This window comes from Polyangium jinanense (assembly GCF_028435365.1).
Map to the genome: position 1 here is coordinate 1 of NZ_JAGTJJ010000026.1, position 57,671 is coordinate 57,671.

Here is a 57,671-nt window from a genome sequence, read left to right on the forward strand (position 1 = left end):
CAGACCAGCTACCCGTCTTTGCCTTGGTGAGCCATTACCTCACCAACTAGCTGATGGGCCGCAGGCCCATCCCCTGGTGCGAGCTTGCATGCAGAAGCCCGCTTTTACCCCTGCCTCTTGCGAGGCCGTGGTCTTATGCTGTATTAGCCCTCCTTTCGGAAGGTTATCCACCACCAGAGGGTAGGTTACCTACGTGTTACTCACCCGTGCGCCGCTTTACCGGGGCCGAAGCCCTTTCTCGCACGACTTGCATGTGTTAGGCGCGCCGCTAACGTTCGTTCTGAGCCAGGATCAAACTCTCCAGTTAAACCTGCTGGAGGTCACCTCGGTCCGGCTAAAGACCGGGTGACGACTCATGCCTTATTGGCATGACGTGTTGCCTCGACCGTGCTTGCGCAGGTCGGAGGCGAGGGCCACGTCACCACACGTTATTGCGTGTTGCGTACAATCCAGTTTTCAAGGACCGAGCCGAAGGCTTCCGGCAGACATTCCTGCCATTCCTTCGTTCTGTCATCTCGCCGTCCGCCCGGGCCGCTTTCGCGAAACCGTTTGTCTCGGCGAGGTCGGTTGATTTAGTTGCCTCTCGGCGCCCTGTCAACCATTCATTTTCGAATCGGTCGTTTTCTTTTTCGACCGTCTCTCCCTTCGCTCGGAGCTGCTCACCGCGGCTTCCTTCGCGTCGGGGCGGCGGATTCTACTCATCGAGCTCCGCCTGTCAACCGCCTTTTCGCTTTTTTTCGTCCCGTTTCTTCTGCTTTTCCTCTCCCTCTTGCGAGGTCGAGGGAGCGAGGTAGACCTCACTCTATAGAGCTGAAGAACCGGAGCGATAGCTCTCGGCGGCCCCTCCGCGGCGGCTCGCGCCGTCGCATCGAGGGGGGCGGACTTTACTCATCGAGTTCCGCCTGTCAACTGCCTCGTCACCTTTTTTTCGTCCCGCCTCTTCCGCTTTTCCCCGCCTCTCGCGGGGCGAAGGAGAGAGCCAAACTCACTCCTTCTTGCTGAAGAACCGGGGCGATGGCCCTCGGCAGCCCCTCCGCGGCAGCAGCGCCGTCGCGTTGGGAGGGCGGACTCTACTCACCCCTCCCCTCCTGTCAACAACCCGCATGCATTTTTTCCGTCCGTCTTGTCCGGCCGCGGGTTTCTCCGCAAAAACGCCGGCCCAGACGAACGAACACGCGTCTAGATGAGCTCCTCGACGTGCTCGTCCGCAAACCAGCGGTCCCGGCACTCGCGCACGAGGAGCATCTCCGCGCCGCTCGGCAAGCGCACGCGAAAGCCCTTCTCTCGCCCGCGAAGTCCCACCATCGCCCCCATCACCTCGATCGGCTGCCAGCCGCCCGCCGCCCGGAGCCGCCGCGGGCGCGAGTGATCCGGCGGGGCCGTCTCCACGTCGACGCGGAACCACTTCGTGCTGCCCTGCGGCCGCGCCCAGCCCGCCTCTGCATAGATCTGCGCCTCGATCTCCTCGAGCGTGCGCTCGGAAGCCGCAAACGCCGCGAGCGGATGAAACACGACGACGAGGGCATACCCATCCGGGAGCTGCCGGACGATGTACCCACGGCCGCGCGCGCGAACCGTGATCTTCTTCGGCGACGCGAAGTTCGGCGTCTCGCGCAACTCGCCGAGCACGATCTGCCAGTGCGCCGCAGCTACTTTGAGGTCGAACGGATCGAGGATGCCGAAGTAGTCGACGGTCTCCCCTTCCGCGTCGACGAGCGCCGTGCCCTTCGCGCCAGGCAAGGCCCGCACGAGGCGCTCGAGGATCTTCGTGAAGGTCGACGCCTCCTGATCACGCGGCGGAGGCGCAGGACGAGGACGGCGGGATCGCGTGCGTTCGCTCATCGCTCGATCGGGACCAGGGCGAGGAGCGACTCCGCGCTCCGCTCGACGAGGACATCACGCCGGAGCCCTTCGAGGAGCTTCGACCGCGCCGCACTCGCGCGGCCCCACACGACCTCGTCACGCACGAGCCTCCGGCGCTCCTCCAAGGAAACGATCAACGCCGGCGTGCGCTCGAGCAAGACGAGCACGTGCACGCCATACGACGTGGGAACGAGGGGGCTCGTGTCGCCACGCGCCCCGAGCTCACTCGCCGCACGCGCAAACGATTCCACCAGCGTCCCGCCTTCGGGGCGGATCAAGCGGCCGTCCGCCGTGACCGGCGCGAGCGCCTCCACGACGATCTCGAAGCCGTCCTTGTCGACGCCGTCGACCGCGCTTCGGAACGAGGCGACGACCGGATCGTTCACCTCCTCGAACGGGCGCTTCGGCTGCGGGCGCGCGGTCGTGCGCGCCGACGCCGCGACCGGCAGCACCGCCTCGCGGATCGCACGCGCCACGGCCTCGGCGCGGTTCTTCGTCGCGGCATCCGCGTTCTCGGCGAACCGCACGACCGCATGCACCGTGCGAAACCCCTCCGGACGATCGAGCTCGAGCCACCGGCGCGCCATCACCCGCTCGAGCTCCCCGTCCGTCACCGGCCCCTTTCGATCCGCCTCCGCGAGGAGCTGATGCAAGAGCCGACGCGCGAGCGCCGCGCTCACACGGCCCTCGAGCTCAGGGGCGTTCGACGCACTGCGCGACCGAGCCTCGCTCGCGAAGAGCGCGTCGCGAATCGCAAGATCCCGCGCCGCCGTGACATCGATGCTCTGCGCCGCAGCGATGCGCGCCACCGTGCCTTCGTTCACCTCTTCCTGCCCGACCCGCGCGACGGTCCCCGCAGCGAGGGGGCCTCGCTCGGGCGGCGGTCCCGAAGGTCCGCCGGAGCCACCACACCCGGCCGCGGCTGCCACGAGTGATACGAGCGACACGAGCCGCGGCGCGGAAATCTCGAACCCGTCGCGCAGCACGCCCGCGCACACGCTCATCCACCCCCCCGCGGGCGCAAGAGCTCCGTCGACGCTCGCAAGGAGAGGCCACCGATCACGAGGAGGTAGACCGCCTTGAAGTCGTCGCGCTGGCCGAGCGCATGAACGCCGAATCCAAAGGCGGTAGCCGCTGCGAAGAGCAGAAGCACCGCGAAGGCGTCGATCGCGCGAGACACGATGGGAGCATACCTCGCCGCGCCCGGCCTGTGGGGCAGGACCGGCCCGGAAACGTTCTCGAACACGGGCGAATGCCGCCGAGAATGCCCCGCGGGCCCACCGAACGCCTGGATTCGTCCGCCAGGCGACTACCGGCGCATCACGACGACGGCGACCCCCGCCACCACGAAGACGACGAGCATGAGGAGCGCTTTCCCGGCCGCAGCCGTCATGCGGCGCGAGGACCTCGACGAACGTTTGCCACGATCGACGGCCACCGTCGCCGCAACGGCGCTGATGGCGACCGCACAAGCAACCGCGACGGCCTGCGCCGCGAGCGCGCGATCTCCATCACGCACGTGCCACGCGAGGACGAGGTAAATGAGGCCCGCGAGGATGCCGATGGTTGCGACGGGAATCGCGCCACCCGGCAACGTCGAGCGCGCTTGCAGGAGCGGCGCGTCGGGATCCCGCGGGGACTCGGGCTTCGACGGGCCCGTCTCCCAGCGCTCGCGCCACGAGAGCGCGAACGCGCCCCACGCGATCGCGCCGACCGACGCGCGCAAAGGATCGAGGCGCGCGGGCGCGAGCGCAGGTGATCCGAGGAGCCACGCGCCCGTCGTGAGCGTGAGGAACGCAGTGATGCCGATGTGACGCGCGAGGGCCGGGCGGCTGCTCCGAAAGAGCGGACCCGCGAGGCCAGCAAGGAGGCCGACGACCGCGACGAATGCAGCAGGGCGCGCGGCGGAGCGCGAGAGCGCGGCGGGCGCGACGGTGGTCGCCCAGGCGACGAAGGTGGCGAGTAGCGTTTGTCCGGGGGAGTCCCCGGCGCGAATCTCGGCGACGAGGCGGGCGACGGGCCCCTCGGCCTGAGGCGCGAGGGCGCGGGCCGGGGCGGCCTTCAGCGGCTCCGCGAGGGCCCCTTCGCGGTCGGTCTCGCTCGATCGCTGGTCCCGATCATCCGCCATGCGTGCTCACACGATACTCCGATCGGAGAGCCTCGAAAGCGGAACGAAGTTACCAGCGTCGTCGTCGTCCCCCGCGAGCGCGGCCGAGGCCTCGCTGCCCGTGTCTTCCCGCGCGACTTCGAGGCCGAGCTTCTGCCAGAGGCCCGCATCGAAGAGGTGGCTCGGCCGCACGTTGCCGAGCGCCGCGAGCATGTTCCGGCGCGCGCCGGGGCAACGCGCGTCGAGGTCGGCGAGCAAGCGGCTGATCGCCTTGCGCTGGAGGTTCTCCTGCGAGCCGCAGAGGTCGCACGGCAGGATCGGGAACTTCTCTTCGGCCGCGAACGCCGCGAGGTCGTCCTCGGCGCAGTAGATGAGCGGACGGATGACCACGTTCTTGCCGTCGTCCGCGACGAGCTTCGGCGGCATGGCCTTGAGCTGACCGGCGAAGACGAGGTTCAGCATCAAGGTGGTGATCGCGTCGTCGCGGTGGTGGCCGAGCGCGATCTTCGTGCAGCCCATCTCCTGCGCGATGCGATAGAGGATGCCGCGGCGCAGGCGCGAGCAGAGCGAGCAGTACGTCTTTCCCTCGGGGATCTTGTCCGTGACGATCGAGTACGTGTCCTCGTTGATCATCACGAACTCGTGCCCACGCGAGGCCATGTAGTCGCGCAGGAGGTGCCCCGGATAGCCCGGGTGCCCCTGGTCGATGTTCACCGCGACGACGCTGAAACGCACGGGGGCTCGGCGCGCGAGATCCACGAGCAGGTCGTGCATCGCGTAGCTGTCCTTGCCGCCCGAGACCGCGCAGAGGACGCGGTCGCCGTCGGAGAGCATCTTGAAATCGGCGATCGCGCGGGACATCGCCCGCGCGAGCTTGCGGCGTAGGTTCACAGCGAGGGTTTCAGGAGAGCTCTTCGATGAGCCGGAGGAACGTGAGGACCCCGTGGCCCGTACCGCCCTTGGGGTAGATGCCGTAGGGCTTGTTCGCAAGCGAGGGGCCGGCGATGTCCACGTGGATCCACGGGCGATCGCCCACGAACTCGCGCAGGAAGAGCGCGGCCGTGATCGAGCCACCCCAGCGATCCGCGGTGTGCTTGATGTCCGCCCAGTCGCTCTTCAGCCCCTCGCGCAGCTCCTCCACGAGCGGGAGCTGCCACGTCGACTCGCCCGCCGTCTTCGCCGCCTTGCGGAACTGATCGGCGAGCTCCTCGCGGTTCGCGAAGAAGCCGGAGACCGTGGGGCCGAGCGCGACGACGCACGCGCCGGTAAGCGTGGCGTTGTCGAGGATGAGGTCGGGCTCGAGCGCGCGGGCGTACGCGAGGCAGTCCGCGAGGACGAGGCGGCCCTCGGCGTCCGTGTTGATGATCTCGACGGTCTTCCCATCGAGCGAGCCGAAGACGTCGCCCGGACGGTAGGCGTTGCCATCGGGCATGTTCTCGGCGCAGCCGATGATGCCGTGCACCTCGACATTCGGCTTCGTGGCGGCGACGGCGGCCATGAGCGCGATCACGTTGGCCGCGCCGCCCATGTCGCCCTTCATCTCTTCCATGCCCTGCGCGGGCTTGATGCAGAGGCCGCCGCTGTCGAACGTGAGGCCCTTGCCGACGAAGACGAGCTTCTTCTTCGCGGGCTTCGCCGGCTTGTACGTGAGGTGCACGAGGCGCGGATCCCGCGCGCTGCCCTGGCCGACGGCCAGGATGAGCTTCATGCCGCGCTTCGTGAGCTGGGCCTTGTCGAAGATCTTGCACTCGAGGCCGTTCGCCTTGGCGACCTCCTCGGCCGCCTTCGCGAGCTTCTCCGGGTAGAGCTCGTTCGGAGGCGTATTGATGAGGTCGCGCGCGATGCACACGGACTCGCCGACCTTCTGGCCGAGCGCCGCGCCGTCACGATCGGCCTTGCTCACGCGGCCCGTCGTCGTGAGCGTGACGCGCCCGAGGTTCGTCTTCGGGATGCGATCGCCCGTCAGGAAGCTCGTGAAACGGTAGGCGCCGAGCACCGCGCCCTCGGCCGCGGCGCGCGCGGCGTGCGCGACGCCCTCGGGCAGCGCGATCGTGAGCGACTCGGCCTTGCCGCCGAGCGCGAGCCGCGCGCCCTTCGCCGCGAGGAGCCGGACCTCGACGTCGGTGATGTTCGCCTTGCCCAGACCCATCAGGAGAACGCGGTGCGCGGGGAGCGCGCCGTTCGTCTGCAAATCGAGCGTCTGGTCCTTTTTCCCCGTGAAATCCTCGCGTTTGACGAGGCGGGAGACGACCGGACCGAGCGCCTCCTCGAGCTGCGCGAGGATGCCCTCCTTCGTCGTGGCCCCCTCGGGCACGCCGATGACGGCGACGTCGGCGTCGATCCGAAGCGGGTCCTGGGAAACGACGGAAAGCTTGATGGACATGCGTTCTCCTGGACGATTGCGTGCGAGACCCCTCGGGGTCGGGGCGCGCATCTAATCACGAGACGCAGGCAACGTCGACCGGTCGTCTCGTGGGTTTCACGGGGATGGACGGCGCGCGCCACTCCTTCGACGCTTGGGGCTGCGCTCGGACAAGCCGAGCTACGCCCCAAACCCCATGTGACGCGCGCCGCATCGGGGTGCGTCGCCGCGCTGCGGCAAGGCCGGCGTGAAGACGCGTGCGCGCTCAGCGGCCTGCGGCGGACGCTTCTTTGTAGATGCGGATCACGTTCGTGAGCAGCTCGGCGCCCTCGGCGCGAGGCCGCTGGAACGCGTTGCGCCCCATGATCGAGCCGAACGAGCCGCCCGCCGCAAGCTCACGTACCTCGGCGAGCACGGCGTCGACGCCCTTGGCCTCGCCGCCCGAGAAGATGACGACGCGTCGGCCATTGAACGTCGACTGAATGACGTGGCGGATCCGTTCAGAGAGCGTCGCGATCGGGATGTTGTACTTCTCGTACATCTTGCGCGCCTCTTCCTGCTCGATGTGCGCCGTCGGAGGTTTGACCTTCACGATGTGCGCGCCGAGCTCGGCCGCGATGTGCGAGGCGTAGGCGATGACGTCGATGGCCGTCTCGCCGGTCTTCGACAGCGCGCCGCGCGCGTACGACCAGACGATGACGACGAGGCCCTTGCGCTTGGCCTCGAGCGTGATCTCCCGGAGATCCTCGTACATCTGGTTGCGAGCGCCGGAGCCCGGATAGATCGTGTAGCCGATGCCGACGCAGCCGAGGCGGAGCGCGTCCTCGACCGAGCCCGTGACGGCCGAGATCGGGTGCTCCGGTTTGCCGAGCGAGTCGCTGTTGTTGAGCTTGAGGATGAGCGGGATCTGGCCCGCGAACTTGGCGGCGCCCGCCTCGAGAAAGCCAAGCGGCGCGGCGTACGCGTTGCATCCCGTGTCGATGGCGAGCTGGTAGTGGTAGTCCGGATCGTTCGCCTCGGGGTTCGGCGCGAACGACCGCACGGGGCCGTGCTCGAAGCCCTGATCCACGGGCAGAATGACGAGCTTGCCCGTACCCGCGAGCGCGCCGTGGTTCAGGAGGCGCACGAGGTTCGTCTGGGTACCGGGATTGTCCGAGGAGTACCAAGAGAGGATCTGCTTGACGCGATCGGTGAGAGCCATGGTCGTCTCCGGTGGGTTTCGCCCGGCGCGCGGGCACGGTTCGGCAGGCTAGGCCGCGAGCGGCCCTTCCGCAACGAACACCGATGCTCCGGAATCGGACGACGTCGGGTGGGGGGCCGTGGTAGACGGCAGGCCCCAGAGGGGAAACACGATGACCACGAGTTCGGACAAGCGGCTAGAGAGCTGGGCCCCGCCGCCCGAAGGGCCTTCGCGCGTCGGCATCACGCTGGAAACGTTCATCCTCGAAGGACAGCTCGGCTTCCCGGCGGCGACCGGGACGTTCACGTCGCTCCTCAACCAGATCGGCCTCGCCGCGAAGCTCGTCACCTCGAAGGTGCGTCGCGCCGGCCTCGCGCGGCTGCTCGGGTACACGGGCCAGACGAACGTTCAGGGCGAGCTCGTGCAGAAGCTCGACGAGGAGGCGAACGAGACGCTCCTCAGCGTGCTCGGGCGCCGCAGGCATTGCGCCGCGGTCGCCAGCGAGGAGCTCGACTCGATCCGGATCACCTCGACCGATCGACGGGCGAAGTACCTCGTCGTCTTCGACCCGCTCGACGGCTCGTCGAACATCGACGTGAACATCTCCATCGGCACGATTTTCGGCGTGCTGCGCAAGGAGACCGACGGCGAGGGCGCGACGGAGCAGGATTTTTTGCGACCCGGGCGCGAGCTCGTGGCCGCCGGGTACATCCTCTACGGCTCGTCGACGATGCTCGTGATCACGACGGGGCACGGCGGCGTGCACGGGTTCACGTACGATCCGACGGTCGGTGAGTTTTTTCTCTCGCACGAGAACATTCGCGTGCCGGAGCGGGCCTCGCTCTACTCGATCAACGAGGGCAACAGCGCGTACTGGACCGATGAGGTGCGCCGCTGGAACGCGTGGCTCAAGGAAGAGGACAAGGCGACGGAGAGGCCGTACGGCGCGCGCTACGTCGGCTCGCTCGTGGCCGACGCGCATCGGACGCTGATGAAGGGCGGCATCTTCGCCTACCCGGCCGATCGCAAGAGCAAGCAGGGCAAGCTGCGGCTGCTCTACGAAGCGAACCCGTTCGCGTTCGTGTTCGAGGCGGCCGGCGGCAAGGCGTCGACGGGGACCTCGCGCATCCTCGACATCACGCCGACCGAGCTGCACCAGCGCGTGCCGCTCGTTCTCGGCTCGCCGCGGGACGTGGACATCTTCGAGTCGTTCGCGCGCGGCGACCGGTAGTACCCTCGGGCCTGTGGCCCGGCCCTCGATTCGAAACGCCTTCCGCGCGCTCGCCGCGTCCCTCGTCGTCGCTGCCGGCTGCAACACGACCGTGCAGCCCGTGCACCAGGCTCGACCTCCGGCAGAGCCCGGGCAGACGAAGGGGGCGCCTCGGATCGCGGAGGCGCAGGCGGATCCCGATGCACCGCTGCCCACGTGCCCGGAGCCCGCGCCTCCGGCCGACCGCGCGCCGAGCAAGCCGACGTTCCTCCTGCAGAATGGTCACGAGCGGCCGATCCAGCGGATCGCGGTGAGCACTGACGGCAGCAAGCTCGCGTCGGGCGCGCAGGATGGGACCGTGCGCGTGTGGGATCTGCGCACAGGCCTGCTCCTCACGAGGTTCGTGACGGCCGGATACTTCGTGCAGGACCTGTCGATCAGCGCGGATGGCAAGCGCCTCGCGTACTACGCGCCGGACGGGACGCCCGAGGGGCTCATGGTGCAGGTGGTCGACCTCGACAAGCTGAAGAGCCCGCGCACCACGGTTCCGCTCCACGGGGCCTTCCAGCTCTCGCCGGACGGCACGTGGCTCGCGATGGCCACGGACAAACTCACGCTCTTCGACGCGAAGACGGGCCGTCCGAAGAAGGAGATCGCCGTCGGCGCGAAGACCCCGAGCGCGCTCGCGCTCACGCACGACGCCGAGGGCCGGCGCGTCGCAGCGGCCTACCCCGGAGAGCTCGTCGTCGTCGACGTCACGACCGACTCGGTCACGCATCGCTTCCCGCTGGCGAGCGGGCTCGCGGATACGCCGATGCGCGTCACGCTCACGCCCGAGGTCGTCGTCCTGGTGAGCGCAGGCGGAACGATCACGTTGTTCCCGCTCGCGAAGGGCGGCGCGCCGCGCGTCCTTCCAGGTCGATACAAAGACGCGTCCGCGGCGAGCGGGCGGCTCTGGGCCCTGGATCTCATGACCGGGCGCGCTTCGGCGTTCACCCTCCCCGACGGGCAGGCCGTCTCGCTCTCCACGCCCGATCCGCCACAGGGAGATCTCGTCGCCGCGAGCCGCGACGGCTCGACGCTCGTGATGGCGCGGAGCCACCTCGGCGTGGGCACGAGCATCGAGGTGCGCGACGTGCAGACGATGCGCGCAGTGCGCACGATCGAGGGGCTGCCTCGATCCATCGAGTCGGTCGCCGCGCGGCCCGACGGGAGCGAGCTCGCAACGGGCGCATTCAACGGCGATCTCACGCGCTGGGATCTACGGACCGGCAAGCCCAGGCCCGGCATCGCCGAGAGCGAGCGGGAGCAGGGGCGGGTCATCGCGCTGTCGTACGCGCCGAACGGCGAGCAGCTCGCATCGACGACGGGCGGGTTCGAGGTACGCGTGCGCGAGACCGCGCGGGGACAAACGCTGCGCCGCTGGAGCTTGCGGTCCGGAGCGTTCGTGCGCTTCACGGAGTTCTTGCCGACGGGCGAGGAGCTGCTCACCGTGCATGTGCAGACGGATCGGAAGATCGTGAGCAAGAAGGGCCCGGGCGGAGCGCCGGTGATCGAGGAGAAACACGACGTGGCGGTGGAGCGGTGGGATCTCCGCGGGCCGCTGCCGCCGCTTCCGAAGTCTCCCTTCGGCGAGATCGCGCGGCCCCAGGGGCGCGTCGTCGCCAAGCTCGCGTCGGACCCGAGGTTCTTCGCTCTCTCGACGGACGGCCTGCACCTCGTCGTGGCCGGCGGCGACACGCTCGCGTCCCTGCGCACGGATACGGGGAAGCTCAACTGGACCCTCAAGCTTCAGACGATCCCACTCGGCATCGCGAAGCGGCCGGATGGCGGGATGGATGTCGATCGCTCCCACGCCGCTTTTTCGCCTGACGGAAAGACGGTCGTCGTGTCGACGCGGCGGCTGGAGACGAACAAGGGAGGCGTGCAGCACTTCGTGTCCGTGCTGATGGAGATCGACGCCGGCACGGGCCGCGTGCGGAACGTGCACAAGCCGGAGACGGACGGGCCCGTGCGATGGCACAAGGGCGCGATCGTCGTGGGTGGGCTCAGGCCCGTCCTGCTCGACGCGTCGAGCTTCGCCGTGCGCGCGCGCCTCGCGGTCGCGGACAACGAGATCTCCGCGATCACCGTGGCTCCGAAGCGAGACCTCTTCCTCCTCAGCGGCAACGGGGGCGCGACCTCCCTCGTTTCGGAGCGCGGCGACGTCGTCATGACGCTCGTCTCCACGCCGAACGGGGAGTGGGTGTCGGCGACGCCGTCCGGCGCCTATCGATCGAGCATCGATGGCGCGCGAAGCGTCGCGTGGATGTTCTCGGATCCCCTGGAGGGCTTCTCGTTCGAGCGCTTCGCTACCCGGTTCGAGCGGCCGGATCTCGTGGAGCGGAGCCTCGGCGGTGAGGAGACACCGGCGCCGGCCTCGCTCGCGCGGCCGCCGAGGTTGCGCGTCGAGGCGAAGGCCCCGCGAGGGATGATCGAGACGACGGACAACCGACTCACGCTCGACGTGGTCGCGACGAGCCCCTCGCGTGTCGATCGCGTGCGCGTCTTCGTCGACGGCAAACCCGCGGTCGATCGACTCGTGTGCGCCACGGAGGGGCGCGTCTCGCTCGACGTGCCGCTCCACGCGGGCAGGAACCGACTGAGCCTCGTCGCGTACGACGCCGCCGGCTACGCGAGCAACCCCGAGCAGCTCGATGTCGTGTCGACGTCCCCTCTCGCCGAGAAGCCGAGCCTGCACGTGCTCTCCATCGGCGTGAGCCGATATCCCAACATGCCACCCGAGCAGCAGCTCGATTTCGCAGACGACGACGCACGCTCGGTTGCCTCGTCGCTCGCGCGCTTCGCGGGGCCGAACCGCCCGTTCGGCCGCATCGTGGCGACGACGCTGCTCGACGACGAGGTGACGGTGGGACGCGTGGACGAGGCACTCGCGGGGCTCGCGGGCATGCGCCCGGACGACCTCGCCGTCGTGTTTTTCGCGGGCCACGGGGCGCGGCTCGACGAATCGAAGATGCTCTTCCTGACGAGCCAAGCGGCGTTCACCCGCGAGGCCGCGACCCAGCACGGGATCGGGTGGGACCGCATCGAGAAGGCGCTGCGCGGAGCGCGCGGGCGCGTGCTCATGATGCTCGACGCCTGCCACGCGGGGTATGTGTCGACGGAGGTCGTCGCGCCGAACGAGTCGCTCGCGCGGGAGCTCGCCGCGGGAGATCGCGCGGGCGTCCTCGTGTTCTCGGCAGCGCGTGGATCGCAGTTCAGTTACGAGGTGCCGCCGGACGGGGCGAGCGGGGCGAGCCGCGGGCTCGAGCTCGCATGGGAGGGCAAGCAGCCGCCGAAGCAGAAGGATCTCAAGGGCGGACACGGACTCTTCACGAGCGCGCTGCTCGAAGCGCTCGACGGCGAGGCGCCCGATCGAGATCGCAGCGGCGCCATCGAGGTGAACGAGCTCGTCGACTACGTGACCGAGCGGGTGCGCGCGGCCTCGAACGGCAAGCAGACGCCGTGGGTCGCGCGGCGCGAGATGTTCGGGGAGTTCATGGTGGCGCCGGCGGCGCGGTAGTCCGCCGGAAGGTTCGTTCAGCTTCGAACGACCTCACCCCCCTCCCCTCTCCGTCCCGGAGAGGGGTGTACGGCGCGTCTTCTCCCCTCTCCCGAAAGGGAGAGGGGTTGGGGGTGAGGGACTCGTTCGGCCTCGATGGGCTCTTCGATCGGCATGCCGTCCCGGTACGTGACGACGTGCGAAAGCGTCGAAGGCACGCGCTCGCCCGGAAGGATCGTCCCCACGAGGTTCAGCGGATCACACGCGGAGAGCCGCACGACCTCTCCACGCAGCGGCGCCTTGCGGATGGCCCGCAGCGATTCGAGGGCCTCCGGCAACGCGAACTGCTCTCCCACGAAGGACGCGACGAGCCGGCCGCCGCGGACCTCGCCCCGCATCTCCAGGCGGCGATAGACACGCACGAGGTCTCGCCATGCCGGGGCGCGCGACTCGCGGGTGACGAGCTCGCGGAAGACGATGCCCCAGCGCCGCAAGAGTTGCCGTGCGTGGGCCTCGATCGTCGCCGCCGGATCGGCGCCGTCCGCGGGAGGCGCGTCTCCGAGGACAGGCGCGCGGAAAAGCGCCCAGCGGCCCGCCGCGAGGACGGGCGCGCCGCGAGAATGCTTGGTGCTCGAACGAGCGCGGGCACGCGCCGACGGCCCGAGCAAACCGCGCAGCCCCGCGAACCCGTCCCCCGTGATCCGACCGGCGGAGACGAGCTCCCAGAGCGCCTCCTCGACCTCGGGCCGCGCGAGGCCCGTGGCCCGGACGATGTCCTCGAAGAACGACGCGCCCGCCGCGCCGAGCGTGGCGAGCACGCGGCGTGCGGGAAGCGAAAGGCCTTCGTCGCCGAGCGGCCCCTGCGCGGCGGCCTCGGACGGCTCCGCAAGCAGCCACGCGAGATCCCGCCGCAAGGCCAGCGTGATCGGCGCCGCACGCGTGGGCGCACCGCCGGCCGAGGCGCGTGGCGAGAGCCGCCCCCACGCGACTTCCCCGGACAGGCAAAGCAGATCGAGCCACGAGGGCTCGTAGGCCTCGACGCGCGCCGGGAGGATCTCGCTCTCCCACGCGCCCGCGGCGATCTCGAAGCCCTGGAGCTGCTCGACCACACGCGCGAGCCCCGCGGCGCCGTGCGCGCGTTGCCCGGGGATCACGCCCTGCCACGCGAGCAGGAAGCGCATGAGCTCGACGGGCGTCGCCGGCTCGATCGCGCGGCGCAGGCCGTCGACGGTGCGGCGATGGATGCGCGCGAGCAGGCGCCGATCACACCACTCGATCGCGCCGGGTTCGAGGTCCGGCGAGAACCTCCCGCGCAGGACCACGCCGTCCGCCTCCACACGCGCGAGGGCGATCTCGATGTCGGAGATCTCGATCGAGAGGCGCTCGGCGAGCATGGCCGCCTGGATCGGGCCGACGAGGGCGAGCCAGCCGCGTACGAGGCCCGCGATCGCGGTCTCGCGTTCCCCCTCCACAAGCTCTCCCGCGGAGACCTTCGCAGGCTGCGAAAGCGCCGGCGTGAACGCGCCCGCAGGCCAGATCGCAGCCGCCCGATCTCGCCGCTCGGCCGCGACCCACAACGCCCCCGTGATCCCCGGCCCCGAAAGCTTCGCCACGCGCCGCGCGCGCACGAGCACGTCGAGCAGCCGATCGTATCCGAGCGCGCTCGCGTCCTCCTCGGGCAACGCCGTGAGATCGAGCAAGAGATCGTGCAGCTCGTCCTCGTCGCGCACCACGGGCCGGGCCTCCGCGACGATCGCCTCGATCGCCTCGGGATCGAGCCCGCCGATCCGGTCCGCGATCTCCGCCGGCAAGCCGCGGCGCACGGCGACCGCGCGCGCCCGTCGCTCTTCGAGCGGCGCATCGTCGAGGAAGGCGTACGGATTCGCGTTCAGGATCTCGTGCGACAGCACGCTCGGCTCGGCCGTCTCGCGCGAGACGATCTGGATCTCGCCGCGCTTGATCCGTTCGAGCACCTCGGTGAGGCCCTGGGCGTCCATCACCTCCGTCAGGCAGTCGCGCATCGTCTCGCGCACGAGCGGGTGGTCCGGGATCTCGAGGATCGCCTCGCGCCCGTGGTTGTCCTGGCAGCCGAGCTGCGCCGGGAAGACGGCGGCGATGAGGTCGTCGCTCCGCATGCGCACGAGCGGCGCCGGCACCTTTCGTCCCCCGGAGAAACGCAGGATCTGGAGCGCGCGCGTCGCGTTCCACCGGAAGCGCGTGCCGAACATCGGCGCTTGCAGCGCGGCCTGTTCGAGCACGCCCACGACACCTTCGGGCCGGAGCATCTCGAAGATCACTTCCAGCGGGAAGCTGTGCTGCGCGCCGAGCGAGAGCAGCACACCGTCGTCGGTCGCCGCCGCCTGCAGCTCGAAGTCGAAGCTCCGGCAGAAGCGCTTGCGCAGCGCGAGGCCCCAGGCGCGGTTGATGCGTGCGCCGAAGGGCGCATGCAGGATGAGCTGCATGCCGCCCGCCTCGTCGAAGAACCGCTCAGCCACGACGACGTGTTGCGACGGCATCTCCCCGAGCGCGGATCGCGCGGCCGCCACGTACTCGCAGAGCAGCACCGCGCCTGCACGATCGAGCGCGCACGTCTCTTCGAGCCACTCCGCCGTCGGCCAGAGCCGCGCGGGCTCGGCCGGCTCGCGCCCGTCGAAGAGCCTCCGCGCGACCTCCTCGCGCAAGAGGCCCACCTCCGCGGAGAGCTCGCGCGTGCGCGCCGGCCCCTCGCCGAACCAGAACGGCACGGTCGGCGGCGCGCCCGGCGCGTCCTCGACCCACACCTTGCCCGCCTCGATGCGGCGGATCCGCCACGACGTGGATCCGAGGAGGAAGACGTCACCCGCCGACGAGTCGATCGCGAAGTCCTCGTCGACCGAGCCGACCTTCATCCCGTCCGCGAGCACGACGTCGTAGTTGCCGTTGTCCGGGATCGCCCCGCCCGACGTGAGCGCGGCGATCGACGCCCCGCGCCGCGCCTTGAGCCTTTGCCCCACGCCATCCCGGAAGAGCAGCGCGCCCGCGCGGCCGCGCCGCGCCGAGACGCCCTCGGCGAGCATCTGCACGACATCGTCGAACGCCGCGCGCGTGAGGTTCTCGTACGGAGCCGCCCGCCGCACGAGCTCGAAGAGCTCGTCCTCGCCCCGCTCCCCCGACGCGCACGCCGCCACGATTTGCTGCGCGAGCACGTCGAGCGGCGCGTCGCGCATCGCGATGCGATCGATCTCTCCGCGCCGCGCCGACCTGACGATCGCCGCGCACTCGACGAGCTGATCGCGCGTCAGCGGGAACATCCTCCCCTTCGGTGTCGCCGCGAGCGCGTGGCCCGAGCGGCCGATCCGCTGCAGCGCCGTGGCGATCGATCGCGGTGATCCCACGAGGCAAACGAGCTCCACGGCGCCCACGTCGATCCCGAGCTCGAGCGACGCCGTCGCCACCACGACCTTGAGCTCGCCGGCCTTGAGTCTGCGCTCCGCCGCGAGCCTCCGCGACCGCGAAAGGCTGCCGTGATGGGCGGCCACGGCTTCCTCGCCGAGCCGCTCGCCGAGGTGCAGCGCCACGCGCTCGACGAGCCGCCGCGTATTCACGAAGACGAGCGTCGACTTGTGCGCGCGGCACATGTCCGCCACGCGATCGTAAAGCTCTTCCCACTGCTCGATCGTGCAGACCGCCCCGAGCTCGTCGCGCGGCACCTCGATCGCGAGGTCGAGATCTCGGCGCACGCCCGCGTCGACGATCTCCGGCAGTGGCCTCCCCGCGCCGACGAGCATCCGCGCCGCGACCTCGATCGGCCGCATCGTCGCCGAGAGCCCCACGCGCTGCGGCCGCGGCTCCCCGCCGCTCGTCACGAGCTCTTCGAGCCGCTCGATCGAGAGCGCGAGGTGCGCGCCTCGCTTGTCGGAAGCGACCGCGTGGATCTCGTCCACGATCACGGTCCGCACGCCCCCGAGCGCGCGACGACCCGAAGCCGATCCGAGCAGGATGAAGAGCGACTCCGGCGTCGTGACCAGCACGTGCGGGGGCTTCTTGAAGAGCTTTCGCCGATCCTGCTCCGGCGTGTCGCCCGTGCGCACGGCGGTGCGGACGGAGGGGCGCGCGAGACCGAGCTCGCCCGCGAGCGCGGTGAGCTCCGCGATCGGCTCGTCGAGGTTCTTCTGCACGTCGTTCGACAGCGCCTTCAGCGGCGAGACGTAGACGACCTCGATGCGGTCCGGGAGCCGCCCCTCGTCGCTCGCGCGCACGAGGCGATCGAGGCACGCGAGGAACGCGGCGAGCGTCTTTCCCGAGCCGGTGGGGGCGGCGATGAGGCAGTTTTCACCTCGCTGGATCGTGGGCCAAGCGCGGGCCTGCACGGGCGTCGCGGCCCCGAAGCGGCGGGTGAACCAGGCGTCGACGAGGGGGTGGAACACGGCCTTACCGAAAGGCTACCGCGCCGCGCCCACCTTCGCACCGACGCGGCGACCGACCGAAGCCAGCCGTTCGCAACGGCCCTACGAGCAACTGCGAGGAGGTGTAAGCTCGAACCGGCACCTTCGTTTCTCGTCGGCTTCCGGGAGATCTCGCATGCCCTTCGTGTTCCGGACCCTCCGAGCGCGGCTCGCCGCGCTCACGTTGATCACCACGTCGCTCTTCGCGGTCGGATGTGGCTCCGCGCCCCCCGAGGCCGCCGCCTACCCCAGCGCGCCCGCGTATTACGGCGGCGGCGCCGCGCAGGCCGAAGCCGCGCCCGCGTCCGCCGGCGCCCCGATGCCGATGGACGCGCCCTCGCCCGCGCCGATGGCCGCCAGCGACAGCGAGCGTTATGAGAGCGAGGGCAGCTCCGACGACTCCGGCTTCTTCGGCGGCGGGTCCGACGAAGCCGCGAAGGCGACGGCGCTCGGCCCTCCGCCCGCACCGGCCCCCGTGGCGCCCGGCGCGCGCGCTCCGATGGCCGCGCCCGCGGCCGCGCCGAAGCAACCCACGCCGCCTCCCACGGGCGCGAAGCCCACGCCGACCGGCAAGAAGACCGAAGGCGCCTCCGAGCCGCAGCAGCCGCAGGAGAAGCCGGCCACGCCGCTGCTCATCTACACGGGCCGCGTCGGCATGGAGGTCGCGGAGCCGACGGTCGTCCCCGGGACGATCGACAAGATCATCGACATGGCCGAGTCGTTCGGCGGCTACCTCGCGTCGCGCTCGGACGCGGGTGTCGTGATCCGCGTGCCCTCGCGGCATTTCCGCGACGCGCTCACGGCGCTCGAGAAGCTCGGCGAGGTCAAGCGCCGCAGCGTGAGCGCGGAGGACGTGTCCGAGGAGTTCCACGATCTCGAGGTGCGTCTGCAAAACCTGAAGAGCGTGCAGAAGCGCCTGCAGGAGTTCTTGGCGAAGGCGGCGAACGTGAACGACGCGCTGCAGGTCGAGCGCGAGCTCGAGCGCGTCGGTCGCGAGATCGATCAGATCGAAGGCCGCATGCGTTTCCTCCGCGCTCGCGCGACCTTCTCCACGATCACCGTCGACGTCACGGCGAAGCCCAAGCAGCAGCAGGTCGTGGCGCAAGGCACGCCGCCGCCGCCCCCGCCGCCGCGCACGATCGACCTGCCCATCGACTGGCTCTCGAGGGTCGGCCTCGAGACGCTGATGACCCTTCGCTGAGGCAAGGAGGCAAGGACCATGAAACGCAACGTCTCGATGCTCCTCTTGTGCCTCGCCGCCTCCCTCCTCGGGATCGGCTGTGGCCCCGGCTTCAAGCTCAACACGCCCGACGGCTTCGTCGAGCTCGAAGACCAGGACGAGTACGCCTTCCGCGCGACCACGGCCCAAGGCGTCGTGATGAGCGTGCGCGTCGAGCCGAACCGGCCGAAGGGCAACCTCTCCTTCTGGACCGACGCGATCGACCTGAAGCTCCGCAACATCGGCTACACGGCGGAGGCCTCGCGCGAGGTCAAGACCAAGAGCGGCGCCGTGGGCAAGCAGCTCCGCTACACGCGCACGATCTACGACAGGCCCCACATCTTCTGGCTCACGGTCTTCGTCACCGACGCCGACGTGTTCGTCCTCGAGACGGGCGGCGACGCGCGCGAGTTCGACAAGGCGAAGGACGAGGTGGGCAAGGCGATCGAAGGATTCGTCCCGGGCTGAGCGCGAGGCCTGCGCTGCGCTAGTATCGGCCGGCCATGCCGGGCAGCCCCATCGAGGTCTACCGCCTCACCCGCAAGAAGCACGATCAGCTCTGGAACACCTACGTGATGCGACCGCTCGCGGCCGTGTTCGTCGCCGCGATCCATCGCACGCCCCTCACGCCGAACCAGATCACGATCCTGAGCCTCTGCATCGCGGTGACCGGCTCCGCGCTCTTCGTCGCGCTCCCGTCCTACCGCGGAGGCCTCTATGCCGTGCTCGTCCTCGAGCTCGCCTACCTCCTCGACTGCGCCGACGGCATGCTCGCGCGCTACAAGAAGCTCGCCTCCCCCACGGGCCACCTCTTCGACTTCTTCGTCGACGAGCTCAAGGCCGTCCTGCTCATCGCCGTGATCGGCGTCCACCTGCACAGGAAAGGTGGACTCGGGATCGATGGCTCCGCGTGGCCCGCGGGGGGCCCAGGGTTTCTGTACGCGGCGGTGGCCGGCGCGGTGATCGTGGCCTCGGGCATCTCACTCACGAACTTCGTCCGCAGGCCCGAGCTCACGGGCAAGGACACGCCGACCGAGGCGCACTACGAGACCGTGGGCGAGAAGAAGCCGCAGTCGATCGTGGGTCGCGTCGCGTCCCTCGTGATGACGTTCCTGCGCTTCCTCAACCACTACCCGAGCCACATCTGGATCTTCGCGCTCGCGGATCGGCTCGATCTGTTCTTCTGGATGTACCTCGCGCTGAACGCCCTCTACCTCGTCCGCGGCTGGCTCGGGCTCTTGGTCCGGTTCGGACGCACGTAGCCAAGGGGCTTCTTTTCGCCTCGCCTCTCGCGCATTATGTGCTTTCGGGGGAGATGACGTTTACCGAGAGCTCGAGCCGGGCCACCACGCCGTGCCTGCGTTCGGTCGACGTGCTCGCAAGCATGCTCGACCGGCATGGCGCGATCGCGTGGTTCGTCGACGGCAGGACACACGAGATCGTCTGGACGAGCGGGCAAGCGTCGACGCTCTTCGGCCTCCGGCCCGGCTTCTTCCCGTTCCTCGCGCCTCCGGGGGACGAGGTCCTGCGCGCCTCGCTCAGCGCGCTGATGCAGGGCGCGGGTCCGTGGACGGGTGACGCCTGGGCCGTGACCACGAACGGCAGCCGCACCTTCGTGCGGATCGCCGCGAGCCTGATCGCCGAGGATCGGTGCGCGGCGCCCTACTTGCTCGTGACGATGACCGACATCTCCGACCTCGCCGAGGCGCGCGAGGCGCTCTACGTCCTCAGCGACGTCGACAGCATCGTGTGGGAGCTCGATCTCGCCACGATGCGCTTCACGTTCGTGAGCCGCCAGGCCGAGCGCATCCTTGGCTACCCGATCGAGGCGTGGCTCACGGACCGGGAGTTCTGGCACCGGCACATGCACCCGGAGGATCGGACGTGGGCGCCGGCGTACTGCGAGAACGAGACGAAGCGCCTCAGCGCGCACGAGTTCGTCTACCGGATGATCGCGGCGGATGGCCGGACGGTGTGGCTGCGCGACATCGTGACGGTCGTGGTCGAGGGGAACGTGCCGCGGCGCCTGCGGGGCGTGATGGTCGACGTCACCGAGAGCAAGGAGGCGGAGATCGAACGTGATCGGCTTCTCACCGAGGAGAAGGCCACGCGCGCCGCGCTGGAGCACGCGCGTGAGCGCGCGGAGGAGGCGCTCCGCCGGAGGGACGAGTTCCTCTCCGCCGCCTCGCACGAGCTGCGCACGCCGCTGACGCCGCTCGCGCTGCAGATCCAGAGCCTCCTGCGCGACGTCGAGCGCGGCGAGCTCCGCCTCGGCGCGGCGCAACGCAGAAAGCTCGACATCGCGGACCGGCAGATCGAGCGCCTCTCATCGCTCGTCACGACGATGCTCGGCGTCTCGCGCGCGCTCGGCGAGAACCTCGGGCTCGCGCGGGAGCCGTGTGATCTGCGGGAGATGATCCGCGAGGTGCTCGAGGAGCTCGACGGCGAGCGGACGCGGAGCGGCGCGAGCATCACGCTGCTCTCGGACGCGCCTGCGATCGGGGTCTGGGATCGCAACGCGCTCCAGCTCGTCATCGGCCACCTCGTCCGCAACGCGATCAAGTTCGGGATGGGAAAGCCGATCACGTTGAGCCTCACGACGGCGGATGGCGTGGCGAAGCTCCAGGTCTGCGACGACGGCATGGGCATCGCGCCCGAGGATCACGCGCGCATCTTCGAACCCTACGAGCGCACCGACGCGGCCAAGGTCTACGGGGGCCTCGGCCTCGGCCTTCACACGGCGCGCCGCATCGTGGAGGCGCACGGCGGTCGCATCGAGCTCCGCAGCGCCAAAGGTCAGGGCGCCGAGTTCACCGTGACGCTGCCGATGGTGCGGTGACGAGGGTCCGCTTCAACAAGGCGGCGGCTCCACCGGCAACGTGATCACGAACTCCGCGCCGCGACCGGGTTCGCTGAACGCGCGGATCGTGCCACCGTGGGCCTCGCAGATCTGGCGCGCGATGTACAAGCCGAGCCCGAGGCCGCCATGGGCGCCCGACGTCCCGCCGCGCTCGAAGCGATCGAAGATCCGCCCGAGATCCGCGGACGAGATGCCCATGCCTTCGTCCCGCACCGAGAGCCGAGCGCCCTCGTCCCCGACCTCGACCTGCACGTGCACCTTGGCAGGGGCCGCGTAGCGCAGGGCGTTCGTGAGGAGGTTCGTCAGCACTTGCTCGAGCCGCATCGCGTCCGCGCGGATGGTGCGGGCGCAGCTCCCGCGGAAGCAGAGCTCGCTGCCCACGCGCCGCGCTTCCTCGGCGATCCGCTCCACGATCTCTCCGCAGAGCGCGCAGAGATCGACCTCCCCAAGCTCGAGGATGAGCTTCCCGGCGGCGATCCGCGAGACATCGAGCAACCCATCAACGAGGCGCTTCAAGCGCGCGAGCTGCTTCTGCGTGCCCTCCACACGCGCGATGCACGCGTCGAGGCTCCACCCGGTCTGCAAGCCGCGCGCGAGCAGGTCGACCGAGAGGCACACCGTGGTCAGCGGCGTCCGGAGCTCGTGCGAGGCGATGGAGAGAAACTCGTCGCGCGCCCGCAGCGCGGCCTGCGCCTCCTGGTAGAGCCGCGCGTTGTCGAGCGCGATGCCCACGCGGTCGGCGAGCGCGATCGCCACCGTGAGATCGTGGCTCTGGTAGCGAGGTCTGTCGCTGCCGCGCCCGAGGCTGATGCTGCCGAGGACGCGCCCGCGGGCGCGCACGGGCACGGCCATCGCTGACGCGGTCCCGATGCGGCGCGCGAGCGCCTTGTGGTCCGCGTCGACGCAGACACGATCGAGCAAGGCATCATCGACCACGGGATTGAGGACAGGTTTCAGCGTGCGCGCGGGCTCCGCGCCGGGCTGCTTCCCTCCAGGCGGGTATCGCTCCGCCGTCGCGACGATGAACGGCTCCCGCGACGGGTCCACGTGAGCGACCGAGAAACGGCGCATCTGCCCGTCTTCGAAGAGGTAGATCACGCACCAGTCGGCGAGGAACGGCAGGGCGAGGTGCGGGACGAGGCGGACGAGCTCCTCGAAGTCGAGCGAGCCCGCGAGGCGCTCGGCCGCGTCGCCGAGGAAGCGCTGCGACGCCTCCGCGCGCTCGAGCTCCCGGTAGAGGCGCGCATTGTCGAGATCGCCGGCGAGGCGCTGCGCGAACCGCTCGGCGAAGGCGCGGTCGTCCTCGTCGAAGCCGCGCTGGGTCACGTCGCGCAGGAACACGAGCGTACCGAGCCGTTGATCACGCCCGCGCAGCGAGACGAGGAGGAGCGCGTGCGTCCCGAGCGAGGCGAGCTCCTCTGCGTCCTTCTTGTTCGTCGTGAACGAGGCGAGCGTCGCGTGGTCGATCTCGTTCAGCACGAGCGGCTGCCCCGCTTCGAGCATGGCGCGGGCCGATCCCGAGAAGCGCTCGACGAGGTTCGAGCTCTCGACGAGCCGCCGCCATCGCTCTTCTCGCGTGTGATCCACGTGCGCGACGACGGCGCGGGGCGCGCCGCTCGCTGCATCGACGAGGAAGATGCAGCCGTCGCCGCCGACGGGCAGGGCAAGGCGCGCGGCCGCGGACAACGGATCTCCGCCTATCGGTGCGAGCGCCGCGCTCGTCTGCGCGAGGACACGTTGCCGCTCGTCGGCGCGACGGATCCGCTCTTCGAGACGGATTCGTTCGGTGATGTCCTCGGAGATGCCGAGCAGAAACCGTGGCTCACCCCGAGCGTCGACGATGGGGATTTTCTTCGTGTGCAAAACACGCAGGCCATGCCGCGTCTGGATGGGCTCCTCGGTGATGTCGACGAGGCCTTTGCCCGAGAGCACCTCGCGATCCTTCGCCACGAAGAACGTCGCTTGCTCCCGGGGAAACAGGTCGGCATCGTTCTTGCCGATCAGGGCGTCGCGACGCAGCCCGAGCAGGTCTTCGCCAGCTTTGTTGAAGAGGACGAAGCGGAGCTCGGCCGCGTCCTTGACGAAGATCATGTGGGGGATGTTCTCGACGATCGAGTCGAGGAACGAAGCCGTGCTCTCGAGCGGCGCGGCGCTCTCGGTGTCGCGTCGACCGGGCTCTCCGTCTGCCTTCGCCACGTCCCCTCCCGATTTTCATAAGGTGGCCTTGTGGGCGTTGCAACTCGACCAAAGGAGTAAGCCCGGAGAGTCGAGCGACGCGGGTGACGCGTGCCTCGCGGAAAACTGGACATCGGCGCCGAGGCATGCGCAAACGGGCCTCACGTCATGCGACGCCATTGCTACGCGCTGCTCGTCCTCGCGGCGGCGAGCCTCGGCGGCTGCCGTGAGAAACCAGGATCGGCTCCGGGCCTCGTCGCCGACGCCCCGGCCGAAGCCGGCGCCGCGGACACGAAGGCCGACCCGGAGGGCGCCCCTTCCGCGGAGGCGGACGCGGACGCGCCGCCACCGGAGCCGAGCGGACCGCTGCTCGTCGATCTCGGGGGCGTCGCGCACCTGCCGCCCCCGATCCCCGAGAACGCGCCGCGTCTCGCGAGCATCGCGATGCGCACCGACGTCGTGGCGAAGCCGGACCCGAAGGCGACGCGCGTCGGCTTCCTTCGCGCCGGCGCGATCGTCGAGATGGATCCCGAGATCGCGGGGACCGCGGGCTGCAAGGACGGATGGCGCAAGATCAAGCCGTACGGCTACGTCTGCGTCGGCCCCGAGGCCACGCTCGATCTGAACCACCCGATCGTGAAGGCGGCCTCGCGTCGCCCGGACATCACGCAGAAGCTGCCGTACATGTACGGCATCGTGACGCGCGGCGGTCCGGTCTACGCGCGGATCCCCACGGCCGAGGATCTGAAGACGCACGAGCCTGGGCTGAAGAAGCACCTCGCGAAGTGGGAGAAGGACAAGGAGAGCGGGGCGGCGTACGGGCTCGACGTGTGGATGAAGTGGAAGTCGCAAGCCTCGCCGTCCGCGCTCGAAGCGATGGAGCAGCGGCTCACGGACCCGGACATCCCGATCTTCCTGAAGGACGGCGGCCGCGTGCCGAACCTGTCGGGTCTTTTGAAGTCGGACGATCTCGTGAAGATCGGCCAGGTCGACCGGCGCAACGGGGTGGCCTTCGTGGAGACGTTTCTGCATGAGGGACGTCGCTACAACGTGTCGACGGATCTACGGGTGATGCCGGCCGACCGGTTCCGCCCGATCCGCGGCAGCGACTTCCACGGCTACGAGATCGGCAAGGACATCGACTTCCCGTTCGCGCTCGTGCGGAGGCCCGGTGCGAAGCGCTGGGTGTGGGACGAAGGGAAGAAGAAGCTCGTCGCGGGCGAGGAGGTCGGCTACCGCGCGGCGGTCGCGCTGACGGGCAAGCAGAAGTTCGTGGGCGGCGTCCTGCACTACGAGATGAAGGACGGCGGCTGGATCGACGACCGGCACGCGGGCCGGGTGGATCCAGCGAAGAAGATGCCGGCGTGGGGGAAGAACGGCGAGAAGTGGCTCGACATCAACATCACGAAGCAGGTGCTCGTCGCCTACGAGGGGACGAAGGCGGTGTTCGCGACGGTGATCTCGAGCGGTGAGAGCGGGCTCGAGGATCCGGAGACGAGCAAGGCGACGAAGCGAGGGATCTTCCGGATCCATACGAAGCACGTGAGCGTGACGATGGACTCGGACGCGGTGGGCGAGGAGTTCGAGCTACGCGACGTGCCGTACGTGCAGTACTTCCAGGACGGCTACGCGCTGCACGGCGCCTACTGGCACGACCGCTTCGGCCAGCCGAAGAGCCACGGCTGCGTGAACCTCGCGCCGGAGGACGCGCGAAGGCTGTTCCACTGGACGGAGCCGCAAGTGCCGTACGGGTGGCACGGAGCGGCGCGGAATCTCACGGGGACGGTGGTGTTCATTCATCCGTGAGGGGTGCGCAGGGAGGGCCGAGGGGGTTGATGCGTGGCGACACCCGCTGGTCATCGTGGACAGCGGGGGTTGATGCGTGGCGATACCCGCTGGTCATCGTGGACAGCAGGGGGTTGATGCGTGGCAATACCCGCTTGGTCATCGTAACGCGCGGGGGTTGATGCGCGTCGACACCCGCCGGTCAACGTGACGCGCGGGGGTTGATGCGCGTCGACACCCGCCGGTCAACGTGACGCGCGGGGGTTGATGCGCGTCGAGACACCCTCTGGTCATCGTGGACAGCGGGGGTTGATGCGTTCGAACACCCTCGGTCGTCGGTTTCCTGCGGATCGAGCGACTCAACTGCCCCGCAGTCGACGGACGTCAGCGTCGGCGAACGCCGCCAGGAGATCCACGAAGTCCGCCGGCAGGCTGGGGTTCCTCGTTCGCATACCACTCCCACGCGAGCGAAAGGATGGCCTGCAAGCGCTCACCCCCCGACGCGCGCTGCCAGAACAAAACGTCCGCGTCCTCCGCCTGGGACATCGGAACACGTCCGCCTGTCCATGTCGCCCGGCGCTGAGCAGCTCGCTCCTGGCGATCTCGGTCGGCCACGTCGAAAAGCATAGTACGAGCGTGTCCGAACGTCGCGGGGGCTGTCCGCTTCTCACCCCACGAGCGCCGTCTCGATCTCGATCTTCCCCGTCAGCATCTTGTGCACCGGGCACTTGTTCGCGATGTCGAGGAGCCGCGCGCGTTGCTCCTCCGTCAGGTCTCCCGACAGCCGGATCGACCGCCGCGCGACAAACGCGTCCGCGCGCTTCTCCCCCGAGACCGAAACCTCCACCGACGAGAGCGGCCAGCCCTTCCGGTCCGCGTAGACCTTGACCGTCATCGACGTGCACGAGCCGAGGCCGGCGAGCACGAGCTCGAACGGATCAGGGCCGCGGTCGTCGCCGCCCACCTCCGGCAGCTCGTCGCCCGTGAGCTCGTGCGGCCCCACGTGGATCGACTGACCGAACTTCCCCTCGCCCGTCTTCACCGTGACGTTTCGCATGTCCCCTCGTATCGCAGAATCCCGCCTCGGGAGAAAGCCACGTCGAGACGCCCACGCGAAGCTTTACGCGACAACGGTCCTGTCCGACGTTAGAGGCTCGTCATGGTCCCGCTCGCCCCTACAGGCTGGATGCTCGCGCAGACCGAGTCCGGTCGCCGCTTCGCGCAGAGCCTCGCCGCACAGCTCCGCGCCACGCTGCACGGCGACGAGCACGTGCCCCGCAAAGGCGGCGCGCTCCTCGTCGGCAACCACGCCTTCATGGGCATCGACGCCTTCGCGCTCGCCGCGCTCCTGCTCCACCAGACGGGCCGGCTTCCGCGCTTTCTCGCCGAGCGGAACCTCTTCCGACTCCCTGGCGTCCGCGAGCTGCTCCGCAGCATGGGCGCGATCCCGGGCACGCCCGACGACGCCGTTGATCTCCTCGAAGCCGGCGAGATCGTCGTCGTGTATCCAGGCGGCGTCGACGACTCGTTCAAGCTCTCGAGCGACGCGTACACGCTGCGCTGGCAAGGGCGCGCCGGCTTCGCGCGCGTGGCCATGCGCGCCCGCGTTCCGATCGTTCCGGTCGCCGCCACGGGCGTCGACGAGCTCTACCGTCTCGATCGACGCGAGCACTTCCTCGGTCGCTGGTTCGGCGGCTCGTCGCGCTACGACATCCCGCTGCCGAGCGGCCTGCGTCCGCGTCGCGTGCCGCTCGATTACTACCTACTCCCGCCCATCGACACCGCAGGCGATCCCCACGACGTGGAGGACGTCGAACGCATCCGGCGCGCGACGGAAGAGGCCATCCGCAGCGTGCTCGATCCCTACCGCGCGGGGCTCTCGTCCTCGCCGCGTTGATCGTCGTCCTCGCCGAGAAACACGGCACGCGTAGCCTGCGCAGCCGCGCGCAGCACCCGGAAGATCCCGAGGTCCGACCAGTGCGGCTCCGGGTCGCCGATCGGCACGTCGATCACGAGCGTGTCGCCCTCGTCGTGGTGCACGACGCCGCCAGCCTCATCGAGGATCCGTCGCATCGGCGCATTCGAGACGAGCACCGATGAGCGAAAGATCTGGATGCCACGCTCGCGCGCCGCGCGCGTGAGCGCTTCGAGCAAGACACGACCGAGGCCCTGGCCCTGGTACGCGTCGATCACCGTCACCGCCGCCTCGGCGATGTGAGGCTCGTCGGCGAGGCGCAAGAACCGCGCGACGCCGACGCCCTCTTCTTCCTTCAGATCGAGCGAGTCCGTCATCGCGACGATCGCGACGTGATCCTTGCCGTCGACCTCCGTCAGATACCGCGCCATCGACGCACTCATGAACGGCACGTCGACGAGGAAGCGTCGGTAGCGCGACTCGCGCGAGAGTTTGCCGAACGCACGGACGAGCGCGTCGCGATCCTCCGAGCGGATGCAACGCAGCCGTACGACACGGCCGTCCGCGAGCCCCCGCGTCTCGTGATACCCCCCGTCGTAGCGCACGCCCTCAGCATACAGCGCCGTCGTCCGTGCAGAACGACGCTTCATTCTTCGCGTCGCGCATGGTTGCAGGCGGCCGAGCGCGCCGTACCCTGACCGATCATGCATCGCTTCAAATCCCTTTTGAGTTCGCACGATTCCGCACGCCGTCTTGGACACCTCGTCGTGTCGCTCCTGTTCGTCGCGTCCGGGTGCTCGTCGTGCTCCTCGCGGAGGACCCCGGCCGAGGGCGATACGCGGTCGACCTCGGTCGTGGAGCCAGGCCTCATGCCTTCGGAGTCGGACGGCGCATCGTCATGCGGGCGCGAGACCAACGTGCACGGCTCGGGCTACGACGCAGCGGCGCGCTCGTGCCTCTGGGACGCATGGCGGAACGGGAGCACCGCAGGGCTCGTGATCACGATGCACACCGTCGAGGGCGATCCGATCACGTACACGCTGCGCGTGCGCCCCGGTCCCGTCGTCGACGTGACCGAAGACAGCCGCGACAGGTTCGGATCACCAGGCGTGACACGCACGAGCTGCAAGTCGCTGGAGAAGCGCTCGGGGACGGGCGACCGCTTCGGCTTCGTGCTGCGCGGATGCGAAGGGCGCGCCTCCGAGATCGTGATTCCCTGACCGCGCGTGGGGCGCGCCACGTACACACGGGCCTTCGCGAAATGATAGGGTGCGCCCCATGCAACTTGCGGTGATCGGGACGGGTTACGTCGGCCTCGTGGCCGGCGCCGGGTTCGCAGATTTCGGAAACGACGTCGCCTGTGTCGACGTCGACGAAGGCAAGATCGCGCGCCTCCTGCGTGGCGAGGTGCCCATCTACGAGCCAGGCCTCGACACGCTCATCGCAAAGAACACGAAAGCCGGGCGTCTGTCGTTCTCGACGGACGTGGCATCCGCCATCCAGAACGCCGAGGTCGTGTTCATCGCCGTCGGCACGCCCCCCGCGGCCGACGGCTCCGCGGATCTGTCAGCCGTCTACGCCGTGGCCGAGACGATCGGCAAGAACATGAACGGCTTCAAGGTCGTCGCCACGAAGAGCACGGTGCCCGTCGGCACGGCCGATCAAGTCGAAGCCATCATCGCCCGCCACACGACCCATCCCTTCGGCGTCGCGTCGAACCCCGAGTTCCTCAAGGAAGGCGACGCAATCAACGACTTCATGAAGCCCGATCGCGTGGTCATCGGCTCGAACAACCCGCGCGCACTCGAGGTGCTCCGAAGCCTCTACGATCCCTTCGTGCGCACGAGCGACCGCATCCACGCGATGGGCGCACGCTCCGCAGAGCTCACGAAGTACGCATCGAACGCACTGCTCGCGACGCGCATCTCGTTCATGAACGACCTCGCGCTGCTCGCCGAGAAGCTCGGCGCAGACATCGATCGCGTGCGCAAAGCCGTAGGCGCCGACCCGCGCATCGGACCCAAGTTCCTCTTCCCCGGCCCAGGCTTCGGCGGCTCATGCTTCCCGAAGGACATCTCCGCGCTGATCCACACAGCAAACACGATGGGCCACGACCTCGAGGTCGTGCGCGCCGTCGAGGAAGTAAACAAGCGGCAGAAGCACGTGCTCGGCTCGAAGGTGAAGCACCACTTCGACGGCTCCCTCGCAGGTCGCATCGTGGGCGTCTGGGGTCTCGCCTTCAAGCCGCAAACCGACGACATCCGCGAGTCGCCCGCACTCACGCTGATCGAGGATCTGCTCGCCGCAGGCGCAACGGTGCGCGCGCACGATCCGCAAGCCATCGAGAACGTGCGCCCCCTCTTCGGCGATCGCGTGACGTTCGTGGACACGATGTACGCCGCAGCCGAAGGCGCCGACGCACTCGCCCTCGTCACCGAATGGCACGAGTACCGAAGGCCCGACTTCCACCGCATCAAGCGGCTCATGCGCACGCCGTCCCTCTTCGACGGTCGCAACATCTGGGACCCAGAGGACCTGCGCGCGATCGGGTTCTGGTACACCGGGATCGGTCGCGGCTGAAGCGCAGCGCCGGGGTTTCACCCCGGACCCCGACCAGGGGTTGTCCACCCCTGGACCCGGACCAGCGCAAGCGCTGGACCGTTGGTCGATGAACTGCGCGATGCGCAGTTCATCGAACGGCCGAGTCAAGACTAGCCACGACCCTGCCAACCAAGACAGCCGCGCTGACCTCTCAGCCGGCAACGCTGTCCCTGGTCTTCCAACGGGCTCGTTGGAAGAACTGCGCATCGCGCAGTTCTTCCACCCCGAGTCCAGCGCTTGCGCTGGTTCGGGTCGAGGGGCGAACAGCCCCCGCGGGGTCCGGGGCAGCGCCCCGGCGCGACGCCTTGCGAGGCTACTTGCCGCCGCCGAAGCTGGGGCCGCCGATGAAGACGCCGCCGCCTCCGCCGCCTCCGCCGCAGTCGCTGAAGACGATGATCAGGACGAACAGGATGATGACGCCGATGATGATCATCGTGCCGCATCCGCTGGTTGCGCAGCCGCTGCCGCCTTCGCCTGACGCGAGCAGCGAGCCTGCTGGGGGCTTGATGCCGAAGGCTGCGCCGATGTCGCTGGCGGAGAGACGCTCGCAGAACGAGTAGTTCACCTCTTTCGCTGTCTGCTCGACGCTGACCTTGCCGCCTGAGCCTTCGTACTCCGTCGCCTGGACGGACTCGCCGATCTCGACCTTCCAGTAGAACTCGCCGACCACGTACTCGGTCTCGGCGCGGACGCTCTGCTTCCAGTTGTAGTGCTGGCCGCGCAGCATCGCGGCGCCGCCGGAGACCGACACCTCGCCGGGTGGGATGGGCGTGACGAGCCACCACGCGCCGTCCTCCTCCATCAGCCACAGGTACCCGACGCGCGGCCCTGCATAGAGCAGGTACTCGCGCCATCGATAGCGCTCACCCTCCACGGTGCAGCCGCGGATCGTGAAGCCGATGCAGATGACGCGGTTGCCACGCAGGTTGCCCTCGGCGCCGAGCGGGATGAACGGCTCGATCGGCGGCTTCGGCGCAGGGCCGAGCGCTCGCAGCGCTCCCTGGTTCAGATCGCTCGCCATGCCGCAGTAACGGCAGACGACACGCTCGGTTTGTCCCGGGGTCACGAGCGGCAAGTTGCCGCCGCAGTTCGGGCACGCGACGCTCGTCACCTCGGCCTTCGCGGCTTCGACGGGCGCGCCCGAGTCGAGCACCATCACCGCGGGATCGATCTGCCGGCCGAGGTAGAGCTTCGGCGGGATGCGGCCATCGCCGTAGTCGATCGTGCCGAATGCGCCGTTCGGCGCGGCGATGTCTGCGTAGCCCGTGGGCACGCCTGGAGATGCGACTGCGGGCATCTCGCCTTCGCCCGAGATCACGCGGCGCTGCCCGACCTCCGCGACGGTCCAGACGCCGTACGTGCCGAGGTTGATCTGCTGACCCGCGCGGAGTGCGTGGATTGGCGGCAGCTCCGGCGGAAGCGGAACCTCGTTCGTCGAGTACCAGCGACCTTGCGCGCTCGCGACCCAGCACCACTTCCCGCTCATCGGGAACGTGATGAAAAACTCCTGCCACGGCGCGCCGGGTGCGCTTGCGCGATCGAGCTGCACGCGACCGTCGACCACGAACGGCTCGCCGCCGCTCCAGCGACCTGTCCCGCCGAGCTGCAGCGGCGACGGGATGTCGACGAGGTCTGCCATCCGGCCGACGGCGACGAGGTTCCTGTCCGTGCGTGCAACGACGAAATTGCAGTGCTTGCAGACCTGCGCAGCGGCGCCGGCGAAGCGGAACGTGATGGGCGCCCCGCACGACGGACACGCCGCCTGGCGGTCGAACGGGCTAGTCACGCCTCGGATGGTAGCCCATTTTCGTCGCGGGCGTGTTCCCTCGTCGGGCCGCTTCCGACGTGGGCGTCTCGGATCGGGCTCACCGGCCACGCCGACCCGGTGCTAGGAAGGCGCGGCATGACGCAGCAGCAGCCGCGCCGCTGGGTCCACCCCGCGCTCCTCGCCATGGTGGCCGTGATCGCGACATCCGGGCTCGTCTACGAGCTCGTGACGGGCACGCTGGCGAGCTACGTGCTCGGCGACTCGGTCACCCAGTTCAGCCTGGTGATCGGCCTGTACCTCTTCGCGATGGGCATCGGCTCGTATCTGTCGAAGTTCCTCGAGGATCGACTCCTCGAACGCTTCGTCGAGATCGAGCTCTGCCTCGCGCTCGCGGGTGGCCTCTCGGCGCCGCTGCTCTTCAAGGTCTACACGGCGGCCGCGGCGTTTCGCTTCGCGCTCTACGGCATCGTGGTGCTCGTCGGCACGCTCGTGGGCCTCGAGATCCCGATCCTCATCCGACTGCTCCAGTTCTCGGTCGACCTGAAGGAGCTCGTCGCGCGTGTCCTCTCGCTCGACTATGTGGGCGCGCTGATCGCGAGCCTCCTCTTCCCGTCGCTGCTCCTGCCGAAGCTCGGCGTGCACCAGACGAGCCTCTTCTTCGGCCTCCTGAACGCGGCCGCGGCGATGCTCGCGACGTTCCTCTTCCCGCTCGATCGCGCCGTCACGATCCGCCTGCGCGCGCAGTGCGTGCTCATCTTCGGCGTGCTCGCCGCGGCCTTCGGGTTCGTCAGTCGCTTCGTCGATCGCGCCGAGACCGTCTATTTCGGCGCGCCCATCATCTACACGGCGCAGTCGCCCTACCAGCGCGTGGTGATCACGCGATCGCCGCGCACGACGCGCCTCTTCCTCAACGGCAACCTCCAGTTCTCCTCGGACGACGAGCAGCGCTACCACGAGGTCCTCGTCCACCCCGCCGTCGCCGCGCTCGGCCATGATCCCAAGAGCGTGCTCGTGCTCGGCGGCGGTGACGGTCTCGCCGCGCGCGAGCTCCTCCGGTACCCGTCGATCGAGCGCATCGTGCTCGTCGACCTCGACGCCGCGGTCACCGACGCGTTCCGCAAGCTGCCCGTCGCGCTGGAGCTGAACGGCGGCGCCCTCAACGACCCACGCGTCACCGTACGCAACGAGGACGCCTACAAGTTCCTCGAAGACTCGCGCGACTCGTTCGACCTCGCGATCGTCGACTTCCCCGATCCCTCGAACTACGCCGTCGGCAAGCTCTACACCGACGCCTTCTACCACCTGCTCCGCGAGCGCCTCTCCTTCCGCGGCGTCGCCGTCGTGCAGGCGACCTCGCCGCAGTACGCGCGCGAGTCGTTCTGGACCATCGTGCAGACGCTCGAAGGCGCTGGCTGGAAGACGGCGCCGCTCCACGTGTACGTGCCGAGCTTCGGCGACTGGGGTTTTGTGTTGGCGGGCGGCGAGCACCTCACCGCACCGGGAGCCTTGCGCATCGAGCCGACCCAACTCCGCTGGCTCGAGTCCTCGGGGTTGCCCGAGCTCTTCCGCTTCCCGCGCGACATCGGCCGCGTCGAGGCGCCCGTGAACCGACTGAACGATCAGAAGCTCGTGGCGATCTACGCACGCGAGTGGGGCGTCTTCACGCGCTGATGGACCGGCGGGCCTTCCTCACGACGGTCGCGGCGGGCTGGGTGGTCGACACGATCCTCCCGGGAAAGGCGCCGATCGCAGGTCGCATCATCGGCGCCTCGCACGGCGTGGGTCACCTCGTGCGCGACGGCGGCGTGCCCGAGCCGAGCGGACCGCCGGAGCACGCCGACGTCGTCATCGTCGGCGCGGGCATCGCCGGCCTCTCCGCCGCGTGGAGGCTCGCGCCTGCGGGGCTCGACGTGCGTGTGCTCGAGCTCGAATCTTTCCCCGGCGGCACGAGCACGTGGAGCGAAGACGGCGCCGCGCCGCACCCGTGGGGCGCGCACTACCTCGCCGCGCCGAACCCCGAGGCGCGCGCCGCGCTCCGTTTGCTCGAACAGATGGGCGTGGTGAAGGGCTGGGACGCGGCGGGCCGCCCGCGCTTCGATCCACGCGTGCTCTGCCACGCGCCGCAAGAGCGCATCTTCTACCGCGACGCGTGGCACCCGGGGCTCGTGCCGCAGGACGAGCTCGACGCGCACGATCGCGCCGAGATGGAGCGCTTCTCCCGCTTCGAAGACGAGCTCACCGAGCGCGTCGGTACCGATGGAAAACCCGTCTTCCAGATCCCGCTCGCGCTCTCGTCGCGGGATCCGGACACGCTCGCGCTCGATCGGATCAGCATGCGCGCGTGGCTCGATCGCGAGGGTTACTCCTCGCCGTTCTTGCGCTGGTACGTGCGCTACGCGTGCCTCGACGACTTCGGCGCAGAACCGGAAGAAGTCTCGGCCTGGGCGGCGCTCCACTACTTCGCGGGGCGCAAGCTGAAGACACCCGAGCTCGACGGCAGCCACTTCCTCGTGTGGCCCGAGGGCAATGGCAAGCTCGTCCAAGCACTCTCCGAGCGTGCACGCGCGACGGTCTCGCTCGGCGCGCTCGTGACGGGCCTTCGCACGATCGAAGGTGGTCGCGTCGAAGTGCGCTGGCTCGACGTGCGGTCTCGTGCTCCGCGGCGCACGCATGCGCGCGCCGTCGTCGTCGCCGCGCCCGCGTTCGTCACCGCTCGACTCTTCCCGGCGGCCGCGGCGCGTTTGCCCGTGCGCACGAGCTCGCCGTGGGTCGTTGCGAACATGCACGTCGAGCGCCCGATCGATCCCGACATGGCGTGGGACTCCGTCCTCTACGATGCCGCGGGCCTCGGCTACGTCGACGCGCGCCATCAGCTCACCGAGCTCTCGTCGCGCACCGTGCTCACGTACTACCGCGCGTACGGCGGGCCCGACGTCGTGGGCGCGCGCAAAAGCCTCGTCGTCGCGCCGTGGGAACAGATCGCGAACGACGTGCTGCGTGATCTCGCGCCTGCACATTCCGAGCTGCGCGAGCAGATCTCGCGCATGGACGTGTGCGTCTGGGGCCACGCGATGCCGCGTCCGCGTCCCGGATTTCTCGGCGAACGGCCCTTCGAACCGCTCGTCTTGCTCGACGAGCGCGTGGCCTGGGCGCACGCGGATCAGCCTGGGATGGCGCTCTTCGAGGAGTCGCAGGCGTCCGGTGTACGCGCGGCCGAGGCGGTCGCGCCTGCGCTCGGGGTCGAGCTCGGTCCGACCTGGTTGTGAAAGCCAGGAAAATGGTAGCCACAAGCACAGAACCGACACTCAGTTGCCAGGAATTCTGGGTTCTGGTGTAGTTGCTTGCCTTCCGGGGGTAGGGCTCGGGCCGGTTGGCGCGGGAAAGGTGACGGGATCTGCTCACCGACCTTGCACGGCCCCCCCCCTACGCGTCTACTGTTCGGCCATGCGAACCCGGTTCGCCGGGATGACCGATGTCGGCCTGATGCGGGAGCACAACGAGGACAACCTCCTCGTGATGCCCGAGTACCATGTCGTCGCCGTTGCCGACGGAATGGGCGGGCATCGCTCCGGCGATGTGGCAAGCCGGCTGGCCGTCTCCACCCTCTCGGACTTCTTCTCGGTCACCGTCGGTCGCGACGGTACATGGCCATTTCCTGCCGATCCGAACCTGACGGAGGAGGAGAACTACGTCGTCACGGGCCTACGGCTGGCCAACCGTCGCATCTTCGACCGTTCGCTCAAGACCATGGCGGACTTCGGGATGGGCACGACGATCGTGACGGCGATGTTCGACAAGAACGCGACGCGCGTGACCGTGGGTCACGTCGGCGACAGCCGTTGCTACCGCATCCGGGGCGACAAGATCACGCAGCTCACCCGTGATCACTCGCTCGTCAGCGACGCCTTGCACATGGCGCCGTGGATGACGGAGGAAGAGATCAAGCGGCTGCCGCCGAACGTGATCACACGCGCGCTCGGCATCCGCGAGGACGTGCTCGTCGATCTGCTCACCGAGGAGACGGCCGCAGGTGACATCTACCTGCTCTGCTCCGACGGCCTCTCGGGCCTCGTGAAGGACCCGGAGATCTGCGACATCGTCACGAAGGCCCCGTCGCTCGACGAGGCGTGCCGCGTGCTCATCGAGCGCGCGAACTTCCACGGCGGACTCGACAACATCACGGTCGTGCTCGCGCGCGTGGAACCTGATCAGGCCTGACCGACCCTCTCCCCAGTCCCGCCCCTCTCCCCAACCCCTCTCCCGCTCGCGGGAGAGGGGCTTTGCATTTCAGCGGTGCAGGCTGCGCTGCGCGGCTTCGCTGCGCGGCTTCGCCCTACAGCACGAACTGATCGCCGATCTTCATCACTTCGAGGCTCACGCCTTCGAGCGCGGCGCACTCGCGCTCCACCTCGGCCTGGAACACCGGCTTGATGTGATAGAGCAGCGTCGGCAGATCCTGCGGACGGCGTAGCTTCTTCAGATCGGCGCGCAGCGTCTGCGGCGTGTGGTGACCACTCACCGTGGCGAGCCGCTGCTCGCGGTTCGGAAAGCTCACCTCCATCAAGAGCGCGCGCAGGTTCGGCTGCTCGTCGAGCACTTCCCAGAGCCGATCCGTGGGCCCCGTGTCGCCGCTGTACGCGATGGCGCCGCCCGGCGTTTCGATCACGAACGCAGCCGACTCGATCGTGTGGCTCACCATGACCGCACGCACGTTGCAGCCCGCGAGCGGCGCGGGCTTCTCCGGCGAGAGCTCCAGGTAGCGGATCGTCGGGTTCTCCGGCGTCGGGATCGTCGCGAAGTCGGGCCAGAGCTCGTTGTTGAAGAAGTGCTCGCGCAGGATGCGGATCGTCTCGCGCGTGCCCGCGACGATGAGCGGAGGTGCGCCCATCTGACAGCGGTTGTCCGCGAGCGTCGCGAGATCACGGATGTGATCGAGGTGCGCGTGGCTGACGAGGCACCCTTCGAGCTTGAGCTGGCCCTCGACTTCGAGACCACTCGTGAGAGATCCGGCGTCGATCGCCAGACGCTCGTCGAGGATGAAGGCGCTCGTGCGGTGCTTCGGAGTCTCGCCGCCGTGACAACCGATGACGCGGAGATCCACGCCGCTCAGCCTTCCCCGCCGAACTTCTGCGGCATCTCGAGGAACTCGACGAAGTCCTGGAGCCTTCCGACGTCGGCGACGACGATGCCCCCCGAGACTTCACTGGCGAGGCGCAACCTGCGCAGCCGCAGCATCACATCGGAAGCCGCGACCGCGTCCACGCCGACATCACGCGCGAGATCTTCTGCCCGCGTACGGATCAGGATCCCCTCGGGCGTCTTCTCGCCGAACGCCTCCGCGCTCCGCGCCAGCGCGAGCATGATCCGCGCCTTCGGATCGCGGTGCATCAGCACCTCGATCAGCGCGTCGGCCGAGTCGAGCCGTTTCGCGAGCTTCTTGATCAGCCGCATCGCGATCTCGGAGTTGCCCGCGACCATCTTCTCGAGCGTCTTCGCCTCGACCAAGAGGCACCGCGTCGTCTCGACGACCGTCGCCGTCGCGCTGCGCGGCTTGCCGTTCAGGATCGCCAGCTCGCCGAGGAACTCGCCCGGGCCGAGCACCGCGATCACGCGCTCCTCGCCCGCGATCAACTTCGTGATGCGGACGGAGCCGGACTGGATCACGTACATCACATCGCCGGGATCGCCCTCGCGGCACAGTATGTCCCCGGCCGAGAACTCACGGCCAAACCGGGCGAAGAGCGGATCCGACATCGTGGGGGGAGTTTACCGCCATACGGCAGGCCGGGTCAAAAACCGGAGGTTCGGCCGCCGCGCTCTTCGAAAAACGAAAGCCCCGGACGTCGGAGACGCCCGAGGCCTTCGTCATGGCGTGAGGCTTTTCGGGGCGATCAGCCCATGTCGAAGTCGCCCATACCGCCCATGCCGCCCATGCCGCCCATTCCGCCCATGCCGCCCATGCCGCCCATGCCGCCGCCGCCGGCCGCGGCCGCCGCTTCCTTCTTGGGCTTCTCGGCGACGAGCGCCTCGGTGGTGAGCATCAGGGACGCCACGCTGGAGGCGTTGGCGAGCGCGTGGTGCACGACCTTCGCCGGGTCGATGACGCCGGCGGCGAAGAGGTCCTCGTAGGTGTCCGTCGCGGCGTTGTAGCCGAACGAGCCCTGGCTCGAGCGGACCTTCTCCACGACCACGCTCCCGTCGATGCCGGCGTTCGTGGCGATCTGCCGGATCGGCGCCTCGGCGGCCTTGCGCAGGATGCGCACGCCGACGTCGCGCTCGTCGCCGAACTTGAGCGTGTCGAGCACGGACGAGGCGCGGAGCAGCGCCACGCCGCCGCCGACCACGATGCCCTCTTCGACGGCCGCGCGCGTCGCGTGCAGCGCGTCCTCGACGCGGGCCTTCTTCTCCTTCATCTCGACCTCGGTCGCCGCGCCGACGCGCACGACGGCCACGCCGCCGGCGAGCTTCGCGAGGCGCTCCTGGAGCTTCTCGCGATCGTAGTCGCTCGACGTCTCGGCGATCTGCTTGCGGATCGACTCGATGCGGGCCTTGATCGCGGCCTTGTCGCCGGCGCCGTCGACGATGACGGTGTTGTCCTTGTCGATCTCGACGCGGCGGGCCGTGCCGAGGTCACGCAGCGTGGCGGTGTCGAGCTTCTGGCCGAGGTCCTCCATAAAGGCCGTCGCGCCCGTCAGGATCGCGATGTCCTTCAGCATCTCCTTGCGGCGATCGCCGAAGCCGGGCGCCTTCACGGCCGCGACCTTGAGCGTGCCGCGCAGCTTGTTCACGACGAGCGTCGCGAGCGCTTCGCCCTCGATGTCCTCGGCGATGATGAGGACCTCGCGGCCGTGCTTGACGACCTGCTCGAGCACGGGAAGGAGATCGGCCATCGCCGAGATCTTCTTCTCGTTCACGAGGATGAGCGGGTTCGTGAGAACCGTCTTCATTTTCTCGGCGTCGGTCACGAAGTACGGCGAGAGGTAGCCGCGGTCGAACTGCATGCCCTCGACCGCGTCGAGCTCGGTCGTCATGCGCTTGTTCTCTTCGACCGTGATCACGCCCTCCTTGCCGACCTTCTCCATGGCCTCGGCGAGGATGTTGCCGATCTCCTTGTCGCCGTTCGCGCTGATGGTGGCGACCTGCGCGATCTGGCCCTTGTCCTTGGTCGGGACGGCCTGCTTCTTCAGCGCGTCGAGGATCGCGGCGACGGAGGCGTCGATGCCGCGCTTCAGGTCCATCGGGTTGTGGCCGGCCTCGACCATGCGCAGGCCCTCGTTGTAGATGGCCTGGGCGAGGACGGTCGCGGTCGTCGTGCCGTCACCGGCCTTGTCGCTCGTCTTCGAGGCGACCTCGCGGACCATCTGGGCGCCCATGTTCTCGAGCTTCGAGTGGAGCTCGACTTCCTTGGCGACGGTCACGCCGTCCTTCGTGACGACGGGCGAACCCCAGCTCTTCTCGATGACGACGTTCCGGCCCTTCGGCCCGAGCGTCACCTTCACCGCCTCGGCGAGCGTGTTGACGCCCCGGAGGATCGCGGCGCGCGCGCCACGGCTGAAAACGATCTGCTTCGCGGACATGGATCTTCTTCCCTCGCGGCGGATGTCGCCGCGTGCTCGGTTTTTCGTGGAGGAGGATGGGCGAGCGACTAGCTCGCGGCTCCTTCGCTGCCGGTGATCGCGAGCAGGTCGTCCTCGCGCAGGAGCACGAAGTCCTCGCCGTCGATCTTCACCTCGTTGCCGGCGTACTTGCCGAAGAGGACGACGTCGCCGACCTTGATGTCGAGCGGCCGGAGCTTGCCGTCGCGGAGAAGCTTGCCGTTGCCCACGGCCACCACGCGCCCCTCGATGGGCTTCTCCTTGGCCGAATCCGGGATGATGATCCCACCCTTCGTCTTGGTCTCGCTCTCGAGACGCTTGACCACGATGCGGTCGTGCAGCGGCCTGATCTTCATGATGGCTTCCTCTGTCGTCTATTTGCTGGCACCGGCGGGCCGACACCCCCCGGCCGTGGCTGTTGGCCACGGAGGGCATCGAGCACCAACGCCGCTGGCACTCGGCTATGCCGGTGGCTAAAACCGGCCCGGAAAATAGATCCCCGCGTTGCACCGTCAAGCCCGCCCTGGTTCGGCTGGTCGTTTTTCCGGAGGCCTGCGTACGTCCGGGAAACGCCTCGAAGGCCTCGTTCGGCGATCCAGACCGGACGTCGAGAGGACGAGCCCGTCCAAGGCAGACAGAATTCCCAAGCGATTCCGAGCTGTTCCGAACATACGACAAGAAGCGCTTGACAGGACCGACGGTTCGGCTAAGTTGCGCGGCCCGTGGACGACGGAGCGACTGCTCCGGTGCTCCACCGGTCCCTTGGCCCGCAGGGTTTTGGGAACGCCCAGTCCTTGGGGGATCGTCTAATGGCAGGACGACGGTTTCTGGCACCGTCTATCAAGGTTCGAATCCTTGTCCCCCAGCCCGAAGTCGGCTAAGAAGTGTCGCCGACGGATTTGAAAACTGGTCCCATCGTCTAGCGGTTAGGACGCCGGCCTCTCACGTCGGTAACGCGGGTTCAATTCCCGCTGGGATCGCCAGGAAGTACAGAAAAGCGAAAACGGCACCTTCGGGTGCCGTTTTCGTTTTGTGCTTTTCGGTCCCGGATGGCCGTCCGCGGCCGGAATCGGCCCCAGGCTTGCATTTCGTCGTGGGCGATGGCCAAAGGTCGAATCCCCTGGGCCCGGCTGCTCGCCGAGGCACGACAAAAATTCGGCGTCGAGCGCTTCCGGCCCGGCCAACGCGAGCTCATCGAGGCCGTGCTCTCGGGCCACGACGCAATCGGCATCCTGCCCACCGGCGCGGGCAAGTCCCTCTGTTACGAGCTGCCGGCCCTCGTCCTGCCGAACCCCGTCGTGGTCGTCTCCCCGCTGATCGCGCTCATCCGCGACCAGGAGGACAAACTCGAGGACGCCGAGATCGACGCGACTCGGCTCGACTCGACCCTCACCGCGGACGAGGAGCGCCGCGCGACCGAAGATGTCCGCGAAGGCCGCCCTTCCCTCGTCTATGTGACCCCGGAGCGCCTCGAGCGAGCGGACGTCCTCGAAGATCTGCGACGCGGCGGGGTCTCGCTGCTCGTCGTGGACGAGGCCCATTGCATCTCGCAATGGGGGCACGACTTCCGGCCGGCGTATTCGTTCCTCCGCGCCGCGCGAAAAGAGCTCGGCGATCCGCCCGTCCTCGCGCTCACGGCCACCGCCACGCCCGCCGTGCTCGACGACATCCACGCGGCCCTCGGAATCGAGGCCGCGCGCGTCGTGACGAACTCCATCGAGCGGGAGAACCTCTTTTTCGAGGTATTTCGCACGGTGAACGAGGAGGCCAAGATGAAGCGCCTCCTCGTGATCGCCGACGAGGTTTCCGGGCTCGGGATCGTCTACGTGTCGACCGTGAAGAAAGCCGAGGAGCTTCACGAGGCGCTCATCGCCCGCGGGATCGCGGCCGGCCTTTATCACGGGCGGCTCACGAAATCGGCGCGGGAGGCGGCCCAGGCGCGGTTCATGGCGAACGAGTTCCGCGTGATGGTCGCGACGAAGGCGTTCGGGATGGGCATCGACAAGAGCGATATCCGCTTCGTCGTGCACTGGGAGTTCCCGGATTCGGTCGAGAGTTATTACCAGGAGGCCGGCCGCGCCGGGCGCGACACGAACGCGGCTCGCGCTGCATTGCTCTATCGAATCGAGGATCGCCGCGTGCAGGCCTATTTCCTCGGCGGCAAGCACCCGCGCCCGGAGGAAGCGGACAAGGTGCTCGCGGTCCTGCTCGCCGCGCCGGGCCGCGACCTCGAAGCGCGCGCGATCGCCGAGATGGCCGGCGTACCCGAGCGCCACGCCAAGGTGCTGCTCGCGTCGCTCGACGCAGAGGGCCTCGTCCTCCGCCGAAAAGGCTGCTTCCGCGCCACGGCCGCGCTGCGAAGGGCCGGCTCCGCGAGCGTCCTCGGTGAGATCCGCGAACGACGCAGGCATGAGGATCGGGCGCGGCTCGACGCGATCATCCGTTATGCCGAGACCACCGAATGCCGCACGCGCTACCTCCGCCGTTACTTCGGCGAGGAGGAAGGCGAGACCTGCGGACATTGCGACAATTGCCGCGATCACACGGCCGAGCGCCTCGCCGCGGCCGCCTTCGCGGCGAGAGCCGAGGAGCCCCCGCCGGTCGTCGTGCCTTCGCTCGCCGCGCCGCCGGAGCCGCCGGCCTTTGCCGTGGGCGAGCCCGTGCGCCACGAGAAATTCGGCGAGGGGGAGGTGCTCGCGGTGGACGAGAAACGCGTCAAGGTGGCCTTCCCGGGCGACGTCGGGACCCGCGTGGTCGAAGCGTCCTACCTCGAGAAAAAGAACGCCGCCTGAGCCTCGCCGCTCCGCCGCGCTTGCACGCGCCGCCCTCTTTTGAGAGAGAGGACACATGAAGGCGCTCCAGTGCACAGAAAACGGCGTCGCTCTCGCCGACGTCCCCGATCCCGAGCCCACGCCGGGCGAGGTGGTGGTCAAGGTCCGGTCGGCCGGGATCTGCAATACCGATCAGGAGCTCGCCCGCGGGTACATGGATTTCCGTGGCGTGCTCGGGCACGAGGTCATCGGCATGCACGCGGGCAAGCGCGTGGCCATGGAGATCAATTGCGCCTGCGGGAAATGCGCGACCTGCCGCGCGGGCGGGCGTAACCATTGCCCCACGCGCACCGTGCTCGGGATCCTCGGCCGAGACGGCGGGATCGCCGAATTCGTGCGGATTCCCGAGGAAAACCTGCACATTTTGCCGGACACGATCCCCGACGAGAGCGCCGCCTTCATCGAGCCGCTCGCCGCCGCGCTGCATGCCTTCGACGAGGCCGCGCCCCGGCCGGGTGATCGAGTTTGCCTGCTCGGCGACGGCAAGCTCGGCCTGCTCACGGGGCTCGCGCTCGCCGCGCGGCGCGGGGATCTCGGCCGCGCCGTCGCCGTCGGCCGGCACCGGGACAAACTCGCGCTCCTCGAAGCGGCCGGACTCGACGTCGCGCTCGAATCGGAGTTTTCCGAGGCGGGATTCGACCTCGTCGTGGAGGCGACCGGAAAACCCGCCGGGCTCGCCCGCGCGCTCGCCATCGTGAAGCCGCGCGGCACGATCATCCTGAAGAGCACGTATGCAGGCGTCGCGAACGTCGATCTCGCGCCGGCCGTGATCAACGAGAACAAGATCATCGGCTCGCGTTGCGGCGATTTTCAGCGCGCCATCGACGTGCTCGCCCGGGGCGTCGTCGATCCGCGGCCGCTCATTTCGGCGCGGTATCCGCTCGCGGACGCCGCGCGTGCGTTCCAGCGCGCCGCCGAGCCGGGCGTCTTGAAGGTCCTCGTCCTGCCTTCTTGAATCAGGCCGACACGAGCACGACGCGCGTCACCTCCGGCGGCGCGCCGACCCGCGCCGGCGGCCCCGCCGTGCCGAATCCGCGATTCACCCACAGCCGCGACCCATTCCGCTCGTAAAGCCCCGCCACGTAGCCATAAGGCAACACGAGCTTGCCCGGCTGCAAGGCCCCGAGATTGACCTGCCCGCCGTGCGTGTGCCCGGAAAGCTGCAAGGCCACCTGGCCCGCGGCGTCCGGGAAAAACACGGGGTTGTGGCAAAGCAAGACGCGCGGCAGATCCTTCGGGACGTGCGCGAGCGCGGCTTCGAGGTTCGGCCCATTCCCCGGCGAGAGGCGCCGCGCCCACACGTCCTCCACGCCGAGCAGCGCGAACCCGTCCTTGTCATCGCCGACGACGAAGCCGTCATTGCGCAGCACACGCGCCCCGGCCGCCTTCAAGGCCGAAACGACCTCGTCGATCCCCGCATACCAGTCGTGATTGCCCGGAATGGCCACGACGCCGTCCCGCGCGAGCGGCGCGATGTTTCGCACGAAGCGCCCGAGCATCTCCGCGTATTTCGCGTCGTTGTCGAGCAGATCCCCCGTGAGCACGATCCGATCGGGCCGCGCCTTGCGCACGAGCTCCTCGGCCGCGCGCATCTCGGCGTCGCCGACGAACGTGCCGAAATGAATGTCCGAGAGCTGGACCAGCGTATACCCGTCGAGGCGTTTCGAGAGCCCCGGGATCCGGACGGGCACATCCTCGATCACGTAATCGTGCCGGCCGAAGACCGCGCCATAAAATGAACTGCCCGAGCCCACGAGCAGCGCCGATCCCGTCACCGCCTGGCCGAGGAAGACGCGGCGCGTGGGCAGCGCCGGCCCCTTCTCGGGCGCAGGCTCGGTTTTCGCGGGCTCCGCGGCAGGCGCAGGCGCGGGCGCGGGCGCCGCAGGCTCGGTCGCGAGGGCGAGCACAGGCTCGGGCGCGGGCGCGGGGGCGGGCTCGGGCTTCACGCGCGACGCGAGCCACGTGAAAGGCAGGGCCCCGAGCTTCGCGAGATCGACGAGCAAGAGCAGGCCCGTGCTGATGAGCAAGGCGAGCAGGAGCGTGAACGCGACCTCGCCGAGCAGGCGCACGCCGAGGGCACGCGCGAGGATCATCGACACCATGGCCCCGAGCACCACGAAGAGGCCGGTTCGCTCGGCCCGCACGGAGAGCTCGAACGACTGCTTGACCCGACGGCCGAGGTAGAAGCTCGCAGCGAAAAGGACGAGCGAGACGACCACGAAAAAGATCACGAACCGCGGAATTCCCATGGGATGCCGTGCCCTCGGTCGCGGAGCGTAGCGCACGCCCGGGCCGCGCGGCAGGGGGCCGCCCGAAGAGATCCGGCTCGCCGCTCAGCGCGCCGATCGCACGCAACGAAAGCCGCCGCCCGCGAAGCGATAATGCGGCTCGAACCGGGTGCGCGAATAGGTCTTCAGCGATTGCGCGCCGAAGAGCCAGGACCCGCCGCGCATGACGTAGAGCGGATGCCGCGGCTTCGCAGTGTTCTTCGGGTTGCGCGAGGGGCCGTCCATGTAAAACGCCGGATCGTCGACGTCCTCGCACCACTCCCAGACGTTACCGGCCATGTCGAGGACGCCGTACGGCGACTGGCCCTCGGGATACGAGCCGACGGGCGCCGTGCCACGATGTTTTCCACCGTAATGGGCCCGCGTGGGCGTCGGCTCGGCCTTGCCCCAGGGATATCGCCGGCCGTCCGTCCCACGCGCGGCTTTTTCCCATTCGGCCTCCGTGGGCAAACGCTTGCCGGCCCACGAGGCAAACGCGCACGCGTCGTCCCACGAGACGTTCACCACCGGATGATCCTCGAGCCCCCGCGGCACGGCGCCACGCGCCCAGTGCGCGAGGAAACGACCGCCGCTCTCGTCAGCCGGCTTGTATCCGGTGACCTGCACGAAGAGCGCGAATTGCCGGTTCGTGACCGGCGCGCGATCGATGTAATACGCATCGAGGAAAACCTCGCGCCGATCCGGGCCCATGAGAAACGACCCCGCCGGCACGAGCACGGACTCGGCGCCGTCGGTGTCGCGCAGGACCGTCGCGAGCGGCGGAATGGACGTGCTGCTCGGGCGCAGGACGACGGGCCCCGGCGCGGGCTCGTCGATGGCGGCGAGGAGGCGCTCGCGGAACTCCGCGCACGTCTGCGGCCGCTGCGAGGGGTTTTTCGCGAGCGCGGAGAGGATGAGCTCCTCGAGCGGGGCCGGGATCTCGGCGCGGTGTTGCAAGGGCGGCGGGGGCTCGGCCTGGACGTGCGCCATCATCAGCGCGAAATGGTTGTCCTCGGGGAAAGGCGGCCGGCCCGCCGCGAGCTCGTAGAGCGAGACGCCAAGCGAGTAGACGTCCGAGCGATGATCGGCCGTCTTGTCGCCCCTCACCTGCTCGGGCGACATGTACCGGCAGGTGCCGAGCAGCGCGCCGCTCACGGTGTACGTCGTGCCTTCGAGGATCCGCGCGATGCCGAAATCGACGACCTTGGGGACGAGCTCGCCCGAAGGCCCGCGCATGACGAGCACGTTGTCGGGCTTGAGGTCGCGATGCACGATGCCCTGCCGGTGCGCCGCGTCCATCGCGTCGAGCACGGCCGCGAAGATCTCGCGGATCTCGACGAACGGCATGCGGCCGCGCCATTTCACGAGGTGATGCGCGAGCGTCTGCCCCTCGACGTGCTCCATCACGATGCCGAGCAGGTGCTCGTGCTCGATGAGGTCGAAGACGGAGACGACGTGCGGGTGTGAGAACGTGCGCAGGACGCGGGCCTCGCGGATGAAGCGGCGCCGGATCTCGGCGTCGCCCGCGAGGTTCGAGTGCAGGCACTTGATGGCGACCGTGCGGCCGAGCGCGCTGTCGTGCGCGCGGTAGACGACGCCCATGCCGCCCTCGCCGAGCACGCTCTGCACGGCGTACACGCCCGAGAGCACGGTGCCCGCGGGGATGCGCATGGGCGGAAGGCGGCTCGGCGTGGGCCCGGACGCGGGCGTGGGTTCGCGTTCGACCGGCGTCGTCGGCGCGAGCGCGCTCGGCACCTTCGCGAAGAGAACCGTGGGATCGGCCGCGGCCACAACGGGGGCGCCGCAATCGGCGCAAAACCGCGCCTTCTCGCCGATCACGGCGCCGCAACGCCGGCAGGAGGGCTCGCCCGAGGCCATGGGGGCGGCAGAGCTTCGCAGATCGCCGGGGTACCAGGCAAGACATCGTCGCGCCCGAACCCTGCGTGGTAAAAAGTGACCATGGTACTTCTGTCCGTCCTCGACCACGTGACGCGTGCGATGCTCGTGCGCCGCGGCGTCGAGAGCCGCTTCGTCGAAACGCCCGTCGGACGCGTGCACGTCTACGACGCGCGTGGCGAGGGAGCGGCCCCGCCGGTCGTGTTCCTGCATGGGATCGCCGCGTCCTCCGCGGTGTTCGCGCCGACCCTCGCCAGGCTCCGGAAAAAGAGCCGTCGCGTGCTCGCCGTCGACGCGCCGGGCCACGGCCTGTCGAGCCCGCCGTGGATGACGCTGGGGCCCGAGCGTCTGTTCGAATCCCTGGCCTACGTGCTCGATCACGAGCTCGACGCGAAGGCGCTCGTCGTGGGCAACTCGCTCGGCGGCGCGATGGCGCTCAGGTACGCGCAACGAAGGCCCGAGCGCGTCGCGGGCCTCGCGCTCACCTCACCAGGCGGCGCGCCGGTCGAGGATCCCGAGGAGCGCGAGCGTTTCCTGCGCGGCTTCGTCATCGAGAGCGTGCGCGACGCCCGCGACTTCCTCGGGCGCTTGAACCACGCCGTGCCGTGGTACGGGCCGCTCGTCGCGCCGGACATCGTGCGTATCTTCAAGAACCCATCCGTGCGTTCGATCCTCGACGGGCTCGAACCGCAACACTTCTTCGCCCCGGGCGAGCTCGCCTCGCTCGCCATGCCGATCCACGTGATCTGGGGCAAGTCGGACCGCGTGATCCCGCCGTGTTGCCTCGGGTTTTTCAAGAAAAACCTGCCTCCGCACACGGTCTTCCTGGAGCCCGAGGGCATCGGGCACTCGCCGCACACCGAGGACCCGAAGGCGTTCGCGGACTTCGTGCTCGGCGCGCTCGAACGGGCCTCGTGAGCCGCCGCCGCGCGCTGCGTCTCGCCGCGCTGTTCGTCGTGGTCGCCGTGGCGTTCGCGCTCTGGCGACGCGATCACGAGGAGGCCGGGTATCCCTTCACGCCGGATTTCCCCGGCGCGGCGGGCGTGCTCGCGCGGCTCGCGCCGCCGGTCCTCGATCGCGCCGAGGCGAACGACCTCGCGGAGCTCGACCGCGTGATCGGCCGGCTCGACGCCGCGCTCCGCAACGCCGAGGCCAAGAAGACGCTGCTCGGAGCCGAGCGCATCGACGCTCTTCGGGCGGAGGATCGCGGCGCGATCCGCGACGTCTGGTCCGACGCACTCGAGCCGCTGCTCGCGCTCGACGCGCTGAAGCACCGCTACCAGGGCTTCTGGAGCATCGACTACAAGGCGCACCCGCGCCTGCACGCCCGCGCGTATGCGCTCGCGTTCGCGGCGCTCTGCGCGGAGGTCGAGGCCGGGCATCGGCTGATCGAGCTCGTGGGCGGGCGCGACGTCGCGCCGAAGCTCTTCGACGAGGCGCGCGAGGACCTCGGTTTGCCCCCGGGCACGTTCGGCGCGCTGCGCAAGCACCTCGCGCGCTCACGTGACCTCGCGATCGTGCCGGCAGGCGAGGCTTGGTTCTCGACGTGGATCGAGCGGCACCTCGACGACGAGGGCGGCGCGAAGCTCGCGGGCCTCACGCGGGCGCGCACGGCGCGGGCGAAGGCGCGGCTCGGCGTCGAGGCGACGGCGAACGTGGCGCGGAACAAGGCCGAGGTGCTGCGCGGCGAGGCCTTCGAGCGCTGGTTCCCCGTGCAGAAAAACGTGGCCGAGTGGTTCGGCGACACGCGCGTCGTGGCCGAGGATCGACGGCTCATCTCGGATGCGCAGATCACGGAGCTCGGGCGCGCGCTCCGGCCCGGCGACATCATCGTCGAGCGGCGCAACTGGTACCTCTCGAACGTGGGTTTGCCCGGGTTCTGGCCGCATGCGGCGCTCTACGTGGGCACGCCGGAGGACATCCAGAAGACGTTCGACGCGGATCCCGAGACGCGGGCGCGCTTCGGCGTGTTCAGCGAGCACCTCGCGCGCGAGCGTGCCCGGGGCTGGAAAGAGCTCAGCGAGAAGGACGCTTCCGAGCACCCGCACACGGTGATCGAGGCCGTGAGCGAAGGCGTCGTGGCCGCGTCGCTCGAGCACTCGTGCGGCGCCGATTACGTGGGGGCACTCCGGCCGCGGCTCTCGCTCGTGGAGATCGCGGCGGCGATCGATCGCGCGCTCGGTTTCGTGGGCCGGCCCTACGATTTCAACTTCGATTTCGGGACGGATGACGAGCTCGTCTGCTCGGAGCTCGTCCTCAAGGCGTACGAGCCGAAGAACGACGGCGCGCCGGGGCTCCGGATCCCGTTCGTCAGCATCGCCGGCCGCCGCGCGGTGCCGCCGACGGAGATCGTGCGCCTGTTCGCGGCGGAGCAGTCCCGCGAGGATCGCCAGCTCGATTTCGTGTATTTCCTCGACGGGCGCGAGCGCAAGGAGCGCGCGATCGTGGCGAACGCGGACGCTCTCGCCCAGAGCGCGCGCCGGGCGAAATGGGACATCGTGCAGCCCTGACGGCGCAGCGCCGGGGTTTCACCCCGGACCCGAGCAGGGGCTGTCCGCCCCTGCACCCGGACCAGGCACGGCCTGGACCGAAGGCGGAGAAACCGCGCGATGCGCGTTTTCTCCGACGGGCCCGTGACAAGACCACGAACCATGTTGCCAGCCGAGACGGCAGCGCTGCCCTGCCGGGTGGCGACGTTGTTCCTGTCGACAGCGCGCATCGCGCGCTGTCGCCCCGCGTCCAGGGCTTGCCCTGGTCCGGGGTGCAGGGGGCGGACAGCCCCCTGCTGGGGTGCGGGGCAACGCCCCGCGCATCTCACGGCGCGCCGGGATCGATCTTCGCAAAAACCTCGTCGCGTGGCCGGGCGCGGTAAAACAGGCTGCGTTTCGGCGCCTCGGCCATGATGCCCTCCCAGGTGCGGCGGCGCGGGCGCTTCATCTGATCGGCGAGACCAAATGGAAACCCCGTCACGGGGTCGGCGCGCTCGACGAAGATCGCGTGCTGGTGGATGTGCTTGTCGCGCTTCTCGCCCTGGATGGAGACGATGTCGCCCGGACGAACCTCGTCCGCGAAATCGCGTAGCTCCGCGAAGAACCGCGAGCGCTCGCCGAAGGGGATACGCTCCTCGCCGCGGAAGCGGCGGACCTCGAAGAGCTCGGGCTTCGCCTCGGCGAACTCGCCGAACGAGATGACGCCGCGCCGGTTCTTGATGCCGGATTCGTCGAAATCGAGACGGCCCACGGCGCGGCCGGGTTTGTCGCCGCGGGCGCGGTACCAGGTGCCCGCAGCGCGCTCGTAGGTATCGAGGACGAAATCGACGCAGACCTCGGGCGGGCGCGGGCGGCCGGTGGCGTCGAAGACCGCGTAGCGTTTGTCCTCGAAAGAGAAACTGTCGCGGCCTTGGAGATAGGCCGTCATCCATTGTGGCCTGAGGATGCCGTCGCGAAAATGGTCGGGCTCGGCCTCGGGGCGATCGAACGGGAGCGCCTCGTCGACGGCGCGGCTCACGGCCTCGCGGATCGCCTGCATCGCGCGGCGTTTTTGCGCGGTCTTGTCCTGGAAGGCGCGGACGGCGTCGCGGATGGGGCGCTCCTCGGCGATGCATTCGAGCGAGAGGCGCGCGCCATCTCCGCGGAGGAGCGCCGCGGCCCAGGTCTCGCCGAAGCGGAGATCGGCGACGATCGCGGATTCGGTCGTGTGGCGGAGGCGCGCGCGCTCGAAGCCGATTTCGTCGGCGAGCGCGGCGAGGTCGCGGTGGAGCGGACGTTCGAGCTCGGCCTCCGTCACGGCGACCCGATCGCCGAAAAGCAGATCGGCGGGTTTGCCCGCGGCGTCTTGATAGCGGATTTCGCGGCGGACCTCGACGCGATCGAGGGCGCGGATCTCGTGGCCGCGCAGGAGATGGATGCGGGGCTCGTCGAAGAGGTCCGGCAGCGTGATTTGTGTGACGAGGGCGAGGGCGTCCGCGGGGTCGGACGTATAAGCGTAGCCCTCGCGGAGGACGAGGGCGCGGAGGGCGCGGGGATCGCCGCGGTGCCGCTTCCGTAGCCCGCCGACGCGGCCGCCCGGGCGCTCCTTGGCGAACAGGCGGGCCGAGGGGACGAGGCGCGCGTCGAGGTTCTCCTCGGGCACCGGCGCGGGCTCACGGACGAAGACGACAGGCTCGCCGCGGGCGCGGCCAAGGATCTCGATCCGGGCGGCGTCGAAGGCGGGCGCCCCGGGGGATGCGGGCGAGGCGAGGATGTCCGCGACGCGGCGCCGGCAGGCAATGGCCTCGTCCTCGACGTTCGGGGCGGCCGGCGCGGGGGCGGAGGCGGTGGGCGCTGCCGTGCTGGCGAGCGCGGGCACGGGGAGCGGGCCGCGGTCACAGGCGAGGCCGAGGAGCGGAAGGACGACGGTCGGGAGGAGTGCCCAGCGCATGGGGGGACCGATGGACGAACGAGGGGGCCCGGGGAATTCCCACGATCGAGGCGCGGCGTCCATCCGCCGGCGCATCCAACGCGACCGGGCGAGCGTCGTTGCCTCGGATCGGACGAGTAATGTCCGATGTCCCGTGAATACGACGACGCACTGCGCCGTGGGCCGCGGCAAGGGGACATGGACATTGTCAGTCCCATCGCCGGACATTCTCCTCGACAATCACGAACGCGCCGGATCTCCTTTGAAACAAGGGCTTCCGGCTTTTTTCCAGGAATTCGGTTCGCGGACGGAGAATGTCCGATCGCGGGATCGATTCCATTGCGGCGAACCCGGAGATTGCGTATGCATGGGCTCACGGCTCGCGGGACATGAGCCGGCGCTCGGGGAGGCCGATCGCGCGAGAAGCGCGGCGTGGGCCGTCTTTTGTGCGGAGTGCGGCCGAACGTGGGCGCGCCCCCATTTCGAGCGAACGACGAACGACTCGAACCATTCCTCGGACCTGGCCATGCAAGGAATCGACGTCTTCTTGAATACTTACGTGCGGATCGACGAGGGAACGGCCGTGCTCCTCTGCTCGCATCGCTCCTCGGTGCGTACGGCGGCGTGGATCTACGCGGCGCTCTTCACGCGCGGCACGGGCCCCGAGATGTATTGCTTCGAAGAAGACGACGAGGTCGGCGACGAGGCGGTGACGGCAGCGATCCAGGCGCTCCGCGCGCGTCCGGGCGTGCGGCGCGTGGCCGTGATCGTATGCGAGCCGGGCGGACCGTCTCTGCAAAACGCGCTCTCGGCGGCCCAGGGTGACAAGCCCGAGCGGACGCCGATCTTCCGCATCTCCGGGCGCGGGATGGGGATCTTCGAGACGGGATTCGCCGCGGCCGAGGACGACCTCGAAAACGAGGGCCTCGGGCTCACGCCGAGCGACATCGACGATCTGCTCACGCAATGCGACACCGAAATGGGCGATCTCGACGATCGCGATATCGAGGAGGTCGCCGCGATGGCCCTGGAAGAGGATATCGACGCGCTGAGCGACGAGGAGCTCGCCGCGCTCGCCGAGCTCGAGGACAGCGAGCTTCTGGAGCTCGCGACGGCCTGGGGCGAGGAGGGTTTCCGTGTACTTGCTTGAAGAGGTGCCCGTGCGACGAAATGCATTGCAGCAACCTTCGAGCGGCCCCGCGTCGCGGCGGCGCGTGGACGGGCGGTTCCTCACGGACGAGCCGCTCGCGCCCTACGACCGCCACGTGCGGCGGGAGCTCGCAAGCTGGTCGGCCGAGGCGCTGCGAAGGCTCGACGAAGCGCCCGAGGACCCGACGGAGCGCGCCGCGGCGCTCGCCCGCGCGCATCAGGACGCGGCCCTCATCGCGAGTTACCTGGACCGCCCGAACGAGGCGCGGCTCGTCTGTCACGCGGGGCTCGATTGCGTGGCGGAGCACGCGGAGACGTCGGGCGACGAGGCCATCTTGCTCCTCGGCTTCGGTCCGCTCGTGGAGCTGTCGCGGCTCGACGCGCGGCTCGGCCGGACCGACGAGGCGCTCTGCGTGCTGGAACGGCTCGCGGGGCTCCTGCGCGGTCAGGGGCTCGCATTCGGGGCGCTTTCGATCTCGGCCGCGACCTGGGCCCGCATCGGGCCGGGGGAAGGCGGCGCCGAGGGCGCGCTCGCGTCGATGGTGGCGATCGAGACGGAGCGGACGCTGCTCGGATCGGGGCGTCACGAGGCCGCGCTGGAGATCGCGCGGGGTCAGGCGCCGTCGCCGCACGATCCGGTGCTCGAAGCGATGCGGCGTGAGGCCTACCTGGTCTCGCTCTGCAGGCTCGGTCGTGGTGAGGAGGCGCTGCTCGTGGCCGCGCTCTGGGCCGCGGAGGCGCACCCGATCCGGCGGCCGATCTTCGAGATCCGCCACGCCGAGGCGCTCGCCGCGTTCGGCGATCCGGTGCGGGCGCACGCGATCGCCGAGGAGTGCGTGCGGCGCGTGGAGTCGCGCCTCGCGGCCGGGCCCGCGACGCTGTTCGATCTGACGATCGCGGCGCGCGTGTCGCGGCTGCTCGCGACGCTCGGAGATCCCCTCGCCGGCGAGCTCTGCCGGACGGCGCTGCCGGCGGCGACGTCGCTCGGAGACGTGCCGCTCACGGCGGAGCTCGCGTTGCGGATCCTCGCGACGGACAAACGCACGGAGGTGCGCGCCGAAGCGCTCGAAGCGCTGCGCGCGATCGCGACGGGCAGCGGCTATCGGATCCCGGCGGTGGAGCGCGCGGTCGAGGCTGAGGACGGGCCGCTGCTCACGCGCTCGTTGAAGGAACGCGCGCCGAGTTATCCGCGGCTCTTCGAACGCCTGCTCGGCTTCCCGCCCGATGCGCTCGATCGTTCGTCGAAGTGACGAGCTAGTAGGAAGACACGCGCCCCTCCGCGATCCTGGCGAGTTTTTCGCGTGCGCCGGCGAGCCATGCGCGCGCCTCGACCTCGTCCTTGCCGTGGAAGAGGAGCCGCTTGTGGTTGCCGAGCAGCACGGTGGCTCGCATGGCCATGTCGAGCGCGATGCGCGTCGCGAAGCCTCCACCGTACGTGGCGATGGCGCGCGGCGGCATGCGCGGATCGGGGGCACGCACGAGTTTCCACCCCGCGGTCGACAGATGGCCCGAGCGCCCCAGCGGGACGAGCACGAGGACGTAAGGCTTCGAAAGCGTCCACGTCACGACGTCTCGAATCATCGGGCTGATCTCGTCCCCGATGTCGCCGTGTAGGTCGATGAACACGAGATCCGGATCCTCGAACACGAGGCGGTGCGTACCGAAGACGACCTCTTGACTCACCCATCCTCCTTCCCAACCGTCCGATGTAGCAGAAACACGCGCTCGCAACGCCGTCGCGGCGCCTTCAACGCCGTCGACGGACGCGCGTGCATCGTGCGAGGATGCGCCCCCAAACAGGCGCAATCCGCGCGCTGGCTCATCAAGGACACGAAGGGGTGATGGAGCATCGGGACGAGGTGGAGGCGCTGCGCGCCGAGGTGAGCGCGCTCCGAGCAGAGCTCGCAGAGGCCCGCACAGCGCGTGACCGGGAGAGGCATCTCGCATCGGGCTACCGCGAGCTCTTCCACGGCGTCCCCACTGCCATGGTCCTGACCGACGGCCTCGGGCGCTTCGTGGACATGAACGAGGCCTTCGTCGCGCTGCTCGGCTACACCCTCGACGATCTGCGGGGCCGTTCTTCCGACGAAATTTCACATCCGGATGATCTGCCGGTCGAACGGCCGCTCGTCGCCGCGCTCACGCGCGGCGCGCGGTCGTTCGTGGAGTTCGAGAAGCGCTACCGCCGCAAGGACGGGACCTGGATGTGGGCGCGCCTGTACACGGGCGTCGTGCGGAACGAGCAGGGCGAGATCGTCGCGTCGTACGGGGCGCTGAAGGACGCGGAGGAGGAGCTCAGCACCACGGTGACGTCGGTGCGCGCGGTCGAGGCGCGCAACCGCGCCCTGCTCGACGCGGTGCCCGATCTGCTCTTCGTGATGAGCCGCGACGCGCGGTTCCTCGACTGCAAGCCCGCGCGCGACGTGCCGTTGCTCGTCGCGCCGGCGCAGTTCCTCGGCCGGCGGCTCGTCGACGTGTTCGACACCGACTGGGCGCGAAGGCAAGCCGATGTCATTCGCGACGTGGCCGAGGACGGCGAGCCGAGGATGGACGGCTATTCCGTCGACACGCCCGACGGCTCCATGCATTTCGAGGCCCTGTACTCGCGAGCGAGCACGGGCGAGGTGGTCGTCGCGATCCGGGACATCACGAAGCGCGTGCAGGCGGAAGTCGAGCGGGATCGTCTGGCGCGCGAGGTGAGCGCGCAAGTGAACGAGCTGCGGCTGTGGAAGGCGCTCGCCGACCGCGCACCCGACGGGATCTCGATCGTCGGCCTCGACGGCAAACTCACGTACGCGAACGCGGCGTTCGAGGACATGATCGGTCGAGGCCCGCTCGTCGGGACCAACGTGGCGCGCCTGCTCGCGACGGCCGAGGAGGCGCGGACCATCGACACGACGCTCCGGTCCGAGGGCCAGTACCGCGGGGAGCTCGTGCTCCTGCGCGGCGATCGGTCGCAGCTCTCCACGCATGGCGTGCTGTTCGTCATGACGAACGAGGACGGGACGCCCGCGTCGTTCGGTACGATCATGCGGGATCGGACCGAGGAGCGGCGCGCGGAGGAGGAGCGGCTGCTCCTGCGCGAGAAGCTCATCGAGGCGCAGCAGAAGCTCATCGAGGAGCTCGAGACGCCGATCCTGCCCGTGGCGCCCGGCGTCCTCGTGATGCCGCTCGTGGGGCGGGTGGATTCGGCCCGCGCCGAACGGCTGCTCGGATCGCTGCTCGAGGGGACCACGGCGCACGGGGCGCGCGTGGTGATCCTCGACATCACGGGCGTGCCCGTGGTGGATGCAGACGTGGCCGAAGGCCTCGTGCGGGCCGCGCGCGCGGTGCGGCTGCTCGGCGCCGAGACGATGCTCACGGGCATCGGCCCCCTCGTAGCGCGGCAGCTCGTCGCACATGCCGAGGAGGTCTCGGTGCTCCGGCCGTGCAGCACGCTCGAACGTGCGGTCGCGATCGCGTTCGGGATGTCGCGGCGCGGCAGCAGGCCTAAAGCAAGCTGATCATGTCGACCGTCCCGGCGTAATCGACGCGCGGCTCGCGCGACGATGTGACCGTGGGATACGCGCAGAGCGCCTGTTCGAGGGCGTGGCGCGATCCATCCCGTGGGAGCTCGAACGAAATGCCGACGCCGTGGCGGCCCTCGAGCTCGCCGGCGATCCGCGCGACCTTGCCGCGCGCATCGATCCATTGCTCGCGCCCGGGGATGCGGAGCGTGATCAGGACGTCGTCGCCCACGGCGGCGGGCCCGTCCGAGACGAGGAGCATTCCGCAGGTGGACAGGTCGACGCCCCGAGCGCCGAGCAGGGTGAAGTCGTCCTCGCGCACGACCTGACACTCGACAGTCACGGCATGGCGCGGGGCGCGCCGCTCGTTGGCTAGCAACATCTCCATCAGTGGCCTCCTCGCGCGGAGCCTACCGAGCCCCCTCGACACGGCCAAGAAAGCGCCTTTCCCACACCGCGTTGGGATACGCTCGGAACCATGCTCTCGCGTACCTTTCTCCTCGCGCTCCTGCCTCTCGCCTGCCTCGCCTGCAGCGATCCGGACTCGAACGAGCCGCCGCCGATCCAAGGCGGGCCGCCGAAGGAGATCGTCTGGAGCGCCCTGCCCACGGACGGCGCGCCTGCGCCACGGTACGCGCATTCGGCCGTGTGGACGGGCTCGAGGATGATCGTGTGGGGCGGCGATCTCGGGGGAAACCCGGCCGCGACGAATACGGGCGGCAGCTACGATCCGGCCACGCGCACGTGGACGAGCACGAGCACGACGGGCGCGCCGGCCGCGCGGTTCTCGCACACCGCATTGTGGACGGGCTCGAAGATGATCGTGTGGGGCGGCTTCGGCGCGACGGATCTCGAAGCGGCGGGCGGGATCTACGATCCGGAGACGGACACGTGGGCGCCGATGAGCACGATGGGACAACCGCCGCCGCGCTTCGCGCACACCGCGGTGTGGACCGGTTCGAAGATGATCGTGTGGGGCGGCGCGAGCGGGGCGAACGTGCTCAATTCGGGCGGGATCTACGATCCGGCGACCGACACGTGGACGAGCACGAACGGCGCGGGGAGCCCGCCGGCGCGCCGCTACCATGGGGCCGCGTGGAACGGGAAGCAGATGCTGGTCTGGGGCGGGACCGACGCGTTCGATTGGCGGAACGACGGCATGATGTTCGATCCCACGGGGACGCCGCAGGGCGTGTGGATCCAATCGACGAGCACGAGCGGCGCGCCGGAGGGTCGCGAGCGCATGACCGTGGTCGCCACGGGTCCGTCGTTCCTCGTGTGGGGCGGATGGAATGGCGGCGTCAACTTGAACACGGGCGGCCAGCTCGACGCGGAGTCGATCGAATGGACGCCGATGACGATCAACGGCGCCCCGGGCGCGCGCGCCGACCACGCGAGCGTATGGGCCAGCAATCACCTCGTCGTGTGGGGAGGTTGTCAGGAAACACCGTGCATGCCGGACAGGATCGAGGGCGACGGGGGGCAATACGTGCCGAGCAGGAGCGGCGGCACGTGGTACCCGATCACGGCGCAGGCGAGCCTCTCGCCGCGGTATGGGGCGACACTCGTGTACACGAAGAGCTCGGTGATCGCGTGGGGCGGGCGAACAGATCCGTCGACGCGGACGAATACGGGCGCTGAAGCGCCGCTTTGAGCTAGAGCGCCGAACAGTTCGGCGCTCTGCGAGATCGCGACGCGGTTTTCGCCTCGGGGGGTGAATCGGCCGGGCTTTGCCCGGACGAGAGGGGGACGCGAGGCGTCCCCCTCGGGACGAAAGAAGCCTAGAACATCGAGCGGTTGTCAAACCGATCGATGTTCTAGGCGACGAGCACGTGATATGCCGCGCTGACTTCGGCGAACCGGGCGGCGTTGCGATCCCGCGTCGCCGCGGGGGCGGTGACGTGGCGATCGGGATGGAGCTCGATCGCGAGCTTGCGGAAGGCGCGCCTCACGTCGTCCTGGCCGGCCGTCTCGGGGAGGCCGAGCTTCTGCAGCGCGCGCCGCTTCGCCTCGGGGATCGGATGTCCAAACCGCGAGGACGACCCGCGCGGCGGCTCGGTGCGTCGCCCTTCGTCGGCCTTCGGCGCGCCGGGGTAAAACCTCTGCGCGCGCGCCGGCGCGCGGCGGTAGCGAACCTCGGACGCGGGGACGAGATCACGAAGACGCGGGCGGCCCACCAGGAAATCACACGGTTCGAGCGGGTGAACACGGCGCGCTGCGGCCTTCGTGGGCCTGGCCGTATGGAACGCGACAGCCGCGTCCTCTAGCTCGAACAGCGCGTCGAGCTTCATGCGGAGCTGCACGCGCAGCGCGGCCTCGACCGTCGCCGGATCCGCGAGGCGCTCCGCGACGAGGATCTCCCCGCTCGGCCGCGGATCACCATCGCCGAGCCGACGCAGGAGCGCGCGAAACGCAGGATCGGCGAGGAAACCTTCGCGCCGAAGAAGCTCACCGAGCGGCGGCGCAGGCAAGCTCGTTTCCACGCCGGCGACGAGGCCCGAGGCCAGGTGGATCTTGTGTCGCGACGTCGCCGCGCCCGGAGGCGCCCAGAGATCGGTGAGCTCGAGCGTGCCCGTCGTCCGCTGGCGATACAGCCTCCCGAGCAGATCCCCGAGCGTCGTCGCCGAGAGCCGGCTGGGCAGGATCATGGGCGTCGGTTACCCAAAGCCTCCGATCGTGGCCAAGTTTTTGTAGGATGCGGGCCATGACGCTTCCCGCGCCCGCCGCCGACGTCGCCCGAGCCTCGTTGCTCGGCTTCTCGAGCCGGCTGCGAGATCTGCTCGCCACGCTGGAGTCCGCCGCCCTCGTGGGTCAATCGGAGGTGCGCATGCGCGGCCTCGGCGAACACCTGCGCTTCGCGTGCCTCGCCCTCCCCTGCGCCGAGGCGCTCGTCGCGCTCGAAGTGGAGACGCTCGGCCGGCTCAGCGTCCCCGTCGTGGCCAACACGCAAGGTTATCGCCGCACCACGCTGGAGTTTCTGCCGAGCGGGACGCCTTTCGCCTACTTGCTCGGCGGCGGC

At 69.4% G+C, this 57,671-nt stretch carries 44 protein-coding genes, 2 tRNA genes and 1 rRNA gene (1 of these 47 running past the window's edge); 24 read left to right on the forward strand and 23 right to left on the reverse strand.

Annotated features, from left to right (window positions below; genetic code table 11):
- From KEG57_RS31730 to KEG57_RS31765, 8 genes are all read right to left on the reverse strand, one after another.
- A 16S ribosomal RNA gene (locus KEG57_RS31730) occupies window positions 1–307 on the reverse strand; the annotation flags it as partial.
- An 872-nt stretch (window positions 308–1,179) separates the two neighbouring features.
- Window positions 1,180–1,842 (reverse strand): roadblock/LC7 domain-containing protein, encoded by a 663-nt coding sequence (locus KEG57_RS31735; RefSeq protein ID WP_272421156.1) that lies wholly within the window; start codon window positions 1,840–1,842, stop codon window positions 1,180–1,182.
- Window positions 1,839–2,867 carry a peptidylprolyl isomerase gene (locus KEG57_RS31740; RefSeq protein WP_272421155.1) on the reverse strand — a complete coding sequence of 343 codons (1,029 nt, stop codon included), beginning with the start codon at window positions 2,865–2,867 and terminating at the stop codon, window positions 1,839–1,841. Before KEG57_RS31740 ends, KEG57_RS31735 begins: the two co-directional genes overlap by 4 nt.
- A complete protein-coding gene (locus KEG57_RS31745) occupies window positions 2,864–3,043 on the reverse strand; it encodes a hypothetical protein (RefSeq protein ID WP_272421154.1) in 180 nt (59 codons plus the stop codon). The genes KEG57_RS31740 and KEG57_RS31745 overlap by 4 nt, the downstream gene beginning before the upstream one ends.
- Window positions 3,044–3,172: 129 nt before the next feature.
- Window positions 3,173–3,991, reverse strand: a complete 819-nt coding sequence (locus KEG57_RS31750; RefSeq protein ID WP_272421153.1) for a hypothetical protein — start codon at window positions 3,989–3,991, stop codon at window positions 3,173–3,175.
- A gap of 6 nt (window positions 3,992–3,997) precedes the next feature.
- Window positions 3,998–4,861 (reverse strand): tRNA 2-thiocytidine(32) synthetase TtcA, encoded by an 864-nt coding sequence (gene ttcA / locus KEG57_RS31755; protein WP_272421152.1) that lies wholly within the window; start codon window positions 4,859–4,861, stop codon window positions 3,998–4,000.
- Window positions 4,862–4,871: 10 nt separating this feature from the next.
- A complete protein-coding gene (locus tag KEG57_RS31760; protein ID WP_272421151.1) occupies window positions 4,872–6,353 on the reverse strand; it encodes a leucyl aminopeptidase in 1,482 nt (493 codons plus the stop codon).
- A gap of 244 nt (window positions 6,354–6,597) precedes the next feature.
- Window positions 6,598–7,533, reverse strand: a complete 936-nt coding sequence (locus KEG57_RS31765) for a class I fructose-bisphosphate aldolase (RefSeq protein WP_272421150.1) — start codon at window positions 7,531–7,533, stop codon at window positions 6,598–6,600.
- Between the two features lie 151 nt (window positions 7,534–7,684).
- On the opposite strand from KEG57_RS31765, the gene fbp reads away from it, so the two are divergent.
- Window positions 7,685–8,743 (forward strand): class 1 fructose-bisphosphatase, encoded by a 1,059-nt coding sequence (gene fbp / locus KEG57_RS31770; protein ID WP_272421149.1) that lies wholly within the window; start codon window positions 7,685–7,687, stop codon window positions 8,741–8,743.
- Window positions 8,744–8,756: 13 nt separating this feature from the next.
- A complete protein-coding gene (locus KEG57_RS31775; RefSeq protein WP_272421148.1) occupies window positions 8,757–12,284 on the forward strand; it encodes a caspase family protein in 3,528 nt (1,175 codons plus the stop codon).
- 17 nt (window positions 12,285–12,301) lie between these two features.
- On the opposite strand, the gene KEG57_RS31780 is transcribed toward KEG57_RS31775, so the two are convergent.
- On the reverse strand, window positions 12,302–16,669 hold the full coding sequence (locus KEG57_RS31780) for a DEAD/DEAH box helicase (protein ID WP_272421147.1): 4,368 nt from the start codon (window positions 16,667–16,669) through the stop codon (window positions 12,302–12,304).
- 154 nt (window positions 16,670–16,823) lie between these two features.
- Here KEG57_RS31780 and KEG57_RS31785 point away from each other — a divergent pair, with 154 nt between their 5' ends.
- Genes KEG57_RS31785 through KEG57_RS31800 form a run of 4 tightly spaced genes read left to right on the forward strand, consistent with a single transcriptional unit; the run spans window position 16,824 to window position 20,745 of the window.
- Window positions 16,824–17,888, forward strand: a complete 1,065-nt coding sequence (locus KEG57_RS31785; protein ID WP_272421146.1) for a DUF4349 domain-containing protein — start codon at window positions 16,824–16,826, stop codon at window positions 17,886–17,888.
- An 18-nt stretch (window positions 17,889–17,906) separates the two neighbouring features.
- A complete protein-coding gene (locus KEG57_RS31790; protein ID WP_272421145.1) occupies window positions 17,907–18,374 on the forward strand; it encodes a serine/threonine protein kinase in 468 nt (155 codons plus the stop codon).
- Between the two features lie 35 nt (window positions 18,375–18,409).
- Window positions 18,410–19,168, forward strand: coding sequence for a CDP-alcohol phosphatidyltransferase family protein (locus tag KEG57_RS31795; RefSeq protein ID WP_272421144.1), 759 nt, complete (start codon window positions 18,410–18,412; stop codon window positions 19,166–19,168).
- Window positions 19,169–19,221: 53 nt separating this feature from the next.
- Window positions 19,222–20,745 carry a sensor histidine kinase gene (locus KEG57_RS31800; RefSeq protein WP_272421143.1) on the forward strand — a complete coding sequence of 508 codons (1,524 nt, stop codon included), beginning with the start codon at window positions 19,222–19,224 and terminating at the stop codon, window positions 20,743–20,745.
- Between the two features lie 12 nt (window positions 20,746–20,757).
- On the opposite strand, the gene KEG57_RS31805 is transcribed toward KEG57_RS31800, so the two are convergent.
- Window positions 20,758–22,962 carry an ATP-binding protein gene (locus KEG57_RS31805; protein WP_272421142.1) on the reverse strand — a complete coding sequence of 735 codons (2,205 nt, stop codon included), beginning with the start codon at window positions 22,960–22,962 and terminating at the stop codon, window positions 20,758–20,760.
- Between the two features lie 147 nt (window positions 22,963–23,109).
- Between KEG57_RS31805 and KEG57_RS31810 the strand changes: the two genes are divergently transcribed.
- Entirely contained in the window at window positions 23,110–24,747 is a 1,638-nt protein-coding gene (locus tag KEG57_RS31810; RefSeq protein WP_272421141.1) for a L,D-transpeptidase, read from the forward strand.
- 646 nt (window positions 24,748–25,393) lie between these two features.
- On the opposite strand, the gene KEG57_RS31815 is transcribed toward KEG57_RS31810, so the two are convergent.
- Entirely contained in the window at window positions 25,394–25,783 is a 390-nt protein-coding gene (locus KEG57_RS31815) for an OsmC family protein (protein WP_272421140.1), read from the reverse strand.
- Window positions 25,784–25,885: 102 nt separating this feature from the next.
- Between KEG57_RS31815 and KEG57_RS31820 the strand changes: the two genes are divergently transcribed.
- Entirely contained in the window at window positions 25,886–26,623 is a 738-nt protein-coding gene (locus KEG57_RS31820) for a lysophospholipid acyltransferase family protein (protein ID WP_272421139.1), read from the forward strand.
- Here KEG57_RS31820 and KEG57_RS31825 read toward each other — a convergent pair.
- Complete coding sequence (locus tag KEG57_RS31825) at window positions 26,590–27,291, reverse strand: GNAT family N-acetyltransferase (protein WP_272421138.1); 702 nt, start codon at window positions 27,289–27,291, stop codon at window positions 26,590–26,592. The two genes, KEG57_RS31820 and KEG57_RS31825, sit on opposite strands and share 34 nt — an antisense overlap.
- A 117-nt stretch (window positions 27,292–27,408) precedes the next feature.
- Here KEG57_RS31825 and KEG57_RS31830 point away from each other — a divergent pair, with 117 nt between their 5' ends.
- Both KEG57_RS31830 and KEG57_RS31835 read left to right on the forward strand, forming a co-directional pair.
- Entirely contained in the window at window positions 27,409–27,861 is a 453-nt protein-coding gene (locus KEG57_RS31830; protein ID WP_272421137.1) for a DUF4362 domain-containing protein, read from the forward strand.
- 58 nt (window positions 27,862–27,919) lie between these two features.
- On the forward strand, window positions 27,920–29,221 hold the full coding sequence (locus tag KEG57_RS31835; RefSeq protein WP_272421136.1) for a UDP-glucose dehydrogenase family protein: 1,302 nt from the start codon (window positions 27,920–27,922) through the stop codon (window positions 29,219–29,221).
- A 334-nt stretch (window positions 29,222–29,555) separates the two neighbouring features.
- Here KEG57_RS31835 and KEG57_RS31840 read toward each other — a convergent pair whose 3' ends face one another.
- Window positions 29,556–31,028, reverse strand: coding sequence for a DUF4178 domain-containing protein (locus tag KEG57_RS31840; protein ID WP_272421135.1), 1,473 nt, complete (start codon window positions 31,026–31,028; stop codon window positions 29,556–29,558).
- Window positions 31,029–31,145: 117 nt separating this feature from the next.
- Between KEG57_RS31840 and KEG57_RS31845 the strand changes: the two genes are divergently transcribed.
- From KEG57_RS31845 to KEG57_RS31855, 3 genes are all read left to right on the forward strand, one after another.
- Window positions 31,146–32,681 carry a polyamine aminopropyltransferase gene (locus KEG57_RS31845; protein ID WP_272421134.1) on the forward strand — a complete coding sequence of 512 codons (1,536 nt, stop codon included), beginning with the start codon at window positions 31,146–31,148 and terminating at the stop codon, window positions 32,679–32,681.
- Window positions 32,660–34,276: an NAD(P)/FAD-dependent oxidoreductase gene (locus KEG57_RS31850; RefSeq protein ID WP_272421133.1), complete on the forward strand. Its 1,617-nt coding sequence runs from the start codon at window positions 32,660–32,662 to the stop codon at window positions 34,274–34,276. Before KEG57_RS31845 ends, KEG57_RS31850 begins: the two co-directional genes overlap by 22 nt.
- Window positions 34,277–34,454: 178 nt before the next feature.
- Window positions 34,455–35,228 (forward strand): PP2C family protein-serine/threonine phosphatase, encoded by a 774-nt coding sequence (locus tag KEG57_RS31855; protein WP_272421132.1) that lies wholly within the window; start codon window positions 34,455–34,457, stop codon window positions 35,226–35,228.
- Window positions 35,229–35,343: 115 nt separating this feature from the next.
- Here KEG57_RS31855 and KEG57_RS31860 read toward each other — a convergent pair whose 3' ends face one another.
- The 4 genes from KEG57_RS31860 to groES all read right to left on the reverse strand — a co-directional run bounded on the left by KEG57_RS31860 (window position 35,344) and on the right by groES (window position 38,961).
- Window positions 35,344–36,111 (reverse strand): MBL fold metallo-hydrolase, encoded by a 768-nt coding sequence (locus tag KEG57_RS31860; protein ID WP_272421131.1) that lies wholly within the window; start codon window positions 36,109–36,111, stop codon window positions 35,344–35,346.
- A gap of 5 nt (window positions 36,112–36,116) precedes the next feature.
- Window positions 36,117–36,764 carry a Crp/Fnr family transcriptional regulator gene (locus tag KEG57_RS31865; RefSeq protein WP_272421130.1) on the reverse strand — a complete coding sequence of 216 codons (648 nt, stop codon included), beginning with the start codon at window positions 36,762–36,764 and terminating at the stop codon, window positions 36,117–36,119.
- Window positions 36,765–36,901: 137 nt separating this feature from the next.
- Entirely contained in the window at window positions 36,902–38,587 is a 1,686-nt protein-coding gene (groL, locus tag KEG57_RS31870) for a chaperonin GroEL (RefSeq protein WP_272421129.1), read from the reverse strand.
- Between the two features lie 68 nt (window positions 38,588–38,655).
- Window positions 38,656–38,961 (reverse strand): co-chaperone GroES, encoded by a 306-nt coding sequence (gene groES / locus KEG57_RS31875; protein WP_272421128.1) that lies wholly within the window; start codon window positions 38,959–38,961, stop codon window positions 38,656–38,658.
- A gap of 439 nt (window positions 38,962–39,400) precedes the next feature.
- Here groES and KEG57_RS31880 point away from each other — a divergent pair.
- The 4 genes from KEG57_RS31880 (at window position 39,401) to KEG57_RS31895 (ending at window position 42,391) form a co-directional block, all read left to right on the forward strand.
- Window positions 39,401–39,471 (forward strand) — tRNA-Gln (locus KEG57_RS31880).
- A gap of 42 nt (window positions 39,472–39,513) precedes the next feature.
- A tRNA-Glu gene (locus KEG57_RS31885) sits at window positions 39,514–39,588 on the forward strand.
- A gap of 117 nt (window positions 39,589–39,705) precedes the next feature.
- Window positions 39,706–41,397, forward strand: coding sequence for a RecQ family ATP-dependent DNA helicase (locus KEG57_RS31890; protein WP_272421127.1), 1,692 nt, complete (start codon window positions 39,706–39,708; stop codon window positions 41,395–41,397).
- Between the two features lie 55 nt (window positions 41,398–41,452).
- Window positions 41,453–42,391: an alcohol dehydrogenase catalytic domain-containing protein gene (locus KEG57_RS31895; RefSeq protein ID WP_272421126.1), complete on the forward strand. Its 939-nt coding sequence runs from the start codon at window positions 41,453–41,455 to the stop codon at window positions 42,389–42,391.
- Between the two features lies 1 nt (window position 42,392).
- Here KEG57_RS31895 and KEG57_RS31900 read toward each other — a convergent pair whose 3' ends face one another.
- Window positions 42,393–43,685, reverse strand: coding sequence for a metallophosphoesterase (locus tag KEG57_RS31900; protein ID WP_272421125.1), 1,293 nt, complete (start codon window positions 43,683–43,685; stop codon window positions 42,393–42,395).
- 84 nt (window positions 43,686–43,769) lie between these two features.
- Complete coding sequence (locus KEG57_RS31905) at window positions 43,770–45,581, reverse strand: bifunctional serine/threonine-protein kinase/formylglycine-generating enzyme family protein (protein ID WP_272421124.1); 1,812 nt, start codon at window positions 45,579–45,581, stop codon at window positions 43,770–43,772.
- A gap of 81 nt (window positions 45,582–45,662) precedes the next feature.
- On the opposite strand from KEG57_RS31905, the gene KEG57_RS31910 reads away from it, so the two are divergent.
- The gene (locus KEG57_RS31910; RefSeq protein ID WP_272421123.1) at window positions 45,663–46,517 is read left to right on the forward strand and encodes an alpha/beta fold hydrolase; all 855 of its coding nucleotides are present in this window, start codon (window positions 45,663–45,665) and stop codon (window positions 46,515–46,517) included.
- Window positions 46,514–48,109 carry a YiiX/YebB-like N1pC/P60 family cysteine hydrolase gene (locus KEG57_RS31915; RefSeq protein ID WP_272421122.1) on the forward strand — a complete coding sequence of 532 codons (1,596 nt, stop codon included), beginning with the start codon at window positions 46,514–46,516 and terminating at the stop codon, window positions 48,107–48,109. Before KEG57_RS31910 ends, KEG57_RS31915 begins: the two co-directional genes overlap by 4 nt.
- Before the next feature lie 304 nt (window positions 48,110–48,413).
- On the opposite strand, the gene KEG57_RS31920 is transcribed toward KEG57_RS31915, so the two are convergent.
- Entirely contained in the window at window positions 48,414–50,018 is a 1,605-nt protein-coding gene (locus KEG57_RS31920) for a hypothetical protein (RefSeq protein WP_272459145.1), read from the reverse strand.
- A gap of 505 nt (window positions 50,019–50,523) precedes the next feature.
- Between KEG57_RS31920 and KEG57_RS31925 the strand changes: the two genes are divergently transcribed.
- Window positions 50,524–51,147 carry a hypothetical protein gene (locus KEG57_RS31925; RefSeq protein ID WP_272421120.1) on the forward strand — a complete coding sequence of 208 codons (624 nt, stop codon included), beginning with the start codon at window positions 50,524–50,526 and terminating at the stop codon, window positions 51,145–51,147.
- Entirely contained in the window at window positions 51,134–52,396 is a 1,263-nt protein-coding gene (locus KEG57_RS31930; RefSeq protein ID WP_272421119.1) for a hypothetical protein, read from the forward strand. The genes KEG57_RS31925 and KEG57_RS31930 overlap by 14 nt, the downstream gene beginning before the upstream one ends.
- Before the next feature lie 4 nt (window positions 52,397–52,400).
- Here KEG57_RS31930 and KEG57_RS31935 read toward each other — a convergent pair whose 3' ends face one another.
- On the reverse strand, window positions 52,401–52,829 hold the full coding sequence (locus tag KEG57_RS31935) for a hypothetical protein (RefSeq protein WP_272421118.1): 429 nt from the start codon (window positions 52,827–52,829) through the stop codon (window positions 52,401–52,403).
- 158 nt (window positions 52,830–52,987) lie between these two features.
- Between KEG57_RS31935 and KEG57_RS31940 the strand changes: the two genes are divergently transcribed.
- On the forward strand, window positions 52,988–54,649 hold the full coding sequence (locus KEG57_RS31940) for a PAS domain S-box protein (protein ID WP_272421117.1): 1,662 nt from the start codon (window positions 52,988–52,990) through the stop codon (window positions 54,647–54,649).
- On the opposite strand, the gene KEG57_RS31945 is transcribed toward KEG57_RS31940, so the two are convergent.
- Window positions 54,636–55,040: a PilZ domain-containing protein gene (locus KEG57_RS31945; RefSeq protein ID WP_272421116.1), complete on the reverse strand. Its 405-nt coding sequence runs from the start codon at window positions 55,038–55,040 to the stop codon at window positions 54,636–54,638. The genes KEG57_RS31940 and KEG57_RS31945 overlap by 14 nt on opposite strands.
- A 90-nt stretch (window positions 55,041–55,130) precedes the next feature.
- Here KEG57_RS31945 and KEG57_RS31950 point away from each other — a divergent pair, with 90 nt between their 5' ends.
- The gene (locus KEG57_RS31950; protein WP_272421115.1) at window positions 55,131–56,306 is read left to right on the forward strand and encodes a Kelch repeat-containing protein; all 1,176 of its coding nucleotides are present in this window, start codon (window positions 55,131–55,133) and stop codon (window positions 56,304–56,306) included.
- A 163-nt stretch (window positions 56,307–56,469) separates the two neighbouring features.
- On the opposite strand, the gene KEG57_RS31955 is transcribed toward KEG57_RS31950, so the two are convergent.
- Window positions 56,470–57,300 (reverse strand): J domain-containing protein, encoded by an 831-nt coding sequence (locus KEG57_RS31955; RefSeq protein WP_272421114.1) that lies wholly within the window; start codon window positions 57,298–57,300, stop codon window positions 56,470–56,472.
- 56 nt (window positions 57,301–57,356) lie between these two features.
- Here KEG57_RS31955 and KEG57_RS31960 point away from each other — a divergent pair, with 56 nt between their 5' ends.
- A protein-coding gene (locus tag KEG57_RS31960; protein WP_272421113.1) for a hypothetical protein crosses the window boundary here: on the forward strand, window positions 57,357–57,671 show its start. The gene runs 498 nt beyond the window's last position; only the first 315 of its 813 coding nucleotides appear in the window; it begins with the start codon at window positions 57,357–57,359; the stop codon falls past the right edge of the window.

Bases quoted from the DNA above. Each gene is read 5' to 3' on its own strand.
- KEG57_RS31895 (WP_272421126.1), top strand. From the start codon at position 41,453: ATGAAGGCGCTCCAGTGCACAGAAAACGGCGTCGCTCTCGCCGACGTC.
- KEG57_RS31740 (WP_272421155.1), bottom strand. From the start codon at position 2,867: ATGAGCGTGTGCGCGGGCGTGCTGCGCGACGGGTTCGAGATTTCCGCG.
- KEG57_RS31790 (WP_272421145.1), top strand. From the start codon at position 17,907: ATGAAACGCAACGTCTCGATGCTCCTCTTGTGCCTCGCCGCCTCCCTC.
- KEG57_RS31910 (WP_272421123.1), top strand. From the start codon at position 45,663: ATGGTACTTCTGTCCGTCCTCGACCACGTGACGCGTGCGATGCTCGTG.
- KEG57_RS31920 (WP_272459145.1), bottom strand. From the start codon at position 50,018: ATGCGCTGGGCACTCCTCCCGACCGTCGTCCTTCCGCTCCTCGGCCTC.
- KEG57_RS31750 (WP_272421153.1), bottom strand. From the start codon at position 3,991: ATGGCGGATGATCGGGACCAGCGATCGAGCGAGACCGACCGCGAAGGG.
- KEG57_RS31815 (WP_272421140.1), bottom strand. From the start codon at position 25,783: ATGCGAAACGTCACGGTGAAGACGGGCGAGGGGAAGTTCGGTCAGTCG.
- KEG57_RS31765 (WP_272421150.1), bottom strand. From the start codon at position 7,533: ATGGCTCTCACCGATCGCGTCAAGCAGATCCTCTCTTGGTACTCCTCG.
- KEG57_RS31800 (WP_272421143.1), top strand. From the start codon at position 19,222: ATGACGTTTACCGAGAGCTCGAGCCGGGCCACCACGCCGTGCCTGCGT.
- KEG57_RS31825 (WP_272421138.1), bottom strand. From the start codon at position 27,291: ATGAAGCGTCGTTCTGCACGGACGACGGCGCTGTATGCTGAGGGCGTG.
- KEG57_RS31810 (WP_272421141.1), top strand. From the start codon at position 23,110: ATGCGACGCCATTGCTACGCGCTGCTCGTCCTCGCGGCGGCGAGCCTC.
- KEG57_RS31820 (WP_272421139.1), top strand. From the start codon at position 25,886: ATGGTCCCGCTCGCCCCTACAGGCTGGATGCTCGCGCAGACCGAGTCC.
- KEG57_RS31795 (WP_272421144.1), top strand. From the start codon at position 18,410: ATGCCGGGCAGCCCCATCGAGGTCTACCGCCTCACCCGCAAGAAGCAC.
- KEG57_RS31890 (WP_272421127.1), top strand. From the start codon at position 39,706: ATGGCCAAAGGTCGAATCCCCTGGGCCCGGCTGCTCGCCGAGGCACGA.
- KEG57_RS31735 (WP_272421156.1), bottom strand. From the start codon at position 1,842: ATGAGCGAACGCACGCGATCCCGCCGTCCTCGTCCTGCGCCTCCGCCG.
- KEG57_RS31900 (WP_272421125.1), bottom strand. From the start codon at position 43,685: ATGGGAATTCCGCGGTTCGTGATCTTTTTCGTGGTCGTCTCGCTCGTC.
- KEG57_RS31865 (WP_272421130.1), bottom strand. From the start codon at position 36,764: ATGTCGGATCCGCTCTTCGCCCGGTTTGGCCGTGAGTTCTCGGCCGGG.
- KEG57_RS31845 (WP_272421134.1), top strand. From the start codon at position 31,146: ATGACGCAGCAGCAGCCGCGCCGCTGGGTCCACCCCGCGCTCCTCGCC.
- KEG57_RS31905 (WP_272421124.1), bottom strand. From the start codon at position 45,581: ATGGCCTCGGGCGAGCCCTCCTGCCGGCGTTGCGGCGCCGTGATCGGC.
- groES (WP_272421128.1), bottom strand. From the start codon at position 38,961: ATGAAGATCAGGCCGCTGCACGACCGCATCGTGGTCAAGCGTCTCGAG.
- KEG57_RS31925 (WP_272421120.1), top strand. From the start codon at position 50,524: ATGCAAGGAATCGACGTCTTCTTGAATACTTACGTGCGGATCGACGAG.
- KEG57_RS31955 (WP_272421114.1), bottom strand. From the start codon at position 57,300: ATGATCCTGCCCAGCCGGCTCTCGGCGACGACGCTCGGGGATCTGCTC.
- KEG57_RS31785 (WP_272421146.1), top strand. From the start codon at position 16,824: ATGCCCTTCGTGTTCCGGACCCTCCGAGCGCGGCTCGCCGCGCTCACG.
- KEG57_RS31855 (WP_272421132.1), top strand. From the start codon at position 34,455: ATGCGAACCCGGTTCGCCGGGATGACCGATGTCGGCCTGATGCGGGAG.
- KEG57_RS31945 (WP_272421116.1), bottom strand. From the start codon at position 55,040: ATGGAGATGTTGCTAGCCAACGAGCGGCGCGCCCCGCGCCATGCCGTG.
- fbp (WP_272421149.1), top strand. From the start codon at position 7,685: ATGACCACGAGTTCGGACAAGCGGCTAGAGAGCTGGGCCCCGCCGCCC.
- KEG57_RS31950 (WP_272421115.1), top strand. From the start codon at position 55,131: ATGCTCTCGCGTACCTTTCTCCTCGCGCTCCTGCCTCTCGCCTGCCTC.
- groL (WP_272421129.1), bottom strand. From the start codon at position 38,587: ATGTCCGCGAAGCAGATCGTTTTCAGCCGTGGCGCGCGCGCCGCGATC.
- KEG57_RS31940 (WP_272421117.1), top strand. From the start codon at position 52,988: ATGGAGCATCGGGACGAGGTGGAGGCGCTGCGCGCCGAGGTGAGCGCG.
- KEG57_RS31760 (WP_272421151.1), bottom strand. From the start codon at position 6,353: ATGTCCATCAAGCTTTCCGTCGTTTCCCAGGACCCGCTTCGGATCGAC.
- KEG57_RS31835 (WP_272421136.1), top strand. From the start codon at position 27,920: ATGCAACTTGCGGTGATCGGGACGGGTTACGTCGGCCTCGTGGCCGGC.